The organism is Streptomyces sp. NPDC058307, assembly GCF_042880295.1.
GTDB lineage: Bacteria > Actinomycetota > Actinomycetes > Streptomycetales > Streptomycetaceae > Streptomyces.
The window spans coordinates 1-44,703 of sequence record NZ_JBHVYZ010000066.1; the positions used below are offsets into that span (position 1 = coordinate 1).

The window sequence follows — 44,703 nt, forward strand, 5'->3', positions numbered from 1 at the left end:
CCTTCCGGGCGGAAACGTCCGGAATACTGAGACCTGACTACGGTCTCGGCAACGGGCGGGATATCCCGGTTGCGGTACGGCGGGGAGGACCTCTTCCTTGGTGGTCAGGCCCTCGCATTGGGATGCCATTCCCGGCGAGGGCCGTTGTATGTCCGCAGCAGGTCTGCGGTTGTGTCGCGCTGAGCGTAGAGCAAGCAACCGGGCCGAAATCCAGCTGAGTTGCTGATGTTCACTCGCGCGGGTGAGCTGCGCTTCGGGGCGGGAGGAAAGGTGGGGCTTGGGTGGGTTCCTTTCTCCCAGAGGTTCTTTATGGAAGGCCGCCCGCGTCACCGAAGCCCGGGTTTCCGGACGACGGTGATAGGTCGATTTCCGCCCACACCGTCTTGCGGGGGCGGGGTCCCGGTGCCACGCCCCAACGGTCGGCAAGCGCGTCCACGAGTACGAGACCTCGGCCCGACTCGGCGTCTGGCGCGGGGAGTTCGATGTGCGGGAGGCGGTCGCCTCTGGTGTCCGTGACCTCGATGCGCACGGTGTCGCCCACGACGTAGAGCGTCAGGCGGAAGTCGCGTCCCGGGACCCGGCCGTGTGTGGACGCGTTCACCGCCAGCTCCGCCACGATGTGCTCCGCCGGGTGCAACGGGAGTCCCCACTCGCGCAGTTGCTCGACCGCCAGTAGTCGAGCCAGGCGGGCTCCACGCGGGGTGGGGGACAGCAGGACGCTGAAGTTGCGGATGACGGCGGTTTCTTGATTCACGTCACTCAGCGTGGCCGCGAGTGCTTACCGTGAACAGTGACGACTCCGGTACGTACCGTGACTGTCCGGAGCTTGTCCGGTCGTGTCCGGGCTGTCGGGGGCGGTCGTACGGGTAGGGGCGTCGCGGGTACGGACGTACGGCGGAGGGGTGCGGGATGAGCGTGGACGGCGAGACGGTGGACCCGGGGTGGGAGGTCGATCCCGACGACGAGTGGGGTGTCGCGGTGATCGCCACGGTGGGCCGCCAACTGAAGTTGCGGCGCGAGGCGGTGGGGATGCGGGCCGCCGAGTTCGGGGAGGCGGTGGGGTACGGGGAGGACCTGGTCTACAAGGTCGAAGGTGGGAAGCGGATTCCTCGACAGGAGTATCTGGACAGGGCCGACGAGGTGTTGGGGGCGGGTGGGCTCATCGCCGCGACTTGGGAGGACGTCAAGAAGGTCCGGTATCCGAAGAAGGTTCGGGAGCTGGGCAAGCTGGAGGCCATGGCGGTTGAGATCGGCGTCTATGAGTGCAACATCATCGCCGGTCTGCTTCAGACGCCGGAGCATGCCCGTGCCGTGATCGGGGCAGCGCAGCCGCCTTACTCGTTGGACGACGTGGAACGAATGGTGGCCGCACGTCTGGCACGGCAGTCGGTGTTCGAACGCGACCCGGCTCCGTCGATCCACTTCGTCCTGGAAGAGGCACCGCTACGGCGTCGCGTTGGAGGCACAATGGGGTGGCGACGGCAGCTCGAACGCCTGCTGGAGGTGGGGCGGTTGAACAACGTCACACTTCAAGTGATGCCGACCGATACCGACCCCCATCCGGGTCTGGACGGCAGGATCGAGTTGTTGAAGTTCCCAGATGGAACGGCAGCGGCGCGCGCTGACGGCTTGTTCAACGGCCGTCCGACTTCGGAACCGAAACAACTGCGCGTTCTTGAGCTGCAATATGGCACCATCCGGGCGCAGGCTCTCCCGCCGAGGGAGTCGCTTACCTTCATTGAGCAACTGCTGGGAGAAACATGATCCGCAAGGCCCCCACCGGGGACGCCTCCGAACTGGCGTGGTTCAAGAGCAGCTACAGCGGCGGAACCAACGGCGAGTCCTGCGTCGAGATCGCCACTACTCCCGACACGATCCACGTCCGCGACTCCAAGAACGACACCACCGGCCCCCGCCTGGGCTTCACCCCGTCCACCTGGACCGCGTTCGTCTCGCAGGCCTAAGACAGAACGCCGGGAGCCCCCGGCCGACAAGACCGGGGGCTCCAGCACAGCTCAGCTCAGCTCGGCTGACGTCAGACGTTGACGCCGAAGTCCTGCGCGATGCCGACCAGGCCGGACGCGTAGCCCTGGCCCACCGCGCGGAACTTCCACTCCGCGCCGTTGCGGTACAGCTCGCCGAAGACCATCGCCGTCTCCGTGGCCGCGTCCTCGGAGAGGTCGTAGCGGGCGATCTCGGCGCCGCCGGCCTGGTTGACGATGCGGATGTAGGCGTTGCGGACCTGGCCGAAGTTCTGCGAGCGGTTCTCCGCGTCGTAGATCGAGACCGGGAAGACGATCTTGTCGACGTCGGCCGGGAGGCCGGCCAGGTTGACGTTGATCGCCTCGTCGTCGCCCGCGCCCTCGCCGGTGCGGTTGTCACCGGTGTGGACGATGGTCTGGTCCGGGGTCTGCTTGTTGTTGAAGAAGACGAAGTGGGCGTCGGAGTAGACCTTGCCCTCGGGGTTGACCGCGATCGCGGACGCGTCGAGGTCGAAGTCCGTGCCGGTGGTGGTGCGGACGTCCCAGCCGAGGCCCACGGTGACGGCGGTCAGGCCCGGAGCCTCCTTGGTGAGCGAGACGTTGCCACCCTTGGACAGGCTTACAGCCATTGTTGGGAGTCCCTTCCTTCGTTGAGTAACGGGCACGAAGCTACCGCTACCTCTATGAACGCCGCGAGCGGTGTCGAAGGTTCCCCGCTTCTTTACTTTCTTTACCCAAGCCCACCCGGGGGACGGACAGGCGATATTGGGGTGACGTGGACCGGACAGACCCGGGAACATGGACCCCATGTCCGGTCCCCACGTCATCCGCGGCTCCGTCTCCCTTCCCGAGGCCGAGCTCATGTGGCGTTTCTCGCGCTCCTCCGGCCCCGGCGGCCAGCACGTCAACACCAGTGACTCCCAGGTGGAGCTTCGGTTCGACCTGGCCCGCACGGAGTCCCTGCCCGACGTGTGGAAGCAGCGGGCGCTGGTCAAGCTGGCCGGGCGGCTCGTCGACGGGGTCGTCACCGTCCGCTCCTCCGAGCACCGCTCGCAGTGGCGCAACCGCGAGACCGCGGCGGTACGGCTGGCGGCGCTGCTCGCCGAGGCCACCGCGCCGCCGCCCAAGCCCCGCAGGGCGACACGCATCCCGCGCGGGATCAACGAACGCCGGTTGCGGGAGAAGAAGCAGCGCTCGGACACCAAGCGGGGGCGGACGGGCAAGGACTGGGGCTGACGGCTCGCGTTCACGTTCGTACACGACCGGATCAGCCTTACGCGAGGTCCAGGACTCCCACCGTCTCTCCCTCGCTCAACTCCCCGGTGCGGCGGAAACCGAGCTTCAGGTAGAACTCCGCCGGGCCCTCGGCGCCCTCGTGCCAGGTGACGTACAACTCCTTCGTGCCCCGGCGGCGCAGCTCCGCGGCGACGGACTCCACGGCGAAACGGCCGTAGCCCCTGCCCTGGGCGTCGGCCGCGATGTTCAGCCGCCACAGGCCGGAGCGGACGACCTTGCCGCCGTCGGCGTTCCAGTCGATGTCGAGGAAGGCCATCAGGAAGCCGACCGTGCGGTCGCCGTCGACGATCAGGCGGGGCCAGGCGACGCCCGCGGGATGGACGTAGGCCTCGGCGAGGGACTGCATGACAGGCGAGACCGCGAATTCCTGGTCGGGGCGGACGCGTATGCCGGTGGCTGTTTCGAAATTCCCGGGTGTGATCTCTTCGAGGCGTGGTGCGAATGTCATCCGGGGACCTTAAGGCGAGTCGCGGCGGGCCGCCACGCAATTCATCCCAACTGCCGGTACCTGCCGCGGAAATACGTCAGCGGCCCGCCCTCCGCGCTCGGCACGTCGGCGGTCAGGACGCGGCCGATCACCAGGGTGTGGTCGCCGGCCTCCACGCGCTGTTCGGTGCGGCACTCCAGGGTGGCGAGGGCGCCGCGCACCAGAAGGGCGCCGGTCGCAGAGCCGCGGACGTAGGGGATGTCCTCGAACAACAGGCGGTCGCTGATGCGGCCCTTCATGGCGAAGCGGCCGGCGATGTGCCGCTGGCTCTCGGACAGGACGGACACCGCCCACAGCGGCTGCTCGTCGAGCAGGTCGTCCATGCGGGAGCCGGTACGCAGGCTGACCAGCACCAGGGGCGGATCCAGGGAGACCGACAGGAACGCCGTGGCCGTCATGCCGACGTCCTCGCCCTTGGGGCCGTCCGTGCCGAGCGGCGCCTCGAACGCGGTCACCAGGACCACGCCCGCGGCCAGCCGGGACATGGCGGCGCGGAACTCCTCGTTGCTCACCCCCACAGCATGCCCGGAAGCGGGCGGAGGGATCATCGGCGCGGTGGCGGCGGGAGTGAAGGCACGAGCGGCGGCGGGAGTGTTCGACACACCCGGAACGCTAATGTCACGTCGGGGCGGCCCGCATCGGGCCTTCGTCCGAGGCCGGTCCGAGGCCGGTCCGAGGCCGGGCCGAGGCCGGACCTAGGTCTACCGGCGGAGACGTGACAGTTTTCACAAACCCCCGCAGTTTGCGTTCAGTAAACGCACAGGAAAAACGCAGAAACCCCACTCAATTGTTCATCTTCAGCTGTGACTTGGGTCACAAGGCGCGTTAATTGTTGACCCTGTGTACCGAGTGGGCAGCGCGCTGTGATTCAGTGGCGGGGAAGTACCGACGAAGGGCACCAACGAAACGGCAGTGAAGATACGCCGAAGAGAACCCTTGATTCGCTGCGAGGTCTCGGGGGGGAGGGCGAGCAATGGAGAGCGAGTCGGAGCCGTACGTCCGTCTTGCGTCCCTGCGACAGCTGCACGAGGTCATGGCCGACATGAACACGGCCCGCAGCCTGGCCGACACGCTGCAGACCGTCGCGAACGGCGTGGTCACCGCACTCGGCTACGAGCTGGCGTGCGTCAATCTCGTGCGCCCCGACGGTGACCTCGTGGTCGCCGCGTTCTCCGGGAACCAGGCCGCCGAGGCGCTGATCACCGGCCGGGTGGGCTCCCGCGAGTCCTGGGAGCGCCGGTTGAGCATGGGGGAGACCTGGGGCGACCTGGTCTTCATCCCGCACACCGAGGGCTGGGTCCTCGACGACGACGACGTCCCGCAGTGGTACACCGACGGGCCCGCGCCCCGCTTCGAGGACGAGTGGCACCCCTCCGACCGGCTGTTCGCTCCGATGTACACGCCGGGCGTGCAGGGCGGCCAGTGCGGAGAGCTGATCGGCGTGCTCTCCGTGGACCGCCCGCGCAACGGCCGCAGGCCCGGCGCATGGGGCCGCGAAGCGCTCCAGATGTACACGTTCCAGGCCGCCATCGCGATCAGCAACGCGCGTCTACGTGCGAACATGCAGCGGGCGCTGGTCAGGCTCGAGAGGGAGCAGCAGGCCCTCAGGGCCAGTGAAGAGAGCTTTCGGCAGGCCTTCGAGTACGCCCCCTCCGGCATGGCCATCGCCGAGATGGGCGGCGACCAGCACGGCCGGATCCTGCGCACCAACGACGCCCTGTGCCGTCTGCTCGGCCGCCCCGCGTCCGCGATGCGCCGCTACTCCTTCTCCGACCTCGTCCACCCCGAGGACATAGGCACCCTGCTGCGCACCTCGGCGGAGGGCGGCCGGGCCGAGCTGCGCCTGGCGCGCCGGGACGGCACGTACGTCTGGGTGTCCCTGCGCAACTCCGTCGTCGCCGACGCCGCCGACGGGCCGCGTTTCCTGCTCACCCACGTCGAGGACATCGAGGACCGCAAGCGCCGCGAGCTCCAGCTCGCCCACCGGGCCTCCCACGACTCCCTGACCGGACTGCCGAACTCCGCCGAGCTGCGCTCGCGGCTGTCCTCCCGGCTCTGTCAGCGCTCCACCCACACCGGCGCCGCCCTGGAGTCCGTGGACGCGGCCTTCGGCCATCCGGCCTTCGACGCCAACGGGCACGGCTTCGACTTCCGCCAGGGCGGCGCGACGGCGTTCGACGGCTTCGACCACCATGTGCACACCGTCGCCCCCGAGGGGGAGCGCGACGACGGCACCAAGGGACTCGCGGTGCTCTTCTGCGACCTCGACGGCTTCAAGTCGATCAACGACCGGTTCGGGCACAACGCGGGTGACGCGGTGCTCATCGAGGTCGCCCGGCGGCTGTCCCAGTGCGTCCGCGACGGCGACACCGTGGCGCGGCTCGGCGGAGACGAGTTCGTGATCCTCGCCGACGGGCTCGGCAAGGCCGACGCGGCGGACCTCGCGGTACGCCTGCGCAACGAGATCATCCAGCCCATCCGGGCCGAGGGGCGGGCCGTGCGGGTCGGTGCCAGCTTCGGCATCGGCTGGGCGCACTGCGGCATGACCGCGGACGAAGTGCTGAAGTCGGCTGACGAGCGGATGTACGTCGAGAAACGATCTCGTCCCAAACAGCACAGACGCGCGGGCTGAGCCCCAGGTCAGCGAGCTGGTGCGATCCGAGTCACCCGTTTGGGCCACCGGGAGCGGGTAGGCTCGCCATTCTGACTCCACGTCTCGCATCCGATCGCACCTGCTGAGGAGTACCAAGGGATGACGTCCGGCAACAACGGCGCGAGCACGCCCGAGGACGACGACCCGTTCGGCTACCTCTACGCCGACGGCCAGGCCAACGGGGCCCAGCCGCCGTCCGGAGGCGGCTACGGCTACGGCTACCCGAACTCAGCCAACCGGTCGCGCTCGGTCGGCCAGCGCCAGTACGGGCAGCAGCAGGCACCGACCGCGCCGACGGCGGCGTACGGCCAGGTTCCGCAGCAGCAGGGGCAGCCCAGCGCCCACTACGCGGCCCCCGAGACCTTCCCGGGCTCGGCGCCCACCTCCCAGCAGCCCATGCCGGGCTACGGCGCGGGCGGCGGACGCAGGGGCGGCGGCCCCAACACCAAGGGTCTGCTGATCGGCGCGATCGCGGTGGTCGCCGCGGTGGTGATCGGCATCGGCATCGCGATGGCGGGCGGCGACGACCAGAACGACAACAAGGGCAACCAGGCGGCAACGACGCCGACCACGTCACAGAGCTCGACGCCGAGCGCGTCGACCTCGGCGGAAGCGGAGGCCGAGCTTCCGAAGGCCGACGCGAAGACGATGCGGCTGGATGGCGGCACCGGCGTCGCGTCCGACGTGAAGGGCGCCAAGTCCGACGGCGGCGTCTACGTCCAGGGCTTCAACCAGGTCGGCGCCTCGATCACCTGGACGGTCAGCGGCATCCCCAAGAAGGGCAAGTACTCCGTGTACACGGGCTACAGCGTGCCCGGCAAGGACGCCACCGCCACCCTCACGGTCAACGGCACCGCCTCCACCACTCCCGTCGGCATGGACAACTACGCGCATGCCAAGGAAGGCGCCTACGAGAAGGGCTGGACGCAGACCTACAACTACGTCCAGCTCAACAAGGGCACCAACACGATCAAGATGTCCTGCGAGCAGGGCAACCAGTGCGACGCCCTGATCGACCGGATGTGGCTGGTCACCGGCTGGGTCAGCTCGTAGCAGTCAGGCCGCGCCGGCCTCCCCCGTGACCGTCACCCGGGACAGCAGGTCCGTGTAGGCGTCGGGGTCGTACTCGCCCGCCGCCGGGGCCAGTACCGTCGCCGCGGACAGGGCGACCGCTCGGGTCAGGCGGTCCGGCCAGGGGAGTTGTTCGACCAGGCCCGACAGGAGGGCCGCGACCGCCGAGTCGCCGGCGCCCGTCGGGTTGCCGTGTACCGGGGTCGGGAGAGCGGCTCGCCAGCGGCCCTCGGGCGTGGCCGCCAGGAGGCCCTCCTTGCCCAGGGAGGCGACGACGGCAAGGGCGCCCCGCCGCCGCGCGTCCTGTGTCGCGCGCAGCGGTTCGTGGGAGCCGGTCAGTTCGGACAGTTCGTCGGCGTTCGGCTTGAGGATGTCCGGGCGGGCGGCGACCCCGCGGCGCAGTGCCTCGCCTCCGGTGTCGAGGAGGACCGGGACCCCGGCCGCCTTCGCCGTGCGGATCAGGCCCGCGTACGCCCCCACCGGCACCCCCGGCGGCAGGCTCCCGCACAGGGCCACCGCCGAGACGGAGGGGACGAGATCCTCGTACGCCTCCTGGAAGGCCGACCATTCCGCGGGCGTCACCGTCGGACCCGGTTCGTTGAGCTGGGTGGTGTCGCCGGACCGTTCGTCCACGACGGCGATCGTGCGCCGGGTCGGGCCGGCGACCGGGACGAGCGCGTCCACCAGGTGCGGTACGGCGGTGAGTTGGTCCTGGACGATGCGGCCCGTGGCGCCGCCCGTGAAGCCGGTGACCGTCACCTCGTGGCCGAGCGCGGCCAGCACCCGGGCCACGTTCAGGCCCTTGCCACCGGGGCGTTCGACGACCTCGGTGACCCGGTGACTGGTGTGCGGCCGCAGTGACCGTACGCGATAGGTGATGTCGAGAGCGGTGTTCAGCGTGACCGTGAGGATCACCTGGCCGACCTCCCACGTGTCCCCCGACGACAGAATGTGCCCGTCCAGTCTCCCAGGACCGTCCCGGCCCCAACAGCGGGACAGATCATCCCAGTTGGGGATCGACCACCCATTCTCCGCGGCGCATGACGCCCTTGAGGTCGAATTGATGGTCGAGCAGGACCAGGTCGGCGTCCTTGCCGGGCTCCAGGGAGCCGATGCGGTCGGCCATCCCCAGCAGACGGGCCGGGTTGGCGGAGATCGCCGCGACCACGTCCTCCACGGGCAGCCGGTCGACGGTCACCGCCCGCTTGAAGGCGCGGTCCAGGGTGAGCGTCGAGCCCGCGATCGAACCGCCCTCCACCAGCCGGGCGACTCCCTCGCTGACCTCGACCTCCAGGGGGCCGAGCAGGTAACGGCCGTCGCCGAAGCCGGCCGCGTCCATGGCGTCCGTGATGAACGCGACGCGGGCTGACGCCGCGTGGTGGAACGCGAGGTGCAGCGCGGCCGGGTGCAGATGCGTGCCGTCGTTGATCAGCTCGACCGTGATCCGCTCGTCCTCCAGGAGGGCGGTGATCGGGCCCGGCGCCCGGTGCCCGATCTGCGGCATCGCGTTGAAGAGGTGCGTGGCGACCGTGGCGCCGGCCTCGATGGCCTCGACGGTCTGCTCATACGTCGCGTCGGTGTGGCCGACCGCCGCGATCACGCCGTGTTCGGTGAGCAGCCGTACGGAGTCGAGGCCGCCGGGGAGTTCGGTGGCGAGCGTGACCATCTTCGCCTGTCCGCGAGCCGCGTCGACCAGTTTGCGGACCTCCGCCGGGTCGGGGTGGCGCAGGAGGTTCTCCGCGTGCGCGCCCTTGCGGCACGGGGAGATGAACGGGCCCTCGAAGTGGATGCCCGCGATGTCGCCCTGCTCGGCGAGTTCGCTCAGCAGGCCGGCTCGCTGGGCGAGGAAGTCCATGTCGCCGGTGACGGTGGAGGCGACGAGGGTGGTGGTGCCGTGGTCCCGGTGCGTGCGGATGCCCTTGAGTACGTCTTCGACGGTGCCTGAGGTGAACGAGGCTCCGCCGCCGCCGTGGTTGTGGATGTCAACGAAGCCGGGGACGAGCCAGTGGTCGGATACGTCTATGACCTGGGCGTTCTCCGGGGCGGCGCCGGTGATGCGGGTGCCGTCGATGGCAACCTGGCCGTTCTTGACGGTTCCTGTGGGGAGGACGACCGTTGCACCGGACAGGACGAGGGGGACCTTGCCGGTTGCGGGGTGCCGGTTCGTCGTGGCTGGTCGCGCTCGCGCGGCGGTAGCCGCGAATTCGGCGCTGTCCCGCGCCCCTAGGGGGGTTGCCATCAGCGAGTTGCCTCCGAACTGTTCGTCTTGTCTAGGAGATCCCAGGCCAGGAGGCCGGCGCCGAGGCAGCCCGCTGTGTCACCCAGGGCCGCGGGGACGATCGTCGGGAGCTTTTGGAAGGTGACCCGGCTTCGGACCGCCTCCCTCAGCGGTGTGAACAAGGTTTCCCCCGCCTCCGCCAGGCCGCCACCGATGATCAGGGTGCGGGGGTCCAGGAGGGTGAGGGCGGTGACCAGGCCGTCGGCGAGGGCGTCCACGGCGTGCTGCCAGACCTCCCGAGCCCTGGTGTCCTCTGCCTCGACCGCCTTCGCGCAGTCGGCCGCGTCCGCCTCCGGGTTCCCGGTGACCGAGGCCCAGGCGTCGCTGACGGCCGCCGCGGAGGCGTACCGCTCCAGGCAGCCCCGCTGGCCGCAGGGGCAGGCGGTGCCGTCCGGGCGTACGACGACGTGGCCGATCTCGCCCGCGAAGCCGTGCGCGCCCGCCTCCACCCGGCCGGCGATGCCGATCGCGCCCGCGATGCCGGTGCCCAGGGCGACGAAGAGGAAGCGGTCGGTGCCCTGACCGGCTCCGATGCGGCCCTCGGCGAGGCCGCCGGTGCGGACGTCGTGGCCGAGGGCGACGGGGACGCCGCCGAGGCGGTCGGCGAGCAGTTCGCGCAGGGGGACGTCCCGCCAGCCCAGGTTGGCGGAGTAGGACGCGACACCGAGGTCCTCGTCGACGATGCCGGGGACGGCGACGCCGACCGCGGCTGCCGGGACGCCGAGGTGCTCGGTGCCGTAGGCGTGCAGCTCGGCGGCGAAGTCGAGGATGCCGTCGACGACCGCGTCCGGTCCGCGCTCGCGGCCGGTCGCCCGGCGGGCCCGGTGCAGGAGCTCGCCGCCCGCGCCGACCAAGGCGGCCTTCATCCCGGTGCCGCCCACGTCGAGGGCGATGACATGTCTCACGGGGACAGTGTGGCCCTTGGACCCGTGAGAGGTCTAGTCCACTTACGTGGTGTAGACCTTAGTTCTGGAATATGTATGACTTTACGAAAGTGTTCGAACGTGAGTATGGGGCGGTTGTCGGTGCGGCGGCGTAGGACGGGAACGATCGCGGCGGTGTCCGCACTGGGTATGACGGCGGTCCTCGGTGGCTGCGGGATGGGCGGCGGATCGGACGGGGTGACGCTGAAGCTGGTCGCCGCCGACTACGGAGACAGCTCGGCCAACAGCTCCCAGAAGTACTGGGACGGGCTCGTCAAGGAGTACGAGGCCAAGCACTCCGGCGTGAAGATCGACGTGAGCGTGTACTCCTGGACGGACGTCGACCGCAAGGTAAAGGAGCTGGTCGACGCCGGGAAGGCGCCCGACATGGCGCAGATCGGCGCGTACGCCGACTACGCGGACAAGGGGCTGCTCTACAAGGCCGACGACCTGCTCGGGATCCGGGAGCAGGCCGACTTCGTCGCCCAGCTCGGCTCCGCGGGACGGATCCACGGCATGCAGTACGGGATGCCGTTCGCCGCGTCGACCCGGCTGCTCTTCTACAACAAGACCCTCTTCGCCGACGCCGGGCTCACCCCGCCGAAGACCTGGAAGCAGCTGGCCGCCGACGCCGAGGCGCTCAGAGCGGAGGGCGTGAAGTACCCGTACGCGCTGCCGCTGGGCCCCGAGGAGGCGCAGGCCGAGACCATGCAGTGGCTGCTGAGCGGGGGCGGCGGGTACATCGACGACGTCGGGACGTACGGCATCGACTCCGACGAGAACGTCGCGACGCTGACCTGGCTCAAGGACGACCTCGTCGGCAAGGGGCTGACCGGTCCGGTCGCACCCGAGAACCTGAACCGGGCCGCCGCGTTCTCGGCGTTCGCCGCCGGGGACGTCGGGATGCTCAACGGGCACCCCTCGCTGATGAAGACCGCCGCCGAGAAGGGGGTGAAGTTCGGGATGGTGCCCATGCCCGGCGCCGACGGGCCTACCAGGAACTCCATGGGCGTCGCCGACTGGATGATGGCCTTCAAGCAGAACGGGCACGCCGAGCAGGTGGGCGACTTCCTCGACTTCGTCTACAGCGAGAAGAACGTCCTCGCGTTCTCACGGGAGTACGACCTGCTGCCGGTGACCAACTCCGCCTCCGAGGTCATGAGCAGGGCCTCCCGGGACAGCGACCTCAAGCCCTTCCTCGACGCGCTGCCCGCCGCGGAGCTGCCTCCGGTGGGCAAGACGTCCTGGGCCTCGGTCAGCGCGGCCGTGAAGGAGCGGATCGGCTCCGCGGTGAGCCCCGACGGGGACCCCGTGGAGGTGCTGCGCGCGTTGCAGCTGACCGCGCGGAACGCGGACTAGCCGAGTCGCTGTCAGTGCCGGGCGTTACCGTCGGGGGCATGGAACATGCGGAACTCGACCGCCGGGAGCGGGACGTCCTCGCGCTGGAGCGGCGCTCCTTCGCGGGGCCCGGCGCCAAGGAGCGGGCGATACGCGAGGAACTCGGCCTGGCGCCGGTCCGCTACTACCAGCTGCTCAACGCCCTGCTGGACGACGAACGCGCGCTGGTGTTCGACCCGGTGACGGTGAACCGGCTGCGGAGGGTGCGGGAGGCCCGGCGGGCGGAGCGCTGAGAACCGGGTGAGCGCCGGGTGACGGTCGGCTGCGCGTCAGGCGAGTCGTTCCGCCAGGCTTCGCAGCAGGCCCACCACACCGGCCGGGCCGTCCACCACCAGGTCCGCCCGCTTGCGCAGTTCCGTCACCTCGTCGCTGCCGCTGCACACCAGGAGGCCGGGGGTGCCGGCGCCGCGGAGGTCGTCGACCGCGGCGAACGCGGGCAGGTCGCCCAGGTCGTCACCGCCGTAGAGGACGGAGCCGGCGGACAGCTCGCGGACGTGGGTCAGCAGGGCGACGCCCTTGTCCATGCCCGGGGGGCGCAGTTCCAGGACCAGTCGGCCCGGCTCGACGATCAGGCCGTGGTGGGTGGCCAGGTCGCCGAGAGGGGTGCGGAGGGCGTCGAAGGCGGCCTGCGGGTCGGGGGCGCGGCGGGTGTGCACGGCCACCGCCCGGCCGCCCTTCTCCTCGACCCAGGCGCCGGTCCCGTCGAGGAGCGATGGCAGCTCGGCACGGACCGCGGCCACACCGGGGTGCGGCTCGGGCGCCGTGACCTCGCCGGTCGCCGCGTCCCAGCGTTCCGCGCCGTAGTGGCCCAGGACGGTCAGGTGCTCCAGACCGGGCACGCCCGCGAAACCGCCGTAGCGGACCGCGATCTCGGCCGGGCGGCCGGTGATCACCGCGACGGAGGCCACCTTCGGCGCGAGGGCGGCGAGGACGGACACCGCCTCCGGGTGCGCCCGTGCCTGCTCCGGATCCGCCACGATCGGCGCCAGCGTCCCGTCGAAGTCGAGCCCGATCACCGCCCGCCGCGGCTCCGCGAGAAGCGCCCGCAGGCCGTCCTGACCGGCGGGCGTGGTGGGCGTAGGAAGGTTCATGCTCACCCGTTCAGTGCCTTCAGCGCGTTCAGCTGGTCCAGGAACCACTGTGCCGGCGGGAGTGCCGTCGCCGCCGCGGTGAGCCTCTTGGCGCGTTCGGCGCGTTCGTGGGCCGGCATCGTCAGGGCCTCGTGCAGAGCTGCCGCCGTCTGCTCGATGTCGTACGGGTTCACCACGATCGCGTCGTCACCCAGCTCCTCGTACGCCCCGGCCTCCCGCGACAGCACCAGCGCGCACCCCTCGTCGGAGACCACCGGCACCTCCTTCGCGACCAGGTTCATGCCGTCCCGGATGGGGTTGACCAGCGCCACGTCGGCCAGCCGGTACGCGGCGAGGGAGCGCGCGAAGTCGTCCTTCAGATTCAGCAGGACCGGCGTCCAGCCCGGCGTCCCGTACTGAGAGTTGATCTCCTCGGCCACCCGCTGCACCTCGGCCGTGTAGTCCCGGTACACCGCCAGGTCCTGCCGCGAGGGATACGCGAACGCCACGTGCACGACCCGCTCCCGCCACTCCGGCCGCGACTCCAGCAGCCGCCGGTAGGCGCGCAGCCCGCGCACGATGTTCTTCGACAGTTCGGTGCGGTCGACCCGGACGATCGTCTTGCGGCCCGCGCCGATCTCCTCGCGCAGGGCGACGATGCGCTCCTCGACGTCGGCCTCGTGGGAACGGGCGCGCAGGAAGTCCGCGTCCGCGCCCAGCCCGTGCACCCCGATCCTGGTCTCACCGAGCCCGTCCGCGAACTCCGTACAACAGGCCGTGAACGCGTCCGCCCAGCGCTGGGTGAGGAAGCCGAGCCGGTCGGCGCCCAGCATGCCCCGCAGCAGCCGGCCCGCGATGTCGTCGGGCAGCATCCGGAAGTAGTCCACCGGCGCCCACGGCGTGTGCGAGAAGTGGGCGATGCGCAGGTCGGGACGGAGTTCACGGAGCATCCCCGGCACCAGGCACAGGTGGTAGTCCTGGACCAGGACCGCCGCCCCCTCGGCCGCCTCCTGGGCGAGCGCCTCGGCGAAGGCGCGGTTGTACGTCTCGTACGACGCCCACTGGCGCCGGAACTCCGCGTCGAAGGACGGCTCCAGCGGGGTCTGGTACAGCAGGTGGTGGACGAACCACAACACCGAGTTGGCGATGCCGTTGTACGCGTCGGCGTGCACGTCGGCCGGGATGTCGAGCATGCGGACCCCCGGCTCGCCGACCCCGCGCCGGACCGCCTCGCGGTCGCCGTCGCCGAGCGCCGAGCACACCCACAGGGAGTCCGCGTCGGAGCCGATCGCAGACAGGCCCGAGACCAGCCCGCCGCCACCGCGTTTGGCATGCAGCGAGCCGTCCTCGCGCGTTTCGTACGAGACCGGGCCGCGGTTGGACGCGACCAGCACCTGAGCAGCACTGTTGGTTGACGCCATACGCCTCAACCTAGCCCGGCCCCCAAACGCTCAAACGTACGGATGCGCACTTGCGCGCGGTGACGCGACCTTCCGGCGCGCGGTGACGCGACCTTCCTCCGCGCGCTTACGCGACCTTCCGCTCCGCGTACTCCGCGATCTCCACCATCGGCGGCCGCTCCTCGGTGTCCACGGAGTACGTCCGCGGCTCGAAGCCGTCCCGGCCCCGCTCGAACTGGGTCAGGGCGGGCCGGATCATATGGCCGCGGGCCAGCCTCAGCTGGGCGGTGCGGTAGATCGCGGCGGACATCCGGCCCAGGGCCTGGCCGTCCTGGTGGCGGTGCTTGCGCACACCGACGTCGACCTGGGCGAGGGCGTCGAGGCCGACCAGGTGCAGGGCGTCGACCAGCATGCCCAGCTCGATGCCGTAGCCGACCGGGAACGGCAGCTGCTCCAGCAGCGAGCGCCGGGCCGCGTACTCGCCGCCCAGCGGCTGCACGAAACCGGCCAGCTGCGGCCAGTGCATGTTCAGCAGCGGGCGCGCCATCAGCTCGGTGACCCGGCCGCCCTGTCCGGCGGCGCCGCCCAGGGGACGGTCGTACATGCCCTTGACCAGGTCGACCCCGGGGTCGGTGAGCAGCGGGCCGACGATGCCGGAGACGAACTCCGAGGAGAACTCCTTCAGGTCGGCGTCGATGAAGCAGACGATGTCCCCGCTGGTGACCAGCAGGGAGCGCCACAGGACCTCGCCCTTGCCGGGCACGGCGGGTATGCGCGGGAGGATGTCGTCGCGGTGGACGACCCGCGCCCCGGCCGCGGCGGCGACCTCGGACGTGCGGTCGGTCGATCCCGAGTCGACGACGACGATCTCGTCGACGAGCGGGACCTGTTGCATGAGGTCATGACGGATCACGGCGACGATGTCACCGACCGTCTCCTCCTCGTTGAGCGCGGGCAGGACGACACTGACGGTCTGCCCCGAGCTCCGCTTCGCGGCCATGATCCGGTGGAGCGGGCGATCAGTCGCGGACCAGGACCTGGTGGCCAGCCAGCGCTCGACTTCGTTCAGCACAGTGCGCGGCTCCTTAGCGTGTGATCCATCTCGCGGTTCGGACGTCTCTCTCAACTGTCCTGGTCGTCGGTTACAGTCTTGAACAACGCGGATGACCATCGCATGTCCGAGGTGGCCGCCGTTAACAACTTCATACCGCTCATCCAGAGGGGCAGAGGGATACGGCCCGATGAAGCCCCGGCAACCCTCCAGTCGGTTCTCGTAGCGATCGCTGACGATCGTCTCCGCGAGGCTCCCGGCTCGGGAAGGTGCCAAATCCGTCTCACGGCGAAGTGCGTCGTGAGGAAGATGAGGAGAAAGGGCCTCGCCTCCATGGCTGCGCAGACTGTTGCAAGCACCACGAACTCCGTCGACCTGGGTCCCGCCGCGGCGCTGAGCTGCCGCGAATGCGGCCACCGCGTCCCGCTCGGCCCGGTCTTCGCCTGCGAGGAGTGTTTCGGCCCGCTTGAGATCGCGTACGACTTCTCGGCCTACGAAACCGAGGAACTCCGCAAGCGCATCGAGGCGGGACCTTCGAACATCTGGCGCTACGCCCCGCTGCTGCCCGTCCCCGCGGACGTGGCGGACAAGCCCAACATCAACCCCGGCTGGACCAAGCTCGTCAAGGCCGACAACCTCGCCCGCGAGCTCGGCGTCACCGGCGGCCTGTACATCAAGGACGACTCCGGCAACCCGACGCACTCCTTCAAGGACCGCGTCGTCGCGCAGGCCATCGAGGCAGCCCGCGCCTTCGGCTTCACCACCCTCTCCTGCTCCTCCACCGGCAACCTCGCCGGCGCCGTGGGTGCCGCCGCGGCCCGGGCCGGCTTCCGCTCCTGCGTGTTCATCCCGCACGACCTGGAGCAGGGCAAGATCGTCATGGCCGCGATCTACGGCGGCGAGCTCGTCGGCATCGAGGGCAACTACGACGACGTGAACCGCTTCTGCTCCGAGCTGATCGGCGACCCGGCCGGCGAGGGCTGGGGCTTCGTCAACGTCAACCTGCGGCCGTACTACGCGGAGGGGTCCAAGACCCTGGCGTACGAGATCTGCGAGCAGCTGGGCTGGAAGCTCCCCGACCAGCTGGTCGTGCCGATCGCCTCCGGCTCGCAGCTCACGAAGATCGACAAGGGTCTGCAGGAGCTGATCAAGCTCGGGCTCGTCGAGGACAGGCCGTACAAGATCTTCGGCGCGCAGGCCGAGGGGTGCTCGCCGGTGTCGGTGGCGTACAAGGCCGGGCACGACGTGGTCCGCCCCCAGAAGCCGGACACCATCGCCAAGTCGCTGGCCATCGGGAACCCCGCGGACGGCCCGTACGTGCTGGACATCGCGCGTCGTACCGGCGGTGCGGTGGAGGACGTGAACGACGAGCAGATCGTCGACGCGATCAAGCTGCTGGCGCGGACCGAGGGGATCTTCGCGGAGACCGCCGGTGGCGTGACGGTGGGTGTGACCCGCAAGCTGATCGAGAACGGCGTCCTCGACCCGACGAAGACCACGGTGGTGCTGAACACCGGCGACGGTCTCAAGACCCTGGACGCGGTGGCCGGTACCGGGCTCACCGCCACGATCCGTCCGAATCTGGACTCTTTCCGAGAGGCTGGCCTCGCATGAGCGTCAACGTCCGCATCCCCACCATCCTGCGCACCTACACCGGCGGCCAGGCCGAGGTGCAGGCCGAGGGTGGGACCCTCGCCGAGGTCATCGCCGATCTGGAGAAGAACCACACCGGTATCGCGGCGCGTGTTCTCGACGACCAGGGCAAGCTGCGGCGGTTCGTGAATGTGTACGTGAACGACGACGATGTGCGGTTCGAGCAGGGGCTGGAGACGGCGACGCCCGACGGGGCCGGAGTCTCCATCATCCCGGCGGTCGCCGGCGGGTGACCGTATGACTGGTCATTACCTTCGGTAACAGAAATTACCGAGAGTTCATCCGATTGCCCTCTCCGCCAGAGAAGCGGAGGGGGCAATTCTCTATGGTTGAGCACGGTACAGTTGGGGAAGCTGCTGCTTCCTTCATGCCGGGCGCATATGAGTTCTGACTTCGGATGCGACGAGAAGTAGCCAAAGTGTGTGGGTTCTTTGCCACTTATGCTCCTTTTGTGGGGCCCGACTTGCCCCGGATTCGGGCGAATTCTTACTACATTCCGGACCCCTTCCGTCCAGAATTCTCGTCCGATTGACCTGTTGCAGACGGCAGTTGGACAGATACATTCAGCCGCGGTCGACGCGTTCCGGCGCACGCCCCCAACCATGTGGGGGGTGAGGTCTGACCCGGATCCATGAAGTGTGGATCCGTGCAAGGGCCAGTAATAGGGGAGTTAGGCATGGCTCAGGGCACCGTCAAGTGGTTCAACGCGGAGAAGGGGTACGGCTTCATCGCGGTCGACGGTGGTGCGGATGTATTCGTCCACTACAGCGCGATTCAGATGGACGGCTACCGCACCCTTGAAGAGGGCCAGCGGGTCGAGTTCGAGATCTCGCAAGGTCAGAAGGGGCCGCAGGCGGACATGGTCCGTCTCGCGACTGGCTGAAGCACGCGCCGGGTAACAACAGCGTCGTTCTTCGTTCTTCTTCGGAGGGCTCGTACCCCATGGGGAGTCATGGGTACGGGCCCTTCGGCATGTGTGCGGTTGGCGGGTGCGGGTGCGGGTTCGGTGGGGGCGGGCGTTTTGCGCAGTTCCCCGCGCCCCTGGATGCCTGCGGCGGCACGCTGGGCCCCGGTGGGTCGTCCGGGGGTGTCAACGGGAGCGACTCCGGGCGTCGTTGCTTCGCTGCGGGGCCTGTGGGGGTGCGGTCGGGGTGGGGCTCGTGGGGTGGGAAGAGGCCCGGCGGCAGGGCCGGGAGGGGGCCCGAAACGCGAGAGGCGCTTGCACTCGACCATGCCGAGTGCTAATCATTGGCGTTAGCACTCTGAAGGTGAGAGTGACAAAGATGGACCGGGTCGGTGAGGCCCGCAGGCCTTGTGGGGCAAGGATCCACAGGCCGGCGAGCCGTCCGTCGCGGGCGCGGGCGCGGTCCGAAGGAATCACCCCCAGTCCTGGAGGGACCACTTCACATGGCCAAGATCATCGCGTTCGACGAGGAGGCGCGGCGCGGCCTCGAGCGCGGCATGAACCAGCTCGCGGACGCCGTCAAGGTGACGCTCGGCCCCAAGGGCCGCAACGTCGTCCTCGAGAAGAAGTGGGGCGCCCCCACGATCACCAACGATGGTGTCTCCATCGCCAAGGAGATCGAGCTCGAGGACCCGTACGAGAAGATCGGCGCCGAGCTGGTCAAGGAAGTCGCCAAGAAGACGGACGACGTCGCCGGTGACGGTACGACCACCGCGACCGTGCTCGCCCAGGCCCTGGTCAAGGAAGGCCTGCGCAACGTAGCCGCCGGCGCCAACCCCATGGCCCTCAAGCGCGGTATCGAGAAGGCCGTCGAGGCCGTCTCCGCCGCCCTGCTCGAGCAGGCCAAGGATGTCGAGACCAAGGAGCAGATCGCCTCCACGGCCTCCATCTCCGCCGCCGACACCCAGATCGGCGAGCTCATCGCCGAGGCGATGGACAAGGTCGGCAAGGAAGGCGTCATCACCGTCGAGGAGTCCCAGACCTTCGGTCTGGAGCTGGAGCTCACCGAGGGTATGCGCTTCGACAAGGGCTACATCTCGGCGTACTTCGCCACCGACATGGAGCGGATGGAGGCGTCGCTCGACGACCCCTACATCCTCATCGCCAACTCCAAGATCGGCTCCGTCAAGGACCTGCTCCCGCTCCTGGAGAAGGTCATGCAGTCGGGCAAGCCGCTGCTGATCATCGCCGAGGACGTCGAGGGCGAGGCCCTGTCGACCCTGGTCGTCAACAAGATCCGCGGCACCTTCAAGTCGGTCGCCGTCAAGGCCCCGGGCTTCGGTGACCGCCGCAAGGCCATGCTCGGCGACATCGCCATCCTCACGGGCGGCGAGGTCATCTCCGAGGAGGTCGGCCTCAAGCTGGAGAACGCGACCCTGGACCTCCTGGGCCGCGCCCGCAAGGTCGTCATCACCAAGGACGAGACCACCATCGTCGACGGTGCCGGTTCGTCCGACCAGGTCAACGGTCGCGTCAACCAGATCCGCGCCGAGATCGAGAACAGCGACTCGGACTACGACCGCGAGAAGCTCCAGGAGCGCCTGGCGAAGCTCGCCGGTGGCGTCGCCGTCATCAAGGCCGGTGCCGCGACCGAGGTCGAGCTCAAGGAGCGCAAGCACCGCATCGAGGACGCCGTTCGCAACGCGAAGGCGGCCGTCGAGGAGGGCATCGTCGCCGGTGGTGGCGTGGCCCTCATCCAGGCCTCCTCGGTCTTCGAGAAGCTGGACCTGGAGGGTGACGAGCTGACCGGCGCCAACGCCGTGAAGCTGGCCCTGGAGGCCCCGCTCAAGCAGATCGCCGTCAACGGTGGTCTCGAGGGTGGCGTCATCGTCGAGAAGGTGCGCAACCTGCCCGTCGGCCACGGCCTGAACGCCGCGACCGGTGAGTACGTCGACATGATCGCCGAAGGCATCATCGACCCGGCGAAGGTGACCCGCTCTGCCCTGCAGAACGCCGCCTCCATCGCCGCGCTGTTCCTCACCACCGAGGCCGTCATCGCCGACAAGCCGGAGAAGGCCGCCGCGCCCGCCGGTGGCGGTATGCCCGGCGGTGACATGGACTTCTGATCCACCCCGGGCCACCAGGCCCGACGGTAGGTCAACGTCCTTGGCGGGGGCGGCACTTCCTGGGAACAGGAGGTGGCCGCCCCCGGTCATTTCTTGCGCTATGCTTGATCACGAGCCGCCCGACGTGAACTCCCGTCGGCCGACTACGCGTTGGTGGTCCAAGGAAAGACGCCCCGCTTCCTGCGGGGAGATGCAGGTGCAAGGCCTGCCCGGCGCTCCACAAGAAGCCCGCCCCACACTCGTGGGGCGGGCTTCTTCGCTGCGTGGCCCGAGTCACAGCGCGACGGGAAATCCTGGGGCGGACGAGGAGGTTGACTCCTGGGTAATCGTCCATGCGTATGCACATACCGAGGAGTACCCCACGTGACCGCTCCCGCCACGCCTCCGGCCGCCTCCCGGGCCGCCGAGATCCTCTCCCGTCCGGTCCACATCAACGGCCTGACCGTCCCGAACCGCATCGCGATGGCGCCCATGACCCGGATGTTCTCGCCGGGCGGTGTCCCCGGTGCGGACGTGGCGTCGTACTACTCCCGCCGCGCGGCCGCCGGTGTCGGTCTGATCGTCACCGAGGGCACCTACGTCGGTCACGAGTCGGCCGGGAACAGCGGCAGCGTCCCGCGGTTCCACGGGGAGGAGCAGCTGGCGGGCTGGGCGAAGGTCGCCGAGCAGGTGCACGCGGCGGGCGGCACCATCGTCCCGCAGCTGTGGCACATCGGCATGGTGCGTGAGCAGGGCAAGGAGCCCTACCCGGACGCCCCCGCGGTCGGCCCCTCCGGCATCCGCCCCGGCGCCGACGAGCCCACCGGCAAGGCCATGACCCAGCGCGACCTGGACGATGTCATCGGTGCGTTCGCCGAGGCCGCGGCCGCCGCCGAGCGCATCGGCTTCGACGGCGTGGAACTGCACGGCGCCCACGGCTACCTCATCGACCAGTTCCTGTGGGCGGGCACCAACCGCCGCACCGACGCCTACGGCGGTGACCCCGTCGCCCGTACGAAGTTCGCGGCGGAGATCGTCGCGGCCGTACGTGAGACGGTGTCGCCCGAGTTCCCGGTGATCTTCCGGTACTCGCAGTGGAAGCAGGAGGCCTACAAGGCGCGGCTCGCCGAGACCCCGGAGGAGCTGGAGGCGATCCTCGCCCCGCTCGCCGCGGCCGGTGTCGACGCCTTCCACGCCTCCACCCGCCGCTACTGGCTCCCCGAGTTCGACGGCTCCGACCTCAACCTCGCCGGCTGGACCAAGAAGCTCACCGGCAGGACCACCATCACCGTCGGCTCGGTCGGCCTCGACGGCGACTTCCTCCGCGGCTTCGCGGGCGAGGGCTCCCCGGTCAAGGGCATCGACGACCTGCTCGACGCCCTGGAGCGCGAGGAGTACGACATGGTCGCCGTCGGCCGGGCACTGCTCCAGGACCCCGAGTGGGCGACGAAGGTACTGGCCGGCCGCTTCGACGAACTCCAGCCCTACGATGCAGCCGCGCTGAAGTCTTTGAGCTGACGGGACAACGCTCCCCGGCTTGGTTGACTCACGCAAGGGGCCTGGGCTGAAGTGAGGCGAAACAGCCCAGACCCGTGAGGAGTTCGACGATGACGTCAGCCGAGGATCTCCAGGTACGCACCACGGCCGGTGCCGTGCGCGGGCGCGCCGAGGACGGACTGGTGGTCTTCCGGGGCATCCCCTTCGCCGAACCCCCGGTCGGAGAGGCCCGGTTCCAGGCGCCGCGGCCCGTGCGGGGCTGGGAGGGGACCCGGGAGGCGTACGCCTTCGGGCCCCCTCCTCCGCAGGAGTCGGCCTTCCAGGCGCGCGCGGGTGCGCTGGACGCACCCACTGGGGACGACTGGCTCACGGTCAACGTCTGGACGCCCGCCACCGACCCGGCGGCCCGCCGCCCGGTGATGGTGTGGATCTACGGCGGCGCCTACAAACTGGGCCACTCCGGCAGCCCCGGCTACGACGCCCAGCACCTCGCGCGCGCCGGCGACCTGGTCGTCGTGACTCTCAACTACCGCCTCGGCATCGAGGGCTTCGCCCTGCTGGAGGGGGCGCCCGCGAACCGGGGACTGCTGGACCAGGTCGCGGCGCTGGAGTGGGTGCGGGACAACATCACGGCGTTCGGCGGGGACCCCGGGCAGGTCACGGTGTTCGGGGAGTCGGCCGGGGCCGGGTCGGTGGCCTCGCTGCTGGCGATGCCGAGCGCGCGGGGGCTGTTCGGGCGGGCCGTCGCACAGAGCGTGCCCGGCACGTACTTCTCCGCCGAACTCGCCCGGGACATAGCCGTGGAGATCGGCAAGGAGGCGGGTCTGGCGCCGACGGCCGCCGCGCTGTCCGCCGTGGATCCGCGGGAACTGCCCGCGGCGGGGGAGCGGTTGAGCGCGCGGATGCGCGAGTACGACGACCGGTGGGGGCAGGTGGCCCCCACCGCGACGCCATTCGCACCGGTCGTCGACGGCGACGTACTGTCCACGACCCCCTGGGAGGCGCTGGCGGCGGGCGCGGCGCGGGACGTGGAACTGCTCGTGGGGCACAACCGCGACGAGTACCGGCTCTTCCTCGCCCTCGGTGAACAGCTCGGCAGGATCACCGAGGAGCAGGCGGCCGCGGCGCTGCGGATGTTCGCGCCGGGCCCGGACGGCGAGCGCTCCTACCGTGAGGCCTTCCCGGACGCCACTCCGACCGGACTCTACGAACGCGTGCAGACGGACTGGCTGTTCAACATGCCCTCCCTGAGGCTGGCCGAGGCGCAGACCGCAGGCGGCGGGCGGGCCCACCTCTACGAACTGACCTGGGCCGCACCGGCGTTCGGCGGCGCGCTCGGTGCCTGCCACGGCCTGGACATCCCGCTGCTGTTCGGCACGTACGACGCGGACCTCGGGAATCTGCTGTTCGCGGGGACCGGGGTGCCGGACGAGGCGAGGGCACTGACCGCGCGCTTCCAGGCGGCGTGGACGGGCTTCGCGCGGACCGGGGACCCGGGATGGCCGGCGTACGACGGCGAGGGGCGCGCCACTCAGGTCCTGGACGCCACGCCGGAGGTGCGGCCGTACCCGGAGGAGGTCTCACGGCGGCTGTGGGAGGGATACGACTTCGCGGCGCTCCCCCTGCTGAAGTAGGTCCCCCGGGCTCTCGGACGTTCGGCCTCTAGAGGTTGCCGAGCGGCTCGATGTCCACCCGCACCGGGGTGCCCCACACCCGCAGCACCTCGTAGTCGGTGAACTCGTGCACCAGCCGGTACGCCATCGCGGCGCGCGGCGCGCGGCGCTGGGCGTTGAGGTAGAGCTCGGCCTCGTGCCGGTCCCGCCTCGGCGTCCCGCACAGCTGCCACTCCTGGCCGGTCCACAGCTCCGGCAGCCAGCGCTGCTGGGGCTGGGGGCGGTCCTCGCGGACGCCGTAGCGGGAGGGGGTGGGTTCGGCGGCGCGGGGACGCGCGGCCGGTCCGTTGATCTCCGCGCGGCGGGCCGCCCGGCGCCGGGTCTCGCACAGCAGGCACAGGTCGGGGGCGTTCTCGTCGACCGGGCCGTTCGGGTGCTCGGCGCAGCGGGTGGTGGGGACGGCGGTGGTGACGGTGGTCTCCAGCAGCTCCAGCGCCCGCTTGAGGTCGGTCCTGACCTCGTGCAGCTTGGCGTCCGGAGTGTCGCCGGTGACCGACTCGCCGTGCTCGCCGAGGAGACGGAGGGCGCGGCCTAGAGCGGTGAGCTGGGCGTGGTTCATGGTGTCAGTCTGCGTAATCCTTGAGTTTTTCGGTATCCAGGGTGACGCCGACGGGTGCCGGGAGTTCGACCACGGATCCGTACGGGTAGGCCGGGCTTCGCTGGTACGTCCCATTGCGCGGGTCGCTGTACACGGTGAGCGCGTCGATGTCCCGGTCGACGAGCAGGTAGACGGGGATACCCGCTTCCGCGTACCCGCGAACCTTGTCGACCCGGTCACGGCGGTCGGTGTCACGGTCGTGGGAGGTGACCTCGACCACCATGAGGACACCCTCCGGATCGGCCCAGTCCCCCTCCTGCGCGATGAAGTGGTCGAACGGCGCCAGCGCGCCGTCCGCGCAGGCGTGCCCCTTGCGGTACGCACCCACCCTGAGTCCTTGCTCGGGGTACAGGGCCAGATCGGGGCGCTCCCGCATGAACAGCCGGGTGAGCCACACCACGATGGCCCGGTGGCGCTGGTCGGGCACCGGCTTGACCTCTAGCTTTCCATCGATGAGTTCAAGATGGACACCCTTGGGGGCTCTGCGGGCAAGCTCCTCGAAGTCCTCGACCGAGATGCGATCGCCTTTGACATACAGCCGCCCGTGGACGAGTTCGAGCTCCACGTGTTGCGGGGCCCTGCGGGCAAGCTCCTCGAAGTCCTCGACGGACATCTGCGGACGCTCAGCGGTGCTGGGGGTCATGGCGTCGCCTCCTCCCCTCCATGGTGCCCCGGGGCGGTGTCGGCGGACCGTAGGGGCGGTCATACGGGCGTCCCTTCTTCTCGCTTCAGGGACAGCGCGGCCCGGATCTGGTTCGCGCGGGCGTGGATCTCGGAGGCGGGCAGGAGTGCGCCGGGGCGCGCGGGGGCGTATCCGTCCCGGCAGCTATTGCATACGCCCCCCGGCAGGGCCTCCGGAGGCCCGGGGACTCTGCACTCCGCGCACTCCAGGATCCGGTGGGGCGGTCGTTCGGGCGGGGGCTCCGGTGGGAGTTTGTCGGTCAGGCGGCGGCGGAGCAGGGCGGCCGGGTGGTGGACCGGGGTCGGCAGGCCGTTGGTCAGGGCATGGCGTACGGCCTCCTCGCTCACCCCCCGGTCGAACCACACCCCCACCAGCGGGGCGAGGGCCGCGCAGTCGGCGGCGGAGAGGGACAGCGAGGGGGTCTCGCGGCCCAGCGCGGCGAGGAGGATGTGGGCGCGGGAGCGGGTGGGTGGGCGGTTCGGTGGTTCCTCCGGTACGTCACCCCTCGTGAAGGCCGCCCACCAGTCGTCGTCGCGTGCGGTACGGGACCACCACGATCGGGTGATCCAGCGATGCCCTCCGGAAGCGGAGTCCAGGCGTTCGCGCCCCCGGCGCAAGTGGCCTGCCCGCTGGAGGCGGTTGAGGGCCGTGCCGAGGGCGCACTGTCCGTACGGCAGCTGCTTGGCCAGCGTCTTTACGGAGATGTCGGTGCCGTCGGCGAGACGGTCCAGGTACGCGGCGATGGCGGCTTCGCGGGGCGGAAGGTGGGCGAAGTCGTGCGCGGTGCGGGCGTGTTGGCCGGGGACGGAGCGTTTGCCGTATCCCGGCTTGGCCATGGGGTGCGGGGATGCGTGCGCGGGCAGGAAGGCAGGACTAAGCTTGGCGTCAGCCACGGGATCGGCCTCTTCGATCTCGGCGGTCAAGCCCCCGCAGGTGTTGCTAGCACCTGACGGGGGCTGTTCGTTGTCCGGGCACGCTAGACGATCGTGACTGTCCGTGGCAAGCCGGTCGCTTCACGTCAACACGCGGGGTGGGTGGGCGGGTTGGAGCCCTCCACCCATTCCTTGAAAAGAGGGCTCGGAGCTGGAGGCTTGAGCTTCGGGACCGGTCAGCCCATGCTCTTGGCGCCGTCCAGGGACTCTCGGACGATGTCGGCGTGACCCGCGTGCTGGGCCGTCTCGGCGATGATGTGCAGCAGCACCCTGCGGGCCGACCACTGCGCCCCGGCCTCGAACCACGGGGCCTTGGGCAGCGGATGGGCGGCGTCCAGGTCGGGCAGGGTGGCGACCAGCTCGTCCGTCCGGTCGGCCGTCTCCGCGTAGGCGGCCAGTACGCCGGCCAGAGTCTCGCCCGGGAGCATCCGGAACTCGTCGGCCCGTCGGGCCCAGTCGTCCTCGGTCATGGCGGTGAAGTCGCCCATGGACGACGGACCGTCCTGAATGAAGCGCACCCAGTTTCGTTCCACCGACGTGACGTGCTTGATCAGACCACCGAGACACAGTTCGCTGACGGTGGTCCGCTTCCCGGCCTGCTCGTCGGTGAGGTCACGGGTGGTGAAGCGCAGGAAGTGCCGCTGCTTGGCCAGCGCCTCCAGCAGGTCGGCGCGCTCGCCGGTGGGCAGGGTGGTCTTCGTGGCGGCGGTCATGGTGTGGCCCTCCGTGGATTGCTGTTCCGTCGACAGGCCACACGCTAGGAGGCATGTAGGTCAGATCCTGACCTCTTGGGCGGGAAGGTTCTTCGGGGGCCCGCTACTCGGTCCAGTGGTCGCGAGCGGCGGCCGCCACGAACGCCGACCATGCCTCCGGCCGGAACACGAGCTTCGGGCCGTGGGGGTTCTTGGAGTCGCGGACGGCGGTGGGGTGGCTCACGGCCACTTCCAGGCAGTTGCCTCCGCTGCCGCCGCTGTACGTCGACTTGCGCCAGGACTCAGGGGTGTTCCTCATGGGCGTAATCCTGCGCCATCGCCTCGATGAGAGCCAGGGAGTTCTGCGGGGAGAGGGCGTAAGCCGTGAGGAGTTGGTAGGTGAAGCGCTGGTGTCTGACGATGACCGGATCGTCCTCCAGCCGCCCAGTGCCGACCCCCTCGAAGTACACCAGTGGAGGGGCGTCCTCGAAGTCCATCAACTTGAGGGAGCCTTCCATCGCGGCGTGCGCTCCCGCCTCGAAAGGGAGCACCTGCACGATGGCCCGACCTCGCCGGGCCAGCTCGGCGAGATGACGCAGCGCCTCCGCCATCACCTTGCGTCCGCCCACCGCCCTACGCAGCGCCGCCTCGTCAATCACCGCCCACAACAGAGGCGCTGTTGGATCGCCGAGGACCCGGGCACGCTCCACCCGGGCTGTCACCAACTCTTCGATCTCCTCTTCCTTGGCTGTCGGCTGATAAGCGCGGCACACGGCCCGTGCGTATGCGGGCGTCTGGAGCAGGCCGGGGATCAGGAGCTGCACGTATTCCCTGATCTCCGTTGCCCCGGCCTCCGCCTCCGCCGCCTCCGCAAAGTGCTCCGGATACTTGGACTTGGCCGACGCCCGGCAATTCCGCCGGAAGAAGTCCTCCGTCCCCAACACCTCATCCAGCAACCGTGCGTACTCCGCTTGCATCCTCCGCGTGCCCGACTCCAGTTGCCCCACGAACGACCCGCTCACGAACAGCCGTTGCCCCAGTTCCTCCTGGCTCAGGCCGGCCTTCTCGCGCGCGTGCCGCAACTCCGCGCCCAGCAGCGCCCTCGGTGACGACGACGGGTCCAGATCCTTCGGTCCTGCCATGCCCAGCTCCCGATCCAGCAGACGAGGTTGTTGGGATGCCCTGTCTGGCCAGGTTAGGGCCGCACCGGACACGCTGTGTCGCGAATCACCAACCCAGCGTGCCGATGGAGGAAGCGTGCGGTCCACCCAAGAAGTCCTGGAGTCCCTGCGGGAGGCGCTCACCGGCGTAGGAGTCGTGTTGCCGTCCCTCGCTGTCGACCCCCTCACCGGCGCCGGTGACGAGCCCTTCCCGCTGGTCGACCTGGGGCGCTGCAACGTACGGACGGCCGAGCGGCTGGCGTCCGTACTGCGCGGGGAACGGCCGCCGGTGGGGTCGTACGTCGTCGACGAGCGAGACGGACGCGTGGGGGAGGTGAGGGGGCACCTGGGGGGAAGGGTGCAGCTCAGGCCCCTCGGCGGCGGGCGGGAGTGGGACTGTCCGCCGGAGTCCACCGGGGCCGCCCCCCAGGCCGACGTACTGCGGGCCAGGGTGCGGAGTCGGAACCGGGAGGCACGTCGCTCATGACGTCGCATATGGACCTGCGTCGGCTAGGCAAGCGTTTCACGAAGAAGCGTGCATACTGTTTTTCGGGAATCATATGCTCGGAGGTGGCGATGTCACGCACCATGATCGACCTTGATGATGTGCTTCTTGCTGAGGCCGCCGAAATACTGGGCACGACCACCAAGCGGGCCACCATCAACGGCGCTCTGGCGGAGTTCGTGGCCGCGGCCAAGCGGCGACGCTTCATGGAGATGCTCGACGAGGGCCATTTCGACGACCTCACCGACCCGGAAGTGATGGCGGGTGCATGGCGCTAGCGAAGTACCTGGTCGACAAGAGTGTCTGGGCACGGGCCCGGCATCCCTCCGTCAGGGCTGTCCTCGGGCCTCTTGTCGAAGGAGGTCTGATCGCGACCTGTGCCGTGATCGATCTGGAGATCCTCTACAGCGCCCGGAATGCGGAGAGCCATGCCGCAGGACGCTCGGTTCGCCGCGGGTTCGAGTGGTTGCCGCTGACGGACGAGATCGGTACGCGGGCCGTCGAGGTTCAGGCGCTACTGGCCGAGAAGGGGCACCATAGGGCGGCCTCGGTGCCGGACCTGTTGATCGCCGCCACGGCCGAACGCCACAAGGCCACCGTTCTTCACTACGACGCCGGCTTCGACACCATCGCCGCGGTGACCGGGCAGCCCACGGAGTGGGTCGTTCCGCGAGGGAAGGCCGACGGCTGATCTTGATGAGGCGGTTGCACCCCCATGGCCATCCTTATCCCCGAGTCCTCCGAGCCCTCGCCCGCTTCAACGACGCGCACCCGTGGTCCCACAACGCCCACTTCCACCCGTGGCTCATGCGCCGGCTGCCCCGTCGCTTCGAGCGTGCGCTGGACGTCGGCTGCGGTTCCGGAGACCTCGCCCGGCTGCTGGCCACCCGTGCGCATCAGGTGCACGGCATCGACGTCGACGTGCGCATCATCGACGTGGCAAGGGAGTTGACCGATCCCGGCCTCCCCGTCACCTTCTCCGTCGCGGACGCGCTGTCGTACGACGAGGGTGCCCCCTACGACGTCATCACCTGCGTCGCCGTCCTCCACCACCTCCCCCTGACCGAGACCCTCACCCGCTTCCGGCAGCAGTTGGCTCCCGGTGGGACCCTGGTGATCGTCGGGCTGACGCAGGAAGACACCCGCGTCCAGGCACTCCTCGGCCTCGTCTCCGTCCCGCTCAACCTGGTCACCGGTTGGGTGAAGAACAGGGGACGTACGGCTCCACGGCGTCCCGTCGCGATGACCGCCCCGACCCGCCCGGCCGACGTTCCGTACACCGAGTTCGTCCGGGAAGCCCGTCGCATCCTTCCCGGGGTCCGGCTGCGGCGGCGGCTCTTCTGGCGCTACACCCTCGTCTGGAAAAAGGTGCGCGGGGATGTCGATCCAGGCAGGCTCTGAACGACGCACGGGTGAGAGCACGCCACCACACGAGAGGTGCAGGCCATGCCCAAGGTCCGGGTCCACAACGTGACGATCTCCCTCGACGGCTTCATGGCCGGTCCGAACCAGCGGCTGGACGCCCCGTTCGGCGACGGCGTCGGCTGGGGCGACGAGTTGCACAGCTGGTTCATGTCCGCGTCGGAGGACGCGGCCGCCGGGAAGACCGGAACCGACGTCGACTACTTCGTCCGCGGTGATCAGAAAGTCGGCGCCACGATCATGGGGCGGAACATGTTCGGTCCGCAGCGCGGGCCGTGGGAGGACGAGTCCTGGCAGGGCTGGTGGGGCGACAACCCGCCCTACCACCACGACGTCTTCGTCCACACCCACCATCCGCGCCCGGCACTGGAGATGGCCGGCGGAACCACCTTCCACTTCACCGACGAGCCGCCGGAGGAGGTGCTCCGGCGCGCCTTCGACGCCGCGGGCGGCAAGGACGTCCGGATCGGCGGCGGGGCGGCGGTCATCCGGCAGTATCTGCGCGCCGGACTGATCGACGAGCTGCACCTGGCGATCGCCCCGCTCCTCATCGGCCGCGGCGAGCGGCTGCTCGACGACCTGGGCGAGGGGGTCGACGGTTACCGGGTGTCCGAGCTGGTCAGCTCACCGAACGTGACCCACGCGATCCTCGTCCGCCGCTGAGCCCGCCAGTGCCGTGACCGCGAGCCTTGCCGGGCTGCTGGGCCGGTGATCAAAAAAGGAGGGGTCGCTCCCTCCGGACGAGGTACGGTCCTGCCATGTCCCGATCAGCCGATACTGACCTCTCCCAACCCCCCGTCACCGCGGACGACCTCGACCTCGCCGTGCGACTCGCTGTGGCAGTCCTTCGTGAGGCGCCCCCGGCCGCGTGGGAAGGCAAGGCCGGTTCGCTGGAATGGGACTGCTGGGAAACCGTCGAGCACCTCAGCGATGACCTCTTCGCCTACGCTGCGCAACTGGGCCCCGAAACACCGCCCTTGGACGGTGAGGTGCCCTTCGTGTGGGAGAGCCGGCGGCCCGGCGGCCCGGCGAACGCCATTCACGCGGACCGCGAGGCGGGGCCCGCCGGCCTGTTGCAGGTCCTGGAAGCGAGCGGCGCGCTGCTGGTCGCCATGGTGCGCACGACGCCTCCGCAGCGCCGCGCCTACCACGTCTTCGGCGTCTCGGACCCCGAGGGCTTCGCCGCGATGGGGATCGTGGAGACCCTGGTGCACACGCACGACCTGGCACAAGGGCTCGGTCTCGCATGGAGCCCGCCTGCCGATCTGTGCTCTCGGGTGCTCGCCCGGCTGTTTCCGGACGCACCGTCGCCCACGGACCCCTGGCTCACCCTCCTGTGGGCCACCGGACGTGCCGAACTACCCGGACGCCCTCGTCTCACCACATGGCGCTGGGACGGCACACCCCGGGCGTAGGCTCGGGCTTCTCCGCCGCAAAGGGGAACAGCACTAGCCGGCCGTCGCCGCCAGTGCCGCCCGCAGGTGGCCCCCCGACTCCGCCAGCAGGCGGGCCGCCGTGGGGCCGTCGATGTCGGCCAGGATCGTCAGGATCGCGTTCTTGACCTCGCCGTCCGTGGCGGCCAGGGCCCGCTCGACCTCCTCGTCGTCGGCGCCGGTGGCGAGGGCGACGATACGGCGGGAGCGGGCGCGCAGCTTGTCGTTGGAGGCGCGGACGTCGACCATCAGGTTTCCGTAGGTCTTGCCGAGCCGGATCATCGTGATCGTCGACAGCATGTTGAGGACGAGCTTCTGGGCCGTGCCCGCCTTGAGCCGGGTCGAACCGGTGAGCAGCTCGGGGCCCACGACCACCTCGATGCCGTGCTCCGCGGCCGCGGCGAGCGCGCTGTCCGCGTTGCAGGACAGGCCGACCGTCAACGCCCCCTGCGCGCGGGCGTGTTCCACCGCTCCGACGGCATAAGGGGTACGACCGGAGGCGGACACCCCGACCACCGTGTCCAGGGCGGTCACCGCGAGGCCGTCGAGGTCGGCCCGCGCCAGCTCCGCGGAGTCCTCCGCCCCCTCCACGGACGTGACCAACGCTTCCCGGCCGCCCGCGATCAGGCCCACGACCCGCTCCGGGTCCGTGTTGAAGGTCGGCGGGCACTCGGAGGCGTCCAGCACGCCGAGGCGTCCGGCGGTGCCGGCGCCGGCGTAGACCAGTCGGCCGCCACGGGCCATCCGGTCGGCGATCGCGTCGATGGCGGCGGCGATCCGCGGCAGCTGCCGGGACACCGCGGCGGGCACGGAGGCGTCCTCGCCGTTCATCAGCCGGGCGATGTCGAGGGTCGGCAACCGGTCGATGTCGGCCAGCTCGGGCCGGAAGGCCTCGGTGGTCAGTGACTCCAACTGAGCCTGCAGATCGCGGGGATCGGAGGTGGAGGTCATGGGGGATCGGCTCTTTCTTCGTGACCGACGTCTGGCAAGTGACGCGGGTGACTCGTATCTACCGGCGGTGCCGGTGCGCCAGTGCCTCGTAGGACGCGGAGAGCGCCGGCGCCGCCGTCTCGTACGTCCGCTGCGCCACCCCCACGAACAGACAGTCCACCACCAGCAACTGACTGGTCCGGGACGACATCGCGGCCGGCCGCAGCTCACTCTCCCGGGCCGTGGATGTGGTCAGCACCTGGTCGGCGTACTGCGCCACCGGCCCGTTCGGCCGCCCGGTGATGGCGACGGTCGTGGCCCCGCGCTCGAACGCCACCCGCAACGGCTCGATGACGTCCCCGGTCGAGCCCGAGTGCGTGATCGCGATGGCGACATCCCCCGCGCGCAGCTGCACGGCGTTCGTCACGGCCAGGTGCGGGTCACTGTGCGCCTGCGCTATCAGCCCTATCCGCAGCAGCTTCTGGGTGAGGTCCTGCGCGACGAGACCGGAGGCCCCCACGCCGTACACGTCGATCCGCCGCGCCGAGGCCGTCGCGGCGACCGCCGCCCCCAACTGCACGGTGTCGAGACCGGCCGCCGTGTCCGCGAGGGTCTGCTGCTCGTCGTAGGCGAGCTTGGCGACGACGTCCGCGATCGGATCGTCCACCGCGATGTCCGTGGTGATCGCGGGCGACCGCCCCGACTGCTGCTGCGCGGCCAGCCCGGCGAGGGCGAGCCGCAGGTCGCGGTAGCCGGGATACCCGAGCACCCGGGCCGTCCGCACGACCGTCGCCTCGCTGGTCCCGGTCAGTTCCGCGAGGCCCGTGACGGTGAGCGCCGCGCACCCCGCGGGGTCCTTCGCGACGGCCTCGGCGACCCGCTGCATGGAACGGGTCATGGACGGGCCCAGCGTGCGCACCTTCGCGGCGAGAGCGCTGCCGAAAATTTCCTTCACTTGCTGAGGCACACAGGAAAGATATTTTCAGCTCGGATCGTGGTCAAGAGGCCGCACAATGGCTCCATGGAGTCCATCAATCCACTTGAGCAGAGCCTGCACACCGCCCGCGCCCGTGTCCTCGCCGACCTGGCCGCGGGCGAGGTCGCCGCCCCGGACGTGGTGTCGATGGTCGAGGACTCCGTCGTACAGCGCCGCTGGTGGGTGGAGCAGTGGCCCGAGGGCGCGGAATTCGTCGCGGGGCTGGTCGCCCAGGACGTCCAGGACGCGCTGCTGGAGCGCTACGGCCGCTGGCCCCTGTGCCCGGTGTGCGGCTCCGGTGACCCGCACGCCCTGGAGGTCGAGCCGGAACTGGGCCCCGACCCGCACTGGGTGTGCCACAAGGCGGGCGTGCAGGTCGCGGCGGTCGGCTCGCTCGGGACCGCGGCGGGCGGGATCACCCCCTCGTGACCGTCTACGTCGACCCGCCCACCTGGCCGGGCCACGGCCGCATGTGGTCCCACCTGGTCAGCGACGCCTCCTTCGAGGAACTGCACGCGTTCGCCGAGGAGGCGGGCGTCCCCAGGCGCGCCTTCGAGCGCGACCACTACGACATCCCGTCACACCGGTACGCCGACGTGGTGGCGGCGGGCGCGGTGGAGGTGAGCAGCCGGGAGGTGGTGCGGCTGCTCACGGGGGCGGGACTGCGTCGCCCCAAAGGCCGCGCGTGGTCAACCGGCCCCGCCGGGCAGGACGTACAGCCGTAGCCCCGGCTCCGCCTCCCCGTACACCTGCTCCTCGTCCACGGTCGCCCGGACGAACCCGGCGCGGGCGATGACCCGCTGCGAGGCCGCGTTGTCGGGCTCGATGGTGGCGCAGAGGCTGCGCACGTCGTCGCGGGCCAGGGCCCAGTCGCTCAGGGCGCGCAGGGCCTCGGTGGCGTAGCCCTGGCCGCGGGCGCTCTCGGCGAGGTCGTAGCCGACCTCCGCGCGGCCGTTCTCGTCGGGGACGCCGTGGAAGCCCATGCCGCCGATCGCGCGGCCGTCCTCCCGTCGTACGAGGACGAAGAGGCCGAACTCCGGGCGGTGGACGCCCGCCTCGTAGGCCTTGATGGCCATGCCGGCGGCCTCGCGGGTGCCCTCGAAGGGGCCGTCCTCGACCCACTCGAAGTCACCGTCGCCGCCTGCGGCCAGTTCGGCGGCGGACGCGGGGGTGACGCCCTGGAGGGTCAGCCGCTCGGTGGGCAGGACGAGGTTGTTGCTCCAGCGCCACTGGGTGCGCGGGGCACGGCCGGGCAGGTCGCCGCGGCCGGTGGCCCACAGGAGGGTGCGCCAGGGGTCGGGGCCGGGCTGGACCTCGGGGAAGATCCGGGTGAGGACGTACTCGGGGAGGTGGGCGGGGGGCTCGTAGTCCAGGCCCAGACCGGCCGTGATGTCGTACGTGTGCAGGAGGACCTCGGCGATGCCCATCGCGGCGAAGCCCACGCGGTTCGCGCTGCGGAAGGGGGCCGGGTGGAAGGCGCGGGCCTCGCGGGGCGCGGTGCGGACCGCCGCGGCGAGCAGGGCGCCGGCTGTCTCCAGGACATGCAGCAGGCCCGTGTTGTCGGTGCCCTCGTCGAGGGTGATGTCGAAGGGGATGTAGTCGTCCTGGGCGCCTCCGGCCAGGTTCGCGGCGTACGAGATCAGGCAGCCGCAGATGTGGAAGGCCGTCTCGTGGACGGTCCACTCCATCCCGGCCGGCTTCACGGCCGTCCAGTCCCGGTCCACCGCGGGCCGCAGCACCGCCACCGCGTCCGCGACGGCCTCCGTCACCCGTTGTCCGCCCACGTCCCCGCCCATGTCTGCCATGCGGGCAGGCTATGACGCCGGACGCCTCAGAGCGACAGCATTTCCAGCTCCGAGGCGAGGTTGTAGCGGGCCGTGGCCTCCCACTCGCGCTCTCCGTACGGCGTCCTGAAAAGGCGCGGCAGATCCAGCAGTTGGCGCAGGATCGCGGACCGCCCCTCGCGGAAGGCGTCGGTTGGGACGAAGCCGTACTCCTCGCGGACGGCGGCCGTGTAGGCGGCGTACGCGGCGGGCGGGGCGGCGAGGATCGCGAGGTCGGCGTCGCAGAGGACCTGGCCGTCGCGGTCGTCGTCGGCGGGATCGTGGGCGGTGGTGAGACGGACGAGGCGGGCGACTTCGGCCGTGCCTTCCTGCGGGAGCCCGGCCTCGGGGAGGGCGCGTTCGGCGAGGCGGGCGGAGCGTTCCTCGTTCTCCGAGCGGTCCGGGAGGTAGACGGCGTCGTGGAACCAGGCCGCCAGACGCACCAGGTCCGGGTCGTCCGCGTACTCCTCCAGCACGTCGATGTGGTCGAGGACCGCCGTCAGGTGGGCGAGCGTGTGGTAGCGCCGCTGCGGCTCCTGCCAGCGGGCGAGGAGGTTGTCGGCGTACGGCACCGGGTCGGGACCGTCACCGGCTCGGGCGCTCTCCAGAGCACGGACGAAACGGTCGCGGAGGTCATCGAGATCGGCCATGCCCTCATTGTCCCGCGGCTTACGACGGTCCGGTGAAGGGTCGGCTGAGACGCACTGGTGAGGGGGACCCCGTAGCGGCGTATTCTGGAATTGGACTAGACCTGTAAGACCTGTAAGACCTGTAGCCGCCCGAGACCGTCGACGAATGGGGTCCCATGAGCAAGCGTGCAGTCCTGGAGGTGATCGCCCTCGACGCCGAGGACGCGATCGCCGCCCAGGCCGGAGGCGCGGACCGGCTGGAACTGGTGACCGACATGGCGGCGGACGGCCTGACGCCGACGGTCGCCACGGTCGCGGAGATCCGGGGGGCCGTGGACATCTCGCTGCGGGTGATGCTGCGGTTGTCGGGCGGGTTCGGCGCCGGGGACGTCTCGCGGGTGGTCCGGGCGGCGGGGCAGGTGCGGGACGCCGGGGCCGAGGAGTTCGTGCTGGGGTTCCTGGACGCGGACGGCGAGGTGGACCTGCGGGCCGTGGAGTGGGTCGTCGGGGCGCTGGACGGGTGCCGCTGGACCTTCCACCGTGCCATCGACCACGCGGCGGACCGGGACGCCCTGCGCAAGCAGCTGGCGGACCTCCCGGGCCTGGACACCTACCTCACCGCGGGCTCGGCGGCGGGCGTCGACGAGGGCCTGCCGGTGCTCCTCGCGGAGGCGTCGAGGGCGGGCGAGCCGGGGTACGAGCCACAGCTCCTGGTGGGCGGAGGCCTCCGGCTGGACCACGTCCCGGGACTCCGGGCGGCCGGGATCGACGCGTTCCACATCGGCGGGGCGGCGAGGCCGGGGGGCTGGGAGGCGCCGGTGTCGGTGGCGGCGGTCGCGGAGTGGCGGCGGGCGGTGGACCAGGGGTGAGGGGGCGCTACGAGGATGCGGGGCGGCGGGGCGCGGAGGCCGGGCGTGGCTCAGCCAACGCCCAGGAACGCACCGCCCCCCACGGTGATCGCCGGACAGAACACAGCCCCGTCCTCCCCCGGCCTCGCCGCTCGGAACGTGCCGCCGACCAGCCCCGACGCGGCGCCCTACCCGGCCAGCGCCGCAGGCAGCGGTGCCGTGTGGGTCACGATCAGGCCCGACACCGCTCGGGTCAGGGCCACGTACAGCCGCCGCAGGCCCGTGCGTTCGTCCGGTTCGCCGTCCACCACCGCCTGCGGCTCGTCCAGGACGACGTAGTCGTACTCGAGGCCCTTGGCGAGGGACGCCGGGACCAGGGTCAGGCGGGTCTCGGCCGTGGTCTCCTCGCCCGGGGCGAGATACGGGACCCCCGCCGCCGTCAGCGCCTCGGCGAGAGCCGGGACGCGGGCGTCCGCCGCGATCAGACCCGTCGAACCCTCGTTGCGCAGCAACTCCTCGCACGCGGCGACCACTTCGCCCGTACCGGAGATCCCCCGCACGTCGAAGAAGCCCGGGTTCTCACGGACCGACGCGACCGGGGCCAGACCCGGTGCGATGTGCGGGAGGAGCCGGGAGGCATACGTGATGACGTCCGTCGGGACGCGGAAACCGGCCGTCAGCTCCTCGATCACCCCGTCCGCCTTGCCGAGGTGGGCCAGCGCCTCGCCCCAACTCCGCGTCGCCCACGGCGTGGTGCCCTGCGCCAGATCGCCGAGGACCGTCGCCGAACCGGTCGAGCAGCGGCGGCCGACCGCGCGGTACTGCATCGGGGAGAGGTCCTGCGCCTCGTCGAGCACCACATGCCCCAGCGAGTGCGTGCGCTCCACGATGTCCGTCGCCTCGTCGATCAACACCGCGTCCGCGGAAGACCACTTGGCCGACTTCACCGACCGCACCGGCTTCGCCCACAGGATCGTCTTGCGCTCGTCCTCGTCGAGGATCCCGTCCGCGTGCACGGCGAGGAAGTCCGCGTCCGTCAGCAGCCGGAGCACCAGTTTCGCCGGATCCACCGGCGGCCAGATCGCCTTCACCGCCGCCTTCACCGCCGGGTTGCGGGCCACCGCGTCCTGCACCCGGTCGTCCGGCGCCTCCCCGGACCGCTCCATCTGCACCAGCACGGCATGCGCGATCCGCTGCGGAAGGGCTTCCCGACCGGCGCCGTACCGGATGCCCCGGTCGAGCAACTCCCGCACGATCTCCTCGATCTCGTACGCCGGGACCCGCCACCTGCGCGACCCGCGCACCACCATCACCGGCTCGGTGGGCATCGTCACATGCGCGTAGACGGCCCGCCGGAGCACCTGAGCCATCCTCGCGTCGCCCTTGAGGACCGCGGCGGCCGCGTCATCGGTGCCGCGTACCTCCAGGCCCGCCGCCACCAGGTCGTCGACTGTCGCCTGCTTCACCGACAACTCACCCAGCGCGGGCAGCACCTGCTCGATGTAGTGCAGGAAGGACCGGTTCGGCCCGATGACGAGGGTGCCGGTGCGGGCGAGCCGCTCGCGGTGGGCGTAGAGGAGATAGGCGACGCGGTGCAGGCCGACCGCGGTCTTCCCGGTGCCGGGGCCTCCCTGCACACAGACCGTGCCGCCGAGACCGGACCGTACGATCTCGTCCTGCTCGGGCTGGATGGTCGCCACGATGTCGCGCATCGGGCCGACGCGCGGACGCTCGATCTCCTGCTGGAGCAGCTTGCTGGTGGCCGCGGCCTCGGCGGGGTCGGAGAGGTGCTCGTCCTCGTAGGCGGTGATCTCGCCGCGCGTGTAGCCGAAACGGCGGCGCAGCCCGACGTCCATCGGGTCCTTCTTGGACGCCCGGTAGAACGGCTGCGAGACCGGCGCCCGCCAGTCGATCACCATCGGGTCGCCGTCGTGGTCGTGGACGTGCCGGCGGCCGATGTAGAAGCGCTCTCCGTCCGCGCCCTCGGCCCGGTCGGCGCCGGGGGAGTGCAGATAGTCGAGGCGGCCGAAGAACAGCGGGGTGTCGCTGAGGTCGGCCAGCGCCTTGATCCGGTCGTCGATCTGGCGGGCCAGGACCTCGGCGTTGACCCAGTTCGCGGTGACGTCCTTGATGTCCAGCGACTCGACGTCCTCGCGCATGGCGCGCAGTGCGGCGCGGGAGCCGGCGAGGTGGGAGCGTTCGCGGGCGAGGGGGTCGTCGTCTGCGGGCACGGGAGTGGACGGCCTGGACAAGGGGGTGCCTCCGAAGGTGCTGCGGGCCGCGTGGTGGGATGCCGACCGGTTTCCGTCCGGGCGGCGGCACTCCGTGAGGGAGGCGGGCAAGAGCGGAGATTCTAGAGGGAGGGGAGGCGAGGGGGCCAACGAATATTCCGGGCCCCTACCGAATATCCCGAGCCCCTAAGGGATCGCCCCTCCTCCTCTCGGGGTGGCTCCACCCGCAGGCTGTACTCAGGTAGCACACGAAGTGGCTACCTGGGACCGATGCCCTCCTTATGCCCCGAAAGCCACTATGGAGGCATGAGCGCAGCGACCTTCACCCCAGCCCCCGGTCGCCCGTCCGGGGCGACCCCCCTCTCCGACACCCACAGGACCCACCGCCTGGGCAACGCCCTGCGGGCGGTCCGCGTCTTCGCCGGCGCCGCCTTCGACGTCGTCATACTCGGCGAGTACGGCGAGGAAGCCGGCGTCCGCCGCAGGTAACCGCCGCAGGTAGCCCGCAGACAGCCGCCGGTCAGCTGTCCGCGAGCAGCTCGTCCGCGTCCACGATCCGGTAGGCGTACCCCTGTTCCGCCAGGAACCGCTGGCGGTGCGCGGCGAAGTCCTGGTCGATGGTGTCGCGGGCGACCACGGAGTAGAAGTGCGCCTGGTGGCCGTCCGCCTTCGGGCGCAGGACCCTGCCGAGCCGCTGAGCCTCCTCCTGGCGGGAGCCGAAGGTGCCCGAGACCTGGATGGCGACGGTCGCCTCCGGCAGGTCGATGGAGAAGTTCGCGACCTTGGACACCACCAGCACGCTGATCTCGCCCTGACGGAAGGCGTCGAAGAGCTTCTCGCGCTGGGCGTTGGAGGTCTCGCCCTTGATGACGGGGGCGTTCAGGTGCTCGCCGAGTTCGTCGAGCTGGTCGATGTACTGCCCGATCACCAGGATCTGCTGGCCCGCGAACCGTCGTACCAGAGCCTCCGTGACCTTCCGCTTCGTCGCGGTCGTGGCACAGAAGCGGTACTTCTCCTCCTGCTCGGCGGTGGCGTAGGCGAGCCGCTCGGAGTCGGTGAGGTTCACCCGCACCTCGACGCAGTCGGCCGGCGCGATGTAGCCCTGCGCCTCGATCTCCTTCCACGGGGCGTCGAACCGCTTGGGCCCGATCAGGGAGAACACGTCCGACTCCCGCCCATCCTCCCGCACGAGGGTCGCGGTCAGTCCGAGCCTGCGCCGGGCCTGGAGGTCGGCGGTGAACTTGAAGACGGGCGCCGGCAGCAGGTGCACCTCGTCGTAGAGGATGAGCCCCCAGTCCCGGGAGTCGAAGAGTTCGAGGTGCGGGTAGACGCCCTTCCGCCGGGTCGTCAGCACCTGGTAGGTGGCGATGGTGACGGGCCGGATCTCCTTCCGCGTCCCGCTGTACTCGCCGATCTCCTCCTCGGTCAGGGAGGTCCGCTTGATGAGCTCGTGCTTCCACTGCCGGGCCGAGACGGTGTTGGTGACGAGGATGAGGGTGGTCGACTTTGCCTGTGCCATGGCTCCGGCGCCGACGAGAGTCTTACCGGCACCGCAGGGCAGCACCACGACGCCGCTGCCGCCGTGCCAGAAGTTCTCCACGGCCTGCTTCTGGTAGGGCCTGAGCGCCCAGCCGTCCTCGTCCAGCTCGATCGCGTGCGCCTCGCCGTCGACGTACCCCGCGAGGTCCTCGGCGGGCCAGCCCAGCTTCAGCAGCGTCTGCTTGATCTGCCCGCGCTCGGAGGGGTGCACGGCCACGGTGTCCGGGTCGAGCCGCGCCCCGACCAGCGGGATGATCCGCTTCGAGCGCAGGATCTCCTCCAGCACCGGCCGGTCGGTGGTGGTGAGCACGAGCCCGTGGGCGGGGTGCTTGCTGAGCGTGAGCCGCCCGTACCGGTCCATCGTCTCGGCGACGTCGACGAGCAGGGCGTGCGGCACCGGATACCGGCTGTACTGCACCAGCGCGTCGACCACCTGCTCGGCGTCGTGCCCGGCGGCGCGCGCGTTCCACAGACCGAGCGGTGTCACCCGGTAGGTGTGGATGTGCTCGGGCGCCCGCTCCAGCTCGGCGAACGGCGCGATGGCCCGACGGCACTCGTCGGCCTGCTCGTGGTCGACCTCGAGCAGCAGGGTCTTGTCGGACTGGACGATGAGAGGACCGTTCACGTACATGCATCCTTCCGCACGGGCCAAACGTCCAGTGTGCCTCAACCAGGGACGATCAAGGGAGGCCGAGGCAACCTCGGGCCCCGCTCGGTTGTCTTGACTGGCGGGAGCGGGCCGGGGAGGACACATGGGGATGTCTGCGGGCAGATGGGTGGTCGGCGGGGGCGCGGCAGTGCTGCTGGTGGCGACCGGTGCCTGGGCGTCGCGGCCGGTGGACGTCGACACGGACCTGTGGAGCCGGGTGCGGCCGGCCGTCGAGGCGCGGCTCGTGGACCAGGCGCGCGGCACCGGGTACGGGGAGGGCGAGCCCGGGCTCGGGGCCCGGTGGTTCTGCCGGGCGTGGGCGCTGGACCTCGACGAGCGGGACGGACTCGTACGGGCCGGTGTCAGCACGCTGTGCCTGGAGTACGGGGTGCGCGCGGGGCACCTGGTGGAGTGCGGCGGCGCCGAGGTCCCGCAGGTGCTGCGGCTGCGGCGGGAGACCGACGGCGACTACGTGGTCGTGTCGCAGGAGGAGCCGCCCGAGGGCGCGGGCAACGCGCAGTGGCTGACGACCCACTTCGGCCACGCCACCACCGCCGCACTCGACACCGCCGTGCCCTCGACTCCCCTGGAGTCGGCGGCCCGCACCCACTTCGGCCTGCCGGCGACGGCACCGGTGAACAAGGACTGCTGAAGCGGCCCCCGAGACCGCTTGGCCTTCGCCTCACCGCTGGTCGGTCCGAGGCTTCGCCGGCTCCGTCAGTCCGTGTCCTCCGCCAGTTCCGCCACCCCGGTCACCCGGTGCAGCGGATACGTGCGGACCTCGTCCGCCGTGTGGTCGTAGGCCGTCACGAAGCCGCCCTCGACGCGGACGGGGGCGATGACACGCTGGCTGGCGGCGCCCTCGGCGTTGACGTAGCCGATCCACAGGGCCTCGCCGGTGAGGACGGCGGCCTGCATGGTGGCGAGGGTCTCGGCGGAGCTGGTGCGGGGGAGTTCGCCGTTGGCGGGCAGGGACTGGTCGGACTGTCGGCGGGGGGTCGTCGAGGCCAGGTCGCCGGCCCGGATGGCGCGGATCGCGGCCGACAGGAGGGTCGCGTCGGGGACCGGCGGGCCGTCCGGCACGGGTTCGGGGGCCGTGCGCGGCGGGGTGCGGTGGGCGTGGGCGCGGGTGATGAGGACGTCGCCCTCCGCGGACTCGGCGGCCGGGGCGAAGCCCATCGCGCGCAGGCCCTCAAGGAGCGACGCCGGGTCGGCCTGGGCGGCGAGGACGGTCGGGGCCAGGCGGCGCAGGCGCAGACCCGCGGCGCGCTTGTCGGCGAGGATCTCGTTGAGCAGGGCGTCGTCGTCGCAGCGGACGTACGCGGAGGCCGCGCCCACCCGCAGGTGGCCGTGCCGGCGCGCCACGTCGTCGATCAGGTACGTCAGCGGCTGCGGCACCGGCGTACGCGCGTGCGTGGCGAGGAAGGCGTGCAGGTCGGAGGCGGACTGACCGGCGTCCAGAGCACGGCGTACCGATGCGGGGGTGAACCGGTAGACCGTCGCCCCGCCCTTCGACTCCACGTCGGCCAGGACGTCCAGCACCTCGGCCAGCGACCGCTGCAGGGGGCCGGGGGCCACCGCCGTCAGGTCGGCCTGGAGCAGGACGTGGTCGAGCGGCTCGGGCAGGAGCGGCGCGAGCAGCCGGGCGGCCGCGGCGGACGCGGTGGCCTGCTCGGCGGGGGAGAGGGGTTCCACGGAGGTGGGGCGGTGGTGCACGGGAAGTTTGTCGCCGGGGCCCTGCGGGACCGTGGCCGGCGTCTTCGGCGTGGCCGCGCCCAGCAGCGCCCGCCCGTGCCCCGACAGCGCCCCCCGCCCCGTCACCCCCAGCAGCTCGGCCTCCGCCAGCGTCCACTCGGCGAGCCGTGAGCGCAGATCGTCCTCGCGCTGCGGCCCCCGCAGCGGGCGCTCCCAGCGCAGCCGGGCCAGCACCGACTCCCTCGACGGCGACGCACCCTCCGGCAGCCCCGCCAGCAGCGTCAGCACCCGGTGCCGTACCTCCGGCGCCGCGCTGCGGTCGAGTCCCGGGCCCAGCGTCGACAGGGTGCGCTCCTTCGCGTCCCGGCCGCCCACCAGACCGGGCACCCGCGTCGCCGTCAGCCACGCCTCCGCCAGCCGGACCCAGCGCTGGGCCGGGGGCTGCTCCAGCCACTCGTCGTGGGCCGGGGTCGCCGCGTACCGCTCGTCGGCCCCGCCGTCGGAGGCCAGCAGGCCCGCCGCGTACGCCAGCTCGACCCAGAACGCGGCGACCGGCTCCGCCACGTCCAGCGCGACGGCCGTGCGCTTGAGGTCACGGACGCTCAGGCCGCCCGCCCGCAGCACCGCGGGCCCGCCCTCGTCCCAGTCCTTCAGCAGATCCTCGACGGTCGCGAGCGCGGTGTACGCCTGCCCGGCCGCCGTCGCGTCCACAACCTGTGGACGGTGGGTCGCCGCGGGCTCCACGCCCGGCGGCAGCGGTTCCACCTCCCGGTGCGCACGGCCACCGCGCAGATGCAGGGCCACCTCCCGCGGCAGTACGACCGTCCCGGGCGCCGTCGGCACCAGCAGTCCCAGGTCGAGCAGGCGCCGCAGATGGGCCGCCGGCTCCGGGGTGACCTGGCCGTACGGCGGACCCCACACCAGTCGCGAGAGCACCTCCCGCGACTGGTCCGGGAGCCCGGCGAGCAGTGCCGACATCCGCTCGCGGTCGGTGAACAGGGCTGTCAGCGACGCCACCGCGGACACCGCGTCGTGGGTCGAACCGAGCCCCGCCGCCGTCACGATGTCCTGGATGCGGCCCGGCGACATCCCCGCGGTGGCCTCCTGCACGGTCGGCCCGAGCCCGGTCGGCGACGGATTCTGCGGCGAGGGCGCGAGCAGCTCACGGGCCGTGCGCACCAGCCGCAGCCGGTCGTCGTCGCCCCACACCAGGGCCTGCTCCCGCAGGGTGGCGAGGGCGCGCGGGAGCGCCGCCGACACGGCCGGGTCACCGCCGTCGCCGGTCAGCAGCGCCAGCAGTTCCTCGTACGGCGCCGGGTCCGCCGCCACCGCCAGCGCCTCCGCCGTCTGGAGCGCGAACCGGTCCAGCCGCTCCAGCGCCCGCACCACCGACGCCCGCGTCCCGGCGCGGGTCGCGAGCTGCGTGAGGTCCGTGGGGACGGGCGTGATGAGGTCGGGACGGGCACGCAGAAGCGCGGCCAGGGAGGCGTCGTCCCTGGCCCGGAGCGCTTCCGCGAGGGAGCGCGGCGGTACGGCCGGGTTGCTCATCCGACCAACGGTAGCGGGTTGCCCCCGGCGGCCGGGCCGTGCAGGTGCGGTCGGCGGGGGTGCGCGCCCCGGGGGGCGGTGCGCTAGTTTCGTCCCACAGGGGAGCCAACGCACCAACCCCGGAGGGGACTTCGTGGGTATCGAGAGCGATCAGGTCGTCTACGAGTATCTGAGCCGCGTCGGCGATGTCGCGCAGCAGCGGCAGTTGCCGTCGTCCACCCGTATGCGGCTCGTCTCGGAACTGCGCAACGAGATCGACCGGCGGCGCGCCAAGGTCACCGTGGACTCGCCCGCCGCCGTCCGCCGGATCATCGCCAAACTGGGCAGCCCCGACGAGGTGGTCACCGCCGCCGGAGGTGCGGCGGGCAGCGCCCCGCAGGCGCCGGTCGTCGCCATGCCCGTACAGCGGGACCGGGAAGCGGAGGAGACCGAGCGGTCCGAGCGGTCCAAGCGGCTGCGCAAGGCCGTCCCCCGGCAGCGCCCCGAGACCCCGCCGCAGCCCGCTCCCGCCCGCGACCTCTCCAACGGGCCCCACCTGGCCGGCCTGGACGAACTCGGCGACACCGCGGCGCAGCCCGACTGGTGGCGGGTGGACAGCAGCCCCTTCGGCGTCGGCGACAGCGTGCCGGGGTTCGTGGGCGGAGTGGAGATCCCCGAACTGCTGAAGCCACCGCCGTCCAAGGAGGAGCGGAAACCCGAGCCCGCGCCCGCCGTGGAGCAGGCCCCGCCCGTGCCGGTGGTGAAGGCCCGGGCGGCCTGGTGGAAGCCGAAGACGGCCGTCAAGGCAGCGGAACCGGTCGTCAGGGGCGCGGAACCGGTCGTCGAGGGCGTCCCGGTCCGCCGGCGCCGCTTCTTCCGGGCCAGGGGTTCCGGCGCCGCCGCCTCCGGAGCCGGCGGCTGGAGCAACCCCCTCCTGCTGCTGGCCGCCGCCCTGCTCGTCGCCGGCGCCGTGCTCGGCAACCTGCTCGTC

48 protein-coding genes and 1 riboswitch are annotated in these 44,703 nt (G+C 70.9%); of the genes, 25 read left to right on the plus strand and 23 right to left on the minus strand.

What is annotated here, in order from left to right:
* Positions 1–307 precede the first annotated feature (307 nt).
* A complete protein-coding gene (locus ACFVYN_RS33710; protein WP_390005631.1) occupies positions 308–754 on the minus strand; it encodes an ATP-binding protein in 447 nt (148 codons plus the stop codon).
* 155 nt (positions 755–909) lie between these two features.
* Here ACFVYN_RS33710 and ACFVYN_RS33715 point away from each other — a divergent pair, with 155 nt between their 5' ends.
* Together ACFVYN_RS33715 and ACFVYN_RS33720 are read left to right on the plus strand one after the other, a co-directional pair.
* Positions 910–1,764 (plus strand): helix-turn-helix domain-containing protein, encoded by an 855-nt coding sequence (locus ACFVYN_RS33715; protein WP_390005633.1) that lies wholly within the window; start codon positions 910–912, stop codon positions 1,762–1,764.
* A complete protein-coding gene (locus ACFVYN_RS33720; RefSeq protein ID WP_390005635.1) occupies positions 1,761–1,964 on the plus strand; it encodes a DUF397 domain-containing protein in 204 nt (67 codons plus the stop codon). The genes ACFVYN_RS33715 and ACFVYN_RS33720 overlap by 4 nt, the downstream gene beginning before the upstream one ends.
* A gap of 71 nt (positions 1,965–2,035) precedes the next feature.
* Here the strand turns inward: ACFVYN_RS33720 and ACFVYN_RS33725 are convergent, their stop codons facing one another.
* Positions 2,036–2,611, minus strand: a complete 576-nt coding sequence (locus tag ACFVYN_RS33725) for a TerD family protein (RefSeq protein WP_352388835.1) — start codon at positions 2,609–2,611, stop codon at positions 2,036–2,038.
* A gap of 178 nt (positions 2,612–2,789) precedes the next feature.
* Between ACFVYN_RS33725 and arfB the strand changes: the two genes are divergently transcribed.
* On the plus strand, positions 2,790–3,218 hold the full coding sequence (gene arfB / locus ACFVYN_RS33730; protein ID WP_390005636.1) for an alternative ribosome rescue aminoacyl-tRNA hydrolase ArfB: 429 nt from the start codon (positions 2,790–2,792) through the stop codon (positions 3,216–3,218).
* 37 nt (positions 3,219–3,255) lie between these two features.
* Here arfB and ACFVYN_RS33735 read toward each other — a convergent pair whose 3' ends face one another.
* Positions 3,256–3,726 carry a GNAT family N-acetyltransferase gene (locus ACFVYN_RS33735; RefSeq protein WP_390005638.1) on the minus strand — a complete coding sequence of 157 codons (471 nt, stop codon included), beginning with the start codon at positions 3,724–3,726 and terminating at the stop codon, positions 3,256–3,258.
* A 41-nt stretch (positions 3,727–3,767) separates the two neighbouring features.
* Positions 3,768–4,313 carry a flavin reductase family protein gene (locus ACFVYN_RS33740; protein ID WP_390005690.1) on the minus strand — a complete coding sequence of 182 codons (546 nt, stop codon included), beginning with the start codon at positions 4,311–4,313 and terminating at the stop codon, positions 3,768–3,770.
* A 425-nt stretch (positions 4,314–4,738) separates the two neighbouring features.
* Here ACFVYN_RS33740 and cdgB point away from each other — a divergent pair, with 425 nt between their 5' ends.
* The gene (gene cdgB, locus ACFVYN_RS33745; RefSeq protein WP_390005640.1) at positions 4,739–6,397 is read left to right on the plus strand and encodes a diguanylate cyclase CdgB; all 1,659 of its coding nucleotides are present in this window, start codon (positions 4,739–4,741) and stop codon (positions 6,395–6,397) included.
* Between the two features lie 120 nt (positions 6,398–6,517).
* The gene (locus ACFVYN_RS33750) at positions 6,518–7,471 is read left to right on the plus strand and encodes a carbohydrate-binding protein (protein ID WP_390005642.1); all 954 of its coding nucleotides are present in this window, start codon (positions 6,518–6,520) and stop codon (positions 7,469–7,471) included.
* 3 nt (positions 7,472–7,474) lie between these two features.
* Here ACFVYN_RS33750 and ACFVYN_RS33755 read toward each other — a convergent pair whose 3' ends face one another.
* From ACFVYN_RS33755 to ACFVYN_RS33765, 3 genes are all read right to left on the minus strand, one after another.
* On the minus strand, positions 7,475–8,404 hold the full coding sequence (locus ACFVYN_RS33755) for a 1-phosphofructokinase family hexose kinase (protein WP_390005644.1): 930 nt from the start codon (positions 8,402–8,404) through the stop codon (positions 7,475–7,477).
* 85 nt (positions 8,405–8,489) lie between these two features.
* A complete protein-coding gene (gene nagA / locus ACFVYN_RS33760) occupies positions 8,490–9,728 on the minus strand; it encodes an N-acetylglucosamine-6-phosphate deacetylase (protein WP_390005645.1) in 1,239 nt (412 codons plus the stop codon).
* Positions 9,728–10,672, minus strand: coding sequence for an ROK family protein (locus ACFVYN_RS33765; RefSeq protein ID WP_390005647.1), 945 nt, complete (start codon positions 10,670–10,672; stop codon positions 9,728–9,730). The genes nagA and ACFVYN_RS33765 overlap by 1 nt, the downstream gene beginning before the upstream one ends.
* 105 nt (positions 10,673–10,777) lie before the next feature.
* Between ACFVYN_RS33765 and ACFVYN_RS33770 the strand changes: the two genes are divergently transcribed.
* Together ACFVYN_RS33770 and ACFVYN_RS33775 are read left to right on the plus strand one after the other, a co-directional pair.
* Positions 10,778–12,049 (plus strand): ABC transporter substrate-binding protein, encoded by a 1,272-nt coding sequence (locus ACFVYN_RS33770; protein ID WP_390005691.1) that lies wholly within the window; start codon positions 10,778–10,780, stop codon positions 12,047–12,049.
* 38 nt (positions 12,050–12,087) lie between these two features.
* Positions 12,088–12,321, plus strand: a complete 234-nt coding sequence (locus tag ACFVYN_RS33775) for a DUF3263 domain-containing protein (protein WP_390005649.1) — start codon at positions 12,088–12,090, stop codon at positions 12,319–12,321.
* 36 nt (positions 12,322–12,357) lie between these two features.
* Here ACFVYN_RS33775 and otsB read toward each other — a convergent pair whose 3' ends face one another.
* The 3 genes from otsB to ACFVYN_RS33790 form a co-directional block, all read right to left on the minus strand.
* Complete coding sequence (gene otsB, locus ACFVYN_RS33780; protein ID WP_390005650.1) at positions 12,358–13,179, minus strand: trehalose-phosphatase; 822 nt, start codon at positions 13,177–13,179, stop codon at positions 12,358–12,360.
* 2 nt (positions 13,180–13,181) lie between these two features.
* On the minus strand, positions 13,182–14,579 hold the full coding sequence (locus ACFVYN_RS33785) for a trehalose-6-phosphate synthase (protein ID WP_390005651.1): 1,398 nt from the start codon (positions 14,577–14,579) through the stop codon (positions 13,182–13,184).
* 106 nt (positions 14,580–14,685) lie between these two features.
* Positions 14,686–15,630 carry a glucosyl-3-phosphoglycerate synthase gene (locus ACFVYN_RS33790; protein WP_390005652.1) on the minus strand — a complete coding sequence of 315 codons (945 nt, stop codon included), beginning with the start codon at positions 15,628–15,630 and terminating at the stop codon, positions 14,686–14,688.
* A 136-nt stretch (positions 15,631–15,766) separates the two neighbouring features.
* Positions 15,767–15,925: riboswitch (SAM riboswitch) on the plus strand.
* A gap of 17 nt (positions 15,926–15,942) precedes the next feature.
* On the opposite strand from ACFVYN_RS33790, the gene thrC reads away from it, so the two are divergent.
* The 6 genes from thrC to ACFVYN_RS33820 all read left to right on the plus strand — a co-directional run bounded on the left by thrC (position 15,943) and on the right by ACFVYN_RS33820 (position 23,402).
* Positions 15,943–17,223, plus strand: coding sequence for a threonine synthase (gene thrC / locus ACFVYN_RS33795; protein WP_390005653.1), 1,281 nt, complete (start codon positions 15,943–15,945; stop codon positions 17,221–17,223).
* On the plus strand, positions 17,220–17,495 hold the full coding sequence (locus ACFVYN_RS33800) for a MoaD/ThiS family protein (RefSeq protein WP_020122860.1): 276 nt from the start codon (positions 17,220–17,222) through the stop codon (positions 17,493–17,495). Before thrC ends, ACFVYN_RS33800 begins: the two co-directional genes overlap by 4 nt.
* Positions 17,496–17,938: 443 nt before the next feature.
* Entirely contained in the window at positions 17,939–18,145 is a 207-nt protein-coding gene (locus ACFVYN_RS33805; RefSeq protein WP_007382895.1) for a cold-shock protein, read from the plus strand.
* Between the two features lie 524 nt (positions 18,146–18,669).
* Entirely contained in the window at positions 18,670–20,292 is a 1,623-nt protein-coding gene (gene groL / locus ACFVYN_RS33810; RefSeq protein ID WP_007382894.1) for a chaperonin GroEL, read from the plus strand.
* 363 nt (positions 20,293–20,655) lie between these two features.
* On the plus strand, positions 20,656–21,789 hold the full coding sequence (locus ACFVYN_RS33815; protein WP_390005655.1) for an NADH:flavin oxidoreductase: 1,134 nt from the start codon (positions 20,656–20,658) through the stop codon (positions 21,787–21,789).
* An 89-nt stretch (positions 21,790–21,878) separates the two neighbouring features.
* Entirely contained in the window at positions 21,879–23,402 is a 1,524-nt protein-coding gene (locus tag ACFVYN_RS33820) for a carboxylesterase/lipase family protein (protein WP_390005657.1), read from the plus strand.
* Positions 23,403–23,430: 28 nt separating this feature from the next.
* On the opposite strand, the gene ACFVYN_RS33825 is transcribed toward ACFVYN_RS33820, so the two are convergent.
* From ACFVYN_RS33825 to ACFVYN_RS33850, 6 genes are all read right to left on the minus strand, one after another.
* The gene (locus tag ACFVYN_RS33825; protein WP_390005658.1) at positions 23,431–24,000 is read right to left on the minus strand and encodes a hypothetical protein; all 570 of its coding nucleotides are present in this window, start codon (positions 23,998–24,000) and stop codon (positions 23,431–23,433) included.
* A 4-nt stretch (positions 24,001–24,004) separates the two neighbouring features.
* On the minus strand, positions 24,005–24,652 hold the full coding sequence (locus tag ACFVYN_RS33830) for a Uma2 family endonuclease (RefSeq protein ID WP_390005660.1): 648 nt from the start codon (positions 24,650–24,652) through the stop codon (positions 24,005–24,007).
* Positions 24,653–24,741: 89 nt separating this feature from the next.
* Positions 24,742–25,557, minus strand: coding sequence for a hypothetical protein (locus ACFVYN_RS33835; RefSeq protein WP_390005693.1), 816 nt, complete (start codon positions 25,555–25,557; stop codon positions 24,742–24,744).
* A gap of 272 nt (positions 25,558–25,829) precedes the next feature.
* On the minus strand, positions 25,830–26,366 hold the full coding sequence (locus ACFVYN_RS33840) for a DinB family protein (protein ID WP_390005662.1): 537 nt from the start codon (positions 26,364–26,366) through the stop codon (positions 25,830–25,832).
* A 103-nt stretch (positions 26,367–26,469) separates the two neighbouring features.
* On the minus strand, positions 26,470–26,664 hold the full coding sequence (locus ACFVYN_RS33845) for a DUF397 domain-containing protein (RefSeq protein ID WP_390005664.1): 195 nt from the start codon (positions 26,662–26,664) through the stop codon (positions 26,470–26,472).
* On the minus strand, positions 26,648–27,487 hold the full coding sequence (locus ACFVYN_RS33850) for a helix-turn-helix domain-containing protein (protein ID WP_390005666.1): 840 nt from the start codon (positions 27,485–27,487) through the stop codon (positions 26,648–26,650). Before ACFVYN_RS33850 ends, ACFVYN_RS33845 begins: the two co-directional genes overlap by 17 nt.
* Before the next feature lie 115 nt (positions 27,488–27,602).
* Here ACFVYN_RS33850 and ACFVYN_RS33855 point away from each other — a divergent pair, with 115 nt between their 5' ends.
* The 6 genes from ACFVYN_RS33855 (at position 27,603) to ACFVYN_RS33880 (ending at position 30,847) form a co-directional block, all read left to right on the plus strand.
* On the plus strand, positions 27,603–27,992 hold the full coding sequence (locus ACFVYN_RS33855) for a hypothetical protein (protein ID WP_390005668.1): 390 nt from the start codon (positions 27,603–27,605) through the stop codon (positions 27,990–27,992).
* 89 nt (positions 27,993–28,081) lie between these two features.
* Entirely contained in the window at positions 28,082–28,288 is a 207-nt protein-coding gene (locus ACFVYN_RS33860; RefSeq protein ID WP_390005670.1) for a type II toxin-antitoxin system VapB family antitoxin, read from the plus strand.
* A complete protein-coding gene (locus ACFVYN_RS33865) occupies positions 28,279–28,701 on the plus strand; it encodes a PIN domain nuclease (RefSeq protein WP_390005671.1) in 423 nt (140 codons plus the stop codon). Before ACFVYN_RS33860 ends, ACFVYN_RS33865 begins: the two co-directional genes overlap by 10 nt.
* Before the next feature lie 5 nt (positions 28,702–28,706).
* On the plus strand, positions 28,707–29,411 hold the full coding sequence (locus ACFVYN_RS33870; protein WP_390005673.1) for a class I SAM-dependent methyltransferase: 705 nt from the start codon (positions 28,707–28,709) through the stop codon (positions 29,409–29,411).
* A gap of 45 nt (positions 29,412–29,456) precedes the next feature.
* Positions 29,457–30,095: a dihydrofolate reductase family protein gene (locus ACFVYN_RS33875; protein WP_390005674.1), complete on the plus strand. Its 639-nt coding sequence runs from the start codon at positions 29,457–29,459 to the stop codon at positions 30,093–30,095.
* A gap of 95 nt (positions 30,096–30,190) precedes the next feature.
* Entirely contained in the window at positions 30,191–30,847 is a 657-nt protein-coding gene (locus ACFVYN_RS33880) for a maleylpyruvate isomerase N-terminal domain-containing protein (protein WP_390005675.1), read from the plus strand.
* Between the two features lie 33 nt (positions 30,848–30,880).
* On the opposite strand, the gene murQ is transcribed toward ACFVYN_RS33880, so the two are convergent.
* Positions 30,881–31,816, minus strand: a complete 936-nt coding sequence (gene murQ / locus ACFVYN_RS33885) for an N-acetylmuramic acid 6-phosphate etherase (RefSeq protein WP_390005677.1) — start codon at positions 31,814–31,816, stop codon at positions 30,881–30,883.
* 58 nt (positions 31,817–31,874) lie between these two features.
* Positions 31,875–32,762: a MurR/RpiR family transcriptional regulator gene (locus tag ACFVYN_RS33890; RefSeq protein ID WP_390005678.1), complete on the minus strand. Its 888-nt coding sequence runs from the start codon at positions 32,760–32,762 to the stop codon at positions 31,875–31,877.
* A 54-nt stretch (positions 32,763–32,816) separates the two neighbouring features.
* Here ACFVYN_RS33890 and ACFVYN_RS33895 point away from each other — a divergent pair, with 54 nt between their 5' ends.
* Both ACFVYN_RS33895 and ACFVYN_RS33900 read left to right on the plus strand, forming a co-directional pair.
* On the plus strand, positions 32,817–33,200 hold the full coding sequence (locus tag ACFVYN_RS33895; RefSeq protein WP_390005680.1) for a hypothetical protein: 384 nt from the start codon (positions 32,817–32,819) through the stop codon (positions 33,198–33,200).
* The gene (locus ACFVYN_RS33900; RefSeq protein ID WP_390005681.1) at positions 33,197–33,496 is read left to right on the plus strand and encodes a DUF4031 domain-containing protein; all 300 of its coding nucleotides are present in this window, start codon (positions 33,197–33,199) and stop codon (positions 33,494–33,496) included. Before ACFVYN_RS33895 ends, ACFVYN_RS33900 begins: the two co-directional genes overlap by 4 nt.
* Here the strand turns inward: ACFVYN_RS33900 and ACFVYN_RS33905 are convergent.
* Positions 33,461–34,567 carry a GNAT family N-acetyltransferase gene (locus ACFVYN_RS33905; RefSeq protein ID WP_390005695.1) on the minus strand — a complete coding sequence of 369 codons (1,107 nt, stop codon included), beginning with the start codon at positions 34,565–34,567 and terminating at the stop codon, positions 33,461–33,463. The two genes, ACFVYN_RS33900 and ACFVYN_RS33905, sit on opposite strands and share 36 nt — an antisense overlap.
* A gap of 35 nt (positions 34,568–34,602) precedes the next feature.
* Positions 34,603–35,244: a hypothetical protein gene (locus ACFVYN_RS33910; RefSeq protein ID WP_390005682.1), complete on the minus strand. Its 642-nt coding sequence runs from the start codon at positions 35,242–35,244 to the stop codon at positions 34,603–34,605.
* 155 nt (positions 35,245–35,399) lie between these two features.
* On the opposite strand from ACFVYN_RS33910, the gene ACFVYN_RS33915 reads away from it, so the two are divergent.
* Positions 35,400–36,092 (plus strand): copper homeostasis protein CutC, encoded by a 693-nt coding sequence (locus tag ACFVYN_RS33915; RefSeq protein ID WP_390005683.1) that lies wholly within the window; start codon positions 35,400–35,402, stop codon positions 36,090–36,092.
* A gap of 167 nt (positions 36,093–36,259) precedes the next feature.
* On the opposite strand, the gene ACFVYN_RS33920 is transcribed toward ACFVYN_RS33915, so the two are convergent.
* Entirely contained in the window at positions 36,260–38,230 is a 1,971-nt protein-coding gene (locus ACFVYN_RS33920; RefSeq protein WP_390005697.1) for a HelD family protein, read from the minus strand.
* 378 nt (positions 38,231–38,608) lie between these two features.
* Here ACFVYN_RS33920 and ACFVYN_RS33925 point away from each other — a divergent pair, with 378 nt between their 5' ends.
* Positions 38,609–38,791, plus strand: coding sequence for a hypothetical protein (locus tag ACFVYN_RS33925; protein WP_390005684.1), 183 nt, complete (start codon positions 38,609–38,611; stop codon positions 38,789–38,791).
* 31 nt (positions 38,792–38,822) lie between these two features.
* On the opposite strand, the gene ACFVYN_RS33930 is transcribed toward ACFVYN_RS33925, so the two are convergent.
* Positions 38,823–40,466 (minus strand): DNA repair helicase XPB, encoded by a 1,644-nt coding sequence (locus ACFVYN_RS33930; protein ID WP_390005685.1) that lies wholly within the window; start codon positions 40,464–40,466, stop codon positions 38,823–38,825.
* A gap of 133 nt (positions 40,467–40,599) precedes the next feature.
* Here ACFVYN_RS33930 and ACFVYN_RS33935 point away from each other — a divergent pair, with 133 nt between their 5' ends.
* Positions 40,600–41,142 carry a hypothetical protein gene (locus ACFVYN_RS33935; RefSeq protein WP_390005686.1) on the plus strand — a complete coding sequence of 181 codons (543 nt, stop codon included), beginning with the start codon at positions 40,600–40,602 and terminating at the stop codon, positions 41,140–41,142.
* 65 nt (positions 41,143–41,207) lie between these two features.
* On the opposite strand, the gene ACFVYN_RS33940 is transcribed toward ACFVYN_RS33935, so the two are convergent.
* Positions 41,208–43,733, minus strand: coding sequence for a helicase-associated domain-containing protein (locus ACFVYN_RS33940; RefSeq protein WP_390005687.1), 2,526 nt, complete (start codon positions 43,731–43,733; stop codon positions 41,208–41,210).
* Between the two features lie 133 nt (positions 43,734–43,866).
* Between ACFVYN_RS33940 and ACFVYN_RS33945 the strand changes: the two genes are divergently transcribed.
* A partial coding sequence (locus tag ACFVYN_RS33945) for a hypothetical protein (protein ID WP_390005688.1) occupies positions 43,867–44,703 on the plus strand: 837 nt, incomplete at its 3' end.

Bases quoted from the DNA above. Each gene is read 5' to 3' on its own strand.
- ACFVYN_RS33715 (WP_390005633.1), top strand. From the start codon at position 910: ATGAGCGTGGACGGCGAGACGGTGGACCCGGGGTGGGAGGTCGATCCC.
- ACFVYN_RS33720 (WP_390005635.1), top strand. From the start codon at position 1,761: ATGATCCGCAAGGCCCCCACCGGGGACGCCTCCGAACTGGCGTGGTTC.
- ACFVYN_RS33725 (WP_352388835.1), bottom strand. From the start codon at position 2,611: ATGGCTGTAAGCCTGTCCAAGGGTGGCAACGTCTCGCTCACCAAGGAG.
- arfB (WP_390005636.1), top strand. From the start codon at position 2,790: ATGTCCGGTCCCCACGTCATCCGCGGCTCCGTCTCCCTTCCCGAGGCC.
- ACFVYN_RS33735 (WP_390005638.1), bottom strand. From the start codon at position 3,726: ATGACATTCGCACCACGCCTCGAAGAGATCACACCCGGGAATTTCGAA.
- ACFVYN_RS33740 (WP_390005690.1), bottom strand. From the start codon at position 4,313: ATGATCCCTCCGCCCGCTTCCGGGCATGCTGTGGGGGTGAGCAACGAG.
- cdgB (WP_390005640.1), top strand. From the start codon at position 4,739: ATGGAGAGCGAGTCGGAGCCGTACGTCCGTCTTGCGTCCCTGCGACAG.
- ACFVYN_RS33750 (WP_390005642.1), top strand. From the start codon at position 6,518: ATGACGTCCGGCAACAACGGCGCGAGCACGCCCGAGGACGACGACCCG.
- nagA (WP_390005645.1), bottom strand. From the start codon at position 9,728: ATGGCAACCCCCCTAGGGGCGCGGGACAGCGCCGAATTCGCGGCTACC.
- ACFVYN_RS33770 (WP_390005691.1), top strand. From the start codon at position 10,778: ATGGGGCGGTTGTCGGTGCGGCGGCGTAGGACGGGAACGATCGCGGCG.
- ACFVYN_RS33775 (WP_390005649.1), top strand. From the start codon at position 12,088: ATGGAACATGCGGAACTCGACCGCCGGGAGCGGGACGTCCTCGCGCTG.
- otsB (WP_390005650.1), bottom strand. From the start codon at position 13,179: ATGAACCTTCCTACGCCCACCACGCCCGCCGGTCAGGACGGCCTGCGG.
- ACFVYN_RS33785 (WP_390005651.1), bottom strand. From the start codon at position 14,579: ATGGCGTCAACCAACAGTGCTGCTCAGGTGCTGGTCGCGTCCAACCGC.
- thrC (WP_390005653.1), top strand. From the start codon at position 15,943: ATGGCTGCGCAGACTGTTGCAAGCACCACGAACTCCGTCGACCTGGGT.
- ACFVYN_RS33800 (WP_020122860.1), top strand. From the start codon at position 17,220: ATGAGCGTCAACGTCCGCATCCCCACCATCCTGCGCACCTACACCGGC.
- ACFVYN_RS33805 (WP_007382895.1), top strand. From the start codon at position 17,939: ATGGCTCAGGGCACCGTCAAGTGGTTCAACGCGGAGAAGGGGTACGGC.
- groL (WP_007382894.1), top strand. From the start codon at position 18,670: ATGGCCAAGATCATCGCGTTCGACGAGGAGGCGCGGCGCGGCCTCGAG.
- ACFVYN_RS33820 (WP_390005657.1), top strand. From the start codon at position 21,879: ATGACGTCAGCCGAGGATCTCCAGGTACGCACCACGGCCGGTGCCGTG.
- ACFVYN_RS33825 (WP_390005658.1), bottom strand. From the start codon at position 24,000: ATGAACCACGCCCAGCTCACCGCTCTAGGCCGCGCCCTCCGTCTCCTC.
- ACFVYN_RS33830 (WP_390005660.1), bottom strand. From the start codon at position 24,652: ATGTCCGTCGAGGACTTCGAGGAGCTTGCCCGCAGGGCCCCGCAACAC.
- ACFVYN_RS33835 (WP_390005693.1), bottom strand. From the start codon at position 25,557: ATGGCCAAGCCGGGATACGGCAAACGCTCCGTCCCCGGCCAACACGCC.
- ACFVYN_RS33840 (WP_390005662.1), bottom strand. From the start codon at position 26,366: ATGACCGCCGCCACGAAGACCACCCTGCCCACCGGCGAGCGCGCCGAC.
- ACFVYN_RS33845 (WP_390005664.1), bottom strand. From the start codon at position 26,664: ATGAGGAACACCCCTGAGTCCTGGCGCAAGTCGACGTACAGCGGCGGC.
- ACFVYN_RS33850 (WP_390005666.1), bottom strand. From the start codon at position 27,487: ATGGCAGGACCGAAGGATCTGGACCCGTCGTCGTCACCGAGGGCGCTG.
- ACFVYN_RS33860 (WP_390005670.1), top strand. From the start codon at position 28,082: ATGTCACGCACCATGATCGACCTTGATGATGTGCTTCTTGCTGAGGCC.
- ACFVYN_RS33865 (WP_390005671.1), top strand. From the start codon at position 28,279: ATGGCGCTAGCGAAGTACCTGGTCGACAAGAGTGTCTGGGCACGGGCC.
- ACFVYN_RS33870 (WP_390005673.1), top strand. From the start codon at position 28,707: ATGAGGCGGTTGCACCCCCATGGCCATCCTTATCCCCGAGTCCTCCGA.
- ACFVYN_RS33875 (WP_390005674.1), top strand. From the start codon at position 29,457: ATGCCCAAGGTCCGGGTCCACAACGTGACGATCTCCCTCGACGGCTTC.
- ACFVYN_RS33880 (WP_390005675.1), top strand. From the start codon at position 30,191: ATGTCCCGATCAGCCGATACTGACCTCTCCCAACCCCCCGTCACCGCG.
- murQ (WP_390005677.1), bottom strand. From the start codon at position 31,816: ATGACCTCCACCTCCGATCCCCGCGATCTGCAGGCTCAGTTGGAGTCA.
- ACFVYN_RS33895 (WP_390005680.1), top strand. From the start codon at position 32,817: ATGGAGTCCATCAATCCACTTGAGCAGAGCCTGCACACCGCCCGCGCC.
- ACFVYN_RS33905 (WP_390005695.1), bottom strand. From the start codon at position 34,567: ATGGGCGGGGACGTGGGCGGACAACGGGTGACGGAGGCCGTCGCGGAC.
- ACFVYN_RS33910 (WP_390005682.1), bottom strand. From the start codon at position 35,244: ATGGCCGATCTCGATGACCTCCGCGACCGTTTCGTCCGTGCTCTGGAG.
- ACFVYN_RS33915 (WP_390005683.1), top strand. From the start codon at position 35,400: ATGAGCAAGCGTGCAGTCCTGGAGGTGATCGCCCTCGACGCCGAGGAC.
- ACFVYN_RS33920 (WP_390005697.1), bottom strand. From the start codon at position 38,230: ATGCGCGAGGACGTCGAGTCGCTGGACATCAAGGACGTCACCGCGAAC.
- ACFVYN_RS33925 (WP_390005684.1), top strand. From the start codon at position 38,609: ATGAGCGCAGCGACCTTCACCCCAGCCCCCGGTCGCCCGTCCGGGGCG.
- ACFVYN_RS33935 (WP_390005686.1), top strand. From the start codon at position 40,600: ATGTCTGCGGGCAGATGGGTGGTCGGCGGGGGCGCGGCAGTGCTGCTG.
- ACFVYN_RS33940 (WP_390005687.1), bottom strand. From the start codon at position 43,733: ATGAGCAACCCGGCCGTACCGCCGCGCTCCCTCGCGGAAGCGCTCCGG.